Source organism: Mycobacterium sp. 852002-51961_SCH5331710, from assembly GCF_001665535.1.
Lineage (GTDB): Bacteria > Actinomycetota > Actinomycetes > Mycobacteriales > Mycobacteriaceae > Mycobacterium.
Genome location: NZ_LZSQ01000085.1, coordinates 1 through 57671 on the forward strand (window position 1 = coordinate 1; position 57671 = coordinate 57671).

At 67.9% G+C, this 57671-nt stretch carries 43 protein-coding genes (1 of these 43 running past the window's edge); 22 read left to right on the plus strand and 21 right to left on the minus strand.

Features of this window, described 5'->3' with window-relative positions; genetic code table 11:
• A partial coding sequence (locus A5752_RS14155) for a septum formation family protein (RefSeq protein ID WP_156613861.1) occupies positions 1 to 1306 on the minus strand: 1306 nt, incomplete at its 3' end.
• Between the two features lie 93 nt (positions 1307 to 1399).
• Between A5752_RS14155 and serS the strand changes: the two genes are divergently transcribed.
• The 3 genes from serS (at position 1400) to A5752_RS14170 (ending at position 4463) form a co-directional block, all read left to right on the plus strand.
• Positions 1400 to 2659 (plus strand): serine--tRNA ligase, encoded by a 1260-nt coding sequence (gene serS / locus A5752_RS14160; RefSeq protein WP_067086453.1) that lies wholly within the window; start codon positions 1400 to 1402, stop codon positions 2657 to 2659.
• Between the two features lie 77 nt (positions 2660 to 2736).
• Positions 2737 to 3888, plus strand: a complete 1152-nt coding sequence (locus tag A5752_RS14165; RefSeq protein ID WP_067086455.1) for a zinc-dependent alcohol dehydrogenase — start codon at positions 2737 to 2739, stop codon at positions 3886 to 3888.
• 11 nt (positions 3889 to 3899) lie between these two features.
• A complete protein-coding gene (locus A5752_RS14170) occupies positions 3900 to 4463 on the plus strand; it encodes a hypothetical protein (protein ID WP_067086458.1) in 564 nt (187 codons plus the stop codon).
• Here A5752_RS14170 and A5752_RS14175 read toward each other — a convergent pair.
• Positions 4460 to 4792 carry a hypothetical protein gene (locus A5752_RS14175; RefSeq protein ID WP_067086460.1) on the minus strand — a complete coding sequence of 111 codons (333 nt, stop codon included), beginning with the start codon at positions 4790 to 4792 and terminating at the stop codon, positions 4460 to 4462. The two genes, A5752_RS14170 and A5752_RS14175, sit on opposite strands and share 4 nt — an antisense overlap.
• Positions 4789 to 6339, minus strand: coding sequence for an MBL fold metallo-hydrolase (locus A5752_RS14180; RefSeq protein WP_067086463.1), 1551 nt, complete (start codon positions 6337 to 6339; stop codon positions 4789 to 4791). The genes A5752_RS14175 and A5752_RS14180 overlap by 4 nt, the downstream gene beginning before the upstream one ends.
• A 162-nt stretch (positions 6340 to 6501) precedes the next feature.
• Between A5752_RS14180 and A5752_RS14185 the strand changes: the two genes are divergently transcribed.
• From A5752_RS14185 to A5752_RS14195, 3 genes are read left to right on the plus strand one after another with little or no spacing between them, the layout of a single operon-like run.
• The gene (locus A5752_RS14185; RefSeq protein ID WP_067086466.1) at positions 6502 to 7278 is read left to right on the plus strand and encodes a lysophospholipid acyltransferase family protein; all 777 of its coding nucleotides are present in this window, start codon (positions 6502 to 6504) and stop codon (positions 7276 to 7278) included.
• A 5-nt stretch (positions 7279 to 7283) separates the two neighbouring features.
• Positions 7284 to 8039, plus strand: a complete 756-nt coding sequence (locus tag A5752_RS14190; RefSeq protein WP_067086468.1) for a lysophospholipid acyltransferase family protein — start codon at positions 7284 to 7286, stop codon at positions 8037 to 8039.
• Positions 8036 to 8851 carry a Cof-type HAD-IIB family hydrolase gene (locus A5752_RS14195; protein ID WP_067086472.1) on the plus strand — a complete coding sequence of 272 codons (816 nt, stop codon included), beginning with the start codon at positions 8036 to 8038 and terminating at the stop codon, positions 8849 to 8851. The genes A5752_RS14190 and A5752_RS14195 overlap by 4 nt, the downstream gene beginning before the upstream one ends.
• Before the next feature lie 3 nt (positions 8852 to 8854).
• Here the strand turns inward: A5752_RS14195 and A5752_RS14200 are convergent, their stop codons facing one another.
• Both A5752_RS14200 and A5752_RS14205 read right to left on the minus strand, forming a co-directional pair.
• Positions 8855 to 10474, minus strand: a complete 1620-nt coding sequence (locus A5752_RS14200) for an N-acetylmuramoyl-L-alanine amidase (RefSeq protein ID WP_067086475.1) — start codon at positions 10472 to 10474, stop codon at positions 8855 to 8857.
• Positions 10475 to 10604: 130 nt separating this feature from the next.
• Positions 10605 to 11495 (minus strand): hypothetical protein, encoded by an 891-nt coding sequence (locus tag A5752_RS14205; protein ID WP_067086478.1) that lies wholly within the window; start codon positions 11493 to 11495, stop codon positions 10605 to 10607.
• A gap of 225 nt (positions 11496 to 11720) precedes the next feature.
• Here A5752_RS14205 and glf point away from each other — a divergent pair, with 225 nt between their 5' ends.
• From glf to A5752_RS14270, 13 genes are all read left to right on the plus strand, one after another.
• Positions 11721 to 12935, plus strand: coding sequence for a UDP-galactopyranose mutase (glf, locus tag A5752_RS14210; RefSeq protein WP_197500618.1), 1215 nt, complete (start codon positions 11721 to 11723; stop codon positions 12933 to 12935).
• The gene (locus A5752_RS14215) at positions 12932 to 14869 is read left to right on the plus strand and encodes a glycosyltransferase (RefSeq protein WP_067086484.1); all 1938 of its coding nucleotides are present in this window, start codon (positions 12932 to 12934) and stop codon (positions 14867 to 14869) included. Before glf ends, A5752_RS14215 begins: the two co-directional genes overlap by 4 nt.
• Positions 14862 to 15386 (plus strand): phosphatase PAP2 family protein, encoded by a 525-nt coding sequence (locus A5752_RS14220; RefSeq protein ID WP_067086487.1) that lies wholly within the window; start codon positions 14862 to 14864, stop codon positions 15384 to 15386. The genes A5752_RS14215 and A5752_RS14220 overlap by 8 nt, the downstream gene beginning before the upstream one ends.
• Positions 15387 to 15424: 38 nt before the next feature.
• Positions 15425 to 16339: a decaprenyl-phosphate phosphoribosyltransferase gene (locus A5752_RS14225; RefSeq protein ID WP_067086490.1), complete on the plus strand. Its 915-nt coding sequence runs from the start codon at positions 15425 to 15427 to the stop codon at positions 16337 to 16339.
• Positions 16317 to 18404: a terminal beta-(1->2)-arabinofuranosyltransferase gene (aftB, locus tag A5752_RS14230; RefSeq protein WP_067086492.1), complete on the plus strand. Its 2088-nt coding sequence runs from the start codon at positions 16317 to 16319 to the stop codon at positions 18402 to 18404. The genes A5752_RS14225 and aftB overlap by 23 nt, the downstream gene beginning before the upstream one ends.
• A gap of 66 nt (positions 18405 to 18470) precedes the next feature.
• Positions 18471 to 19448: an alpha/beta hydrolase gene (locus A5752_RS14235; protein WP_082963890.1), complete on the plus strand. Its 978-nt coding sequence runs from the start codon at positions 18471 to 18473 to the stop codon at positions 19446 to 19448.
• 120 nt (positions 19449 to 19568) lie between these two features.
• Positions 19569 to 20618, plus strand: coding sequence for an esterase family protein (locus A5752_RS14240; protein WP_067086498.1), 1050 nt, complete (start codon positions 19569 to 19571; stop codon positions 20616 to 20618).
• Positions 20619 to 20758: 140 nt separating this feature from the next.
• On the plus strand, positions 20759 to 21646 hold the full coding sequence (locus tag A5752_RS14245) for an alpha/beta hydrolase-fold protein (protein WP_067086668.1): 888 nt from the start codon (positions 20759 to 20761) through the stop codon (positions 21644 to 21646).
• A 57-nt stretch (positions 21647 to 21703) separates the two neighbouring features.
• Complete coding sequence (locus tag A5752_RS14250; protein WP_067086501.1) at positions 21704 to 22162, plus strand: DUF732 domain-containing protein; 459 nt, start codon at positions 21704 to 21706, stop codon at positions 22160 to 22162.
• Positions 22163 to 22180: 18 nt separating this feature from the next.
• Complete coding sequence (gene culp6, locus A5752_RS14255) at positions 22181 to 23185, plus strand: carboxylesterase Culp6 (protein WP_067086503.1); 1005 nt, start codon at positions 22181 to 22183, stop codon at positions 23183 to 23185.
• A 183-nt stretch (positions 23186 to 23368) separates the two neighbouring features.
• Positions 23369 to 25258: a long-chain-fatty-acid--AMP ligase FadD32 gene (gene fadD32, locus A5752_RS14260; protein ID WP_067086506.1), complete on the plus strand. Its 1890-nt coding sequence runs from the start codon at positions 23369 to 23371 to the stop codon at positions 25256 to 25258.
• Between the two features lie 142 nt (positions 25259 to 25400).
• Positions 25401 to 30821 carry a polyketide synthase Pks13 gene (gene pks13, locus A5752_RS14265; protein ID WP_231983411.1) on the plus strand — a complete coding sequence of 1807 codons (5421 nt, stop codon included), beginning with the start codon at positions 25401 to 25403 and terminating at the stop codon, positions 30819 to 30821.
• On the plus strand, positions 30818 to 32368 hold the full coding sequence (locus A5752_RS14270) for an acyl-CoA carboxylase subunit beta (RefSeq protein ID WP_067086508.1): 1551 nt from the start codon (positions 30818 to 30820) through the stop codon (positions 32366 to 32368). Before pks13 ends, A5752_RS14270 begins: the two co-directional genes overlap by 4 nt.
• Before the next feature lie 654 nt (positions 32369 to 33022).
• Here the strand turns inward: A5752_RS14270 and A5752_RS14275 are convergent.
• The 6 genes from A5752_RS14275 to A5752_RS14300 all read right to left on the minus strand — a co-directional run bounded on the left by A5752_RS14275 (position 33023) and on the right by A5752_RS14300 (position 43419).
• Positions 33023 to 33775 carry a dihydrofolate reductase family protein gene (locus A5752_RS14275; RefSeq protein WP_067086511.1) on the minus strand — a complete coding sequence of 251 codons (753 nt, stop codon included), beginning with the start codon at positions 33773 to 33775 and terminating at the stop codon, positions 33023 to 33025.
• Positions 33772 to 35238 carry a DHA2 family efflux MFS transporter permease subunit gene (locus A5752_RS14280; protein WP_231983409.1) on the minus strand — a complete coding sequence of 489 codons (1467 nt, stop codon included), beginning with the start codon at positions 35236 to 35238 and terminating at the stop codon, positions 33772 to 33774. Before A5752_RS14280 ends, A5752_RS14275 begins: the two co-directional genes overlap by 4 nt.
• 5 nt (positions 35239 to 35243) lie before the next feature.
• Positions 35244 to 35867, minus strand: a complete 624-nt coding sequence (folE, locus tag A5752_RS14285) for a GTP cyclohydrolase I FolE (protein ID WP_067086514.1) — start codon at positions 35865 to 35867, stop codon at positions 35244 to 35246.
• Positions 35868 to 35984: 117 nt separating this feature from the next.
• Positions 35985 to 36893: an MBL fold metallo-hydrolase gene (locus A5752_RS14290; protein ID WP_067086517.1), complete on the minus strand. Its 909-nt coding sequence runs from the start codon at positions 36891 to 36893 to the stop codon at positions 35985 to 35987.
• 23 nt (positions 36894 to 36916) lie between these two features.
• Positions 36917 to 40126 carry an arabinosyltransferase domain-containing protein gene (locus A5752_RS14295; RefSeq protein WP_067086520.1) on the minus strand — a complete coding sequence of 1070 codons (3210 nt, stop codon included), beginning with the start codon at positions 40124 to 40126 and terminating at the stop codon, positions 36917 to 36919.
• Complete coding sequence (locus tag A5752_RS14300; protein WP_067086523.1) at positions 40123 to 43419, minus strand: arabinosyltransferase domain-containing protein; 3297 nt, start codon at positions 43417 to 43419, stop codon at positions 40123 to 40125. The genes A5752_RS14295 and A5752_RS14300 overlap by 4 nt, the downstream gene beginning before the upstream one ends.
• A gap of 107 nt (positions 43420 to 43526) precedes the next feature.
• Here A5752_RS14300 and A5752_RS14305 point away from each other — a divergent pair, with 107 nt between their 5' ends.
• Together A5752_RS14305 and A5752_RS14310 are read left to right on the plus strand one after the other, a co-directional pair.
• A complete protein-coding gene (locus A5752_RS14305) occupies positions 43527 to 43883 on the plus strand; it encodes a PadR family transcriptional regulator (protein WP_067086526.1) in 357 nt (118 codons plus the stop codon).
• The gene (locus A5752_RS14310) at positions 43883 to 45241 is read left to right on the plus strand and encodes a permease prefix domain 1-containing protein (RefSeq protein WP_067086678.1); all 1359 of its coding nucleotides are present in this window, start codon (positions 43883 to 43885) and stop codon (positions 45239 to 45241) included. The genes A5752_RS14305 and A5752_RS14310 overlap by 1 nt, the downstream gene beginning before the upstream one ends.
• A gap of 58 nt (positions 45242 to 45299) precedes the next feature.
• Here the strand turns inward: A5752_RS14310 and A5752_RS14315 are convergent, their stop codons facing one another.
• The 6 genes from A5752_RS14315 to pdxR form a co-directional block, all read right to left on the minus strand.
• Positions 45300 to 48521 (minus strand): arabinosyltransferase domain-containing protein, encoded by a 3222-nt coding sequence (locus tag A5752_RS14315; protein WP_067086528.1) that lies wholly within the window; start codon positions 48519 to 48521, stop codon positions 45300 to 45302.
• 11 nt (positions 48522 to 48532) lie between these two features.
• Positions 48533 to 50404, minus strand: a complete 1872-nt coding sequence (locus A5752_RS14320; RefSeq protein ID WP_197500619.1) for a galactan 5-O-arabinofuranosyltransferase — start codon at positions 50402 to 50404, stop codon at positions 48533 to 48535.
• Complete coding sequence (gene dprE2, locus A5752_RS14325) at positions 50404 to 51186, minus strand: decaprenylphospho-beta-D-erythro-pentofuranosid-2-ulose 2-reductase (RefSeq protein ID WP_067086532.1); 783 nt, start codon at positions 51184 to 51186, stop codon at positions 50404 to 50406. The genes A5752_RS14320 and dprE2 overlap by 1 nt, the downstream gene beginning before the upstream one ends.
• 13 nt (positions 51187 to 51199) lie before the next feature.
• On the minus strand, positions 51200 to 52600 hold the full coding sequence (gene dprE1 / locus A5752_RS14330) for a decaprenylphosphoryl-beta-D-ribose oxidase (RefSeq protein WP_067086535.1): 1401 nt from the start codon (positions 52598 to 52600) through the stop codon (positions 51200 to 51202).
• Positions 52601 to 52669: 69 nt separating this feature from the next.
• Positions 52670 to 53068: a GtrA family protein gene (locus tag A5752_RS14335; RefSeq protein WP_067086684.1), complete on the minus strand. Its 399-nt coding sequence runs from the start codon at positions 53066 to 53068 to the stop codon at positions 52670 to 52672.
• 50 nt (positions 53069 to 53118) lie between these two features.
• Positions 53119 to 54537 (minus strand): MocR-like pyridoxine biosynthesis transcription factor PdxR, encoded by a 1419-nt coding sequence (pdxR, locus tag A5752_RS14340; RefSeq protein WP_067086686.1) that lies wholly within the window; start codon positions 54535 to 54537, stop codon positions 53119 to 53121.
• Between the two features lie 49 nt (positions 54538 to 54586).
• On the opposite strand from pdxR, the gene A5752_RS14345 reads away from it, so the two are divergent.
• Positions 54587 to 55060: a carboxymuconolactone decarboxylase family protein gene (locus tag A5752_RS14345; protein ID WP_067086537.1), complete on the plus strand. Its 474-nt coding sequence runs from the start codon at positions 54587 to 54589 to the stop codon at positions 55058 to 55060.
• Between the two features lie 5 nt (positions 55061 to 55065).
• Here A5752_RS14345 and wzm read toward each other — a convergent pair whose 3' ends face one another.
• The 4 genes in view from wzm to A5752_RS14365 are tightly spaced (at most 9 nt apart) and all read right to left on the minus strand, a layout consistent with a single transcriptional unit that may run on beyond the window.
• Positions 55066 to 55896: a galactan export ABC transporter permease subunit Wzm/RfbD gene (gene wzm, locus A5752_RS14350; protein ID WP_067086540.1), complete on the minus strand. Its 831-nt coding sequence runs from the start codon at positions 55894 to 55896 to the stop codon at positions 55066 to 55068.
• Entirely contained in the window at positions 55893 to 56795 is a 903-nt protein-coding gene (glfT1, locus tag A5752_RS14355; protein ID WP_067086543.1) for a galactofuranosyltransferase GlfT1, read from the minus strand. The genes wzm and glfT1 overlap by 4 nt, the downstream gene beginning before the upstream one ends.
• On the minus strand, positions 56792 to 57583 hold the full coding sequence (gene wzt, locus A5752_RS14360) for a galactan export ABC transporter ATP-binding subunit Wzt/RfbE (RefSeq protein WP_067086545.1): 792 nt from the start codon (positions 57581 to 57583) through the stop codon (positions 56792 to 56794). Before wzt ends, glfT1 begins: the two co-directional genes overlap by 4 nt.
• Positions 57584 to 57592: 9 nt before the next feature.
• Positions 57593 to 57671: the end of a bacterial proteasome activator family protein gene (locus A5752_RS14365; RefSeq protein ID WP_067086548.1), read on the minus strand. Its footprint extends 425 nt past the window's final position; only the last 79 of its 504 coding nucleotides appear in the window; its start codon lies off the right edge, out of view — the gene reads right to left on this strand; the stop codon is at positions 57593 to 57595.

A 57671-nucleotide genomic window follows, 5' to 3' on the forward strand; every position in this document is an offset into this window, starting at 1 on the left:
GATGTGTATAAGAGACCAGGAACGTGTTGCCGGGGGCGGGCTCGGGGGCGGCCGGTGCGCCGCCCTGGTGGACGTCCGCGCCCTGCTGGCCGTGGGTCGACTGCTCGTCGCTGTCGTCGCTGGAGCTGCTTCCGCTACTACTACTGCTGCTGCCGCTGCTGCTGGAGGTCTGCCCGCTGGTTACCTGCGACGAGCTCGGCGAATCGTCGTCGGTGATCGGGATCGGCGGGAAGTTCAGCCGCTCCTCGGGGATGTCCGGCGGCGGCACCGGCGGCTGCCCGTTGATCAGCAGGGGGCCCTTGGCGCTGTTGAGCAGCGTCGACCAGCCGCCGTTGCCCAGCGTCGCGCCGATGCTGCACGACACCTGGCGGCTGCCCGCCGACCAGCTCGGCAGCGAGATCGTGCTGTAGATCAGCGTCAGCGTGGTGCTGCGCAGCTCGATGGGCGCCAGGTAGGCGTCCGTCATGCGGGTGCACGCGTCTTTGATGAAGCCGTCCTGCTCGGTCTCGGGGGGCAGGCCGCCGGGGAACTTCTCGGCGAGGTTCACCGCACCGGTGACCTCCATCGCGTGCGGCGCCGCACAGTCGACCGGGATGTCGGTGGGCTGGTTCGTCGTCGGGTCGATGCCGAGGCAGGTGCCCGCCGGCCACACCTTGGACTGGTCGACCTCGGCGACCTTGCCCGCAAAGGCCAGCTGCTGATTGTTCGGGCCCGGCAACTGCAGCCCGCACAACATCCGGCGCTCACCGGACTGGCGCCAAGCCTTGTCGCCCGACCACAGCATGCTCACCGTGAAGCGGCTGTTCGGGTCGAAGCGCGGGCCCAGGTAGTTCTTCACGGCCGTGGAGCACTGCTCCTGGCTGATCTGCTGGATGCGGGTGCTCGACGGCGGCGCGGCCTCCGGCCCGTACTCGCTGCCGGGGAAGGTCCGCATGTCGACCGACTCGGCGACCTCGAACCGGTGCTCCTTGCCGCAGTCGACGATCTCGGCGGCGTCGGGCGTGCGGTCGGGCCAGTTGAGGCAGTCACCCGCCTTGGCGTGTTCGAACGTCGCGTTGCCCCGCGGGCCGAGAGAGATGGTGCTCGCGGTCAGCCCGCTGGCGCCCTCGGTCTGCGGCAGGGCGGTGATGAGTCCGGCGATCAGCAACCCGCCCAGCGCGGTCAACACGAGCGCCCGGCGCGTCGGCGTGGCGTGCAGACTGGTCCACCACGCCACCCGCTCCGACGCCGGGGTGTCGCCTCGCTGCAGATCGGCGTGTTCGTCCTCGCCGATTGGGCGATCGGGTGCGTCCAACATCTGCTCCATTGTGACAGGCGTGTCAGGTGCTGTGACAAGTGATGCAGTTGTAAAGTTATGCGGTTGTGCTGGCCAGGGGGGTGGACCAGTAGGGTTGCGCCCGTGATCGACCTCAAGCTGCTGCGCGAAAACCCGGATGCGGTCCGTGCCTCGCAACGCGCCCGCGGAGAAGACCCCCGCCTCGTCGACGCGTTGCTCGAGTCCGACGCCGCCCGCCGGGCGGCGGTGTCGGCGGCCGACAATCTGCGGGCCGAGCAGAAGGCCGCGAGCAAGAAAGTGGGCAAGGCGTCGCCGGACGAGCGGCCCGCACTGCTCGAGCAGGCCAAGCAGCTCGCCGAGAAGGTCAAGGCCGCCGAGGCCGAACAAGCCGACGCCGCGCGGGCGTTCACCGCGGCCCACATGGCGTTGTCGAACGTCATCATCGACGGGGTGCCCGCGGGCGGCGAGGACGACTTCGTCGTGCTCGACACCGTCGGCGAGCCGCCACGCCTCGACAACCCGAAGGATCACGTCGAGATCGGTGAGTCGCTGGGGCTCATCGACCTCGAACGCGGTGCCAAGGTCTCCGGCGCGCGCTTCTACTTCCTCACCGGTGCCGGCGCCCTGCTGCAGCTGGGCCTGCTCCAACTGGCGGTGAAGCTGGCCACCGCGAACGGCTTCACGCTGATGATTCCGCCGGTGCTGGTGCGCCCCGACGTCATGGCGGGCACCGGTTTCCTCGGCGCGCACAGCGAAGAGGTCTACCGGATCGAGGCCGACGACCTCTATCTGGTCGGCACCTCGGAGGTCCCGCTCGCCGGCTACCACGCCGACGAGATCCTCGACCTGTCCGACGGACCGTTGCGCTATGCGGGCTGGTCGTCCTGCTTCCGGCGCGAAGCGGGCAGCCACGGCAAGGACACCCGCGGCATCATCCGCGTGCACCAGTTCGACAAGGTCGAGGGCTTCATCTACTGCAAACCCGAGGACGCCGAGGCCGAACACGAGCGCCTGCTGGGCTGGCAGCGTCAGATGCTGGCCGCGATCGAGGTGCCCTACCGCGTCATCGACATCGCCGCGGGCGACCTCGGATCGTCTGCGGCACGCAAATTCGATTGCGAGGCTTGGGTTCCCACGCAGCAGACCTACCGCGAGCTCACCTCGACGTCGAACTGCACGACGTTCCAGGCGCGCCGCCTCGCCGTGCGGTACCGCGACGAGAACGGCCGCCCGCAGACCGCCGCGACGCTCAACGGAACCTTCGCCACGACGCGGTGGCTGGTGGCGATTCTGGAGAACCACCAGCAGCCCGACGGCAGCGTGCGGGTGCCTGCCGCATTGGTCCCCTACGTCGGCACGGATCTGCTGACGTCCGCCAAGTAGTCGCCGCGCCGGAGCCGGGTGTTTCGCGTGCCTTCACAGGGGTAAAGCGATCGCATCCCGACTCTAGGAGGCACGCCGTGAAGGCGATGGTTTACCGCGGCCCGTACAAGGTACGGGTGGAAGAAAAAGACGTTCCGCCGATCGAGCATCCGAACGACGCGATCGTGCGGGTGACACTCGCGGCCATCTGCGGTTCGGACCTGCACCTCTACCACGGCATGATGCCCGACACCCGGGTCGGAATGACCTTCGGCCACGAGTTCATCGGTGTCGTCGAGCAGGTCGGCTCGTCGGTGCAGAACCTCAAGGTCGGCGACCGAGTCATGGTGCCGTTCAACATCTTCTGCGGTTCCTGCTACTTCTGCGCCCGCGGACTGTACTCCAATTGCCACAACGTCAACCCGAACGCGACGGCCGTCGGCGGGATCTACGGCTACTCGCACACCTGCGGCGGCTACGACGGCGGGCAGGCGGAGTTCGTTCGGGTGCCGTTCGCGGACGTGGGCCCGGCAATCATCCCGGAGTGGATGACGGACGAGGACGCGCTGATGTGCACCGACGCGCTGGCCACCGGCTACTTCGGCGCGCAACTCGGCGACATCGTCGAGGGCGACGTCGTAGCCGTGTTCGGGGCCGGACCGGTCGGCCTGTACGCCGCTAAGTCCGCGTGGCTGATGGGGGCGGGCCGGGTCATCGTCGTCGACCACCTCGAGTACCGGCTGGAGAAGGCCCGCACCTTCGCGCACGCGGAGACCATCAACTTCGCCGAATGCGATGACATCGTCGTCGAAATGAAGAAGACCACCGGCTATCTCGGCGCCGACGTCGCGATCGACGCGGTGGGCGCCGAGGCCGACGGCAACCTGCTGCAGCACGTGACCGCTGCCAAGCTCAAGCTGCAGGGCGGTTCGCCGGTTGCGCTGAACTGGGCGATCGACGGCGTCCGCAAGGGCGGCACGATCTCGGTGATGGGCGCCTATGGACCGATCTTCTCCGCGGTCAAGTTCGGCGACGCGCTGAACAAGGGGTTGACGCTGCGGATGAACCAGTGCCCGGTCAAGCGGCAGTGGCCCCGGTTGTTCTCGCACATCCAGAACGGCTATCTCAAGCCCAATGACATTGTGACACATCGTATCCCGCTCGAGCACATCGCCGAGGGATACCACATCTTCTCCGCCAAGCTCGACGACTGCATCAAGCCGGTCATCGTGCCCACCGCCGCCGCCTGAAGGGGATCATCATGACCTACACCGCCGACCATCCACCCGTTCCGACCTCCGACGATCTGCGGGCGCGCATCCCGGGTTGGGGCGCCGACCTCGACCCGGCGGACCGGCCGTCGGTGCCGAAGCTCAAGGCGATGGACACCGGCGCCCGCTGGGACTTCCCCGAGCGCCAGCCCGAGAAGTGGCCCCGCGAGCGCTCCATCGAACATCAGTTCCTGACACCGGTTTTCGGCACGTCGACGCCGCCGCGCGGACTCTCGGGCGCGATCCGGCGCTACTCCTACCGCAAGTACAGCGAGGGCCGCGCCGCGCACTGGCTGCTGCTGATTCTGGCCGACCGCGTCGACGCCGTCGAGCACCATCTTCAGTCGCTGGTCAGCCTGCGCCCCGACAACCCGATCACCGAGACCGGCGTCAAGACCGAGTTCACCCACAACGGCCTGGCCGCTCGCGCGAAAAGCAAACGGGCCGATGCCAATCACATGTGGTTGGACCCAGTGCTTGTGGCCGGTCCGTGGGTGGCGACGGCAGGAGTGGGGCTGCTGGCCGCGCGGCGGCTGCGGCGAAGCGGTCGTTAGTCCTTGAGCAGTTCGTCGAGCACCTCGATGAACTGGTCGGGGTGCTCGGGGGTGAACGCCGGGCGCCAGCGGTTGCCGTCCACATCGAGGGTGACGAGGGTGGCTTTCAGCGGGCGTCGCACATCCAGTGGCAGCCAGCGCTGCAGATCCGAACTGCCCCAGAAGCGGTAGCGGTGCATCCAGTTCAACGGTGAGGCCGTGTATCCGCGGATTGCGCGCAGCGGAATGATCTTCGATGTGCCCGACGGGAAGTGGTAGCGGCGCAGCGTGACCGCCTCCCGGTCCACCTGGATCATGCCGTCGTCGTAAAGCTGTTGCGGGGCACTCACTTCCGTTCACTCCGGAGTTCGTGCCCCTTGGTGGTCAGGCAGCGGCCGTTCTGCAGGTTCCACTGCCACCCGTGCAGATTGCAGGTCAGTGTCGAGCCCTCGACCACGCCGAACTTCGACAGGTCGGCCTTCAGATGCGGGCAGCGCCGCTGAATCTCCCAGCCGTCCAACGTGATCGAGGCGGTGTCGTCGTGGGCCTCGGCGAACCAGCCGTCGGCGTAGGCGATCCGCTCGTCGGTCAGGCACTTGAAGAAGGTGTAGAGGTATTCGTTGTACCCGCCGACCCGCCACGCCCGGAACCGGGTGGACAGGAAGATGGTGTTGACCCAATCCGGTTCGTTGTCACGGAGAACGGTGCGCACCAGCTCGGGCGGGATCGCGAAGCCGTAGCGGAACTTCTCCTCGGGAATCGGCTCACGCACAACCCGTTTCGGAAAGTCGAGTACCACCGTCTCGGCGCCGAGCCGCAGCTCGACCGGGTAGCCGATGCCGTCGCAGATCTGGTCGCTCTGGATCATGATCGGTTCGAAGGCGGTGCGCAACGGCTCCAGCAGCGACTCGCCCGCCGCATCGGCCCAGCTCGACTTCTCCGCGGCCAGCACCGGCGCCATCCGCTCGGCATAGTCGGCGATGTAGTCGGCCTTGCCGCTGGTGAAGATCGATTCCACCTCGTCGTCGGGCCGCGGGTGCGTCAGCGAATCCAATTGTGAGCCGGTGAAAGTCGCGGTCGATCCGGGGATCATCAGCAGCCCGCCGTCGTGGCCGTGCGTGCGCATCTGGTCCAGGAACACCACCTGGTCGGGGAAGATGTTGGCCGGATCCCCGTGGTCGTCGTTGAGGTCGCGCAGCTCGGGGTCGAGGAAGCAGGGCGGACCCGCGGACGGGATGACCCACGTGGCGCCCACCTGGGCGATGTACTGCCGGCACCGGTCCATCTGGCGCTGACGCTTCTGCACGCCGAACGCCTCCTTGGCGCGCGCGGGCATGTCGTAGACCATCGGATACCAGATGGCGCCGGAGTACTGCAGCATGTGGACGTCGACGTGGCCGAAGTCGGCGTGCACCACGTCGAGGTCGACGGGGCGTGCGTCGTTCATGTTGAACGCGACCGTTTCACCGTCGTCGACGACGAGGCCCGAGTCGCCGATCGGGCCGTCCGCGGGGGCGCGCAGCGCGATGATCATCACACCGAGGTCGCCCTCGGGGCCCGACACCGTGTGGCGCACCGAGTCAGTGGTCTCGAAGAACCGGTGGAACCCCAGCTTCTCGAGCTCGCGGCGTAGATCGGGCACCGGGTAGTCCGGCAGCAGCACCATCGCGTCCTTGTTGACGTGCTCGCGCAGCAGTTTCGGGTCGAAGTGATCGCGGTGCAGATGCGAGACGTACAGGTAGTCGCAGTCGCCGAGCGCATCCCAGTCCAGCCCGCTGTTGTCGGGGAACGGGAACCACGACGCGAAATACGCCGGGTTGACCCAGGGATCACACAGGATGCTCCCGGCCGCGGTGTCGATGCGGAATCCCGCGTGGCCGATGCTGGTGACCTGCACGAATACCCTTCCTGCGAATGTGGTTCCCGCGGCGAGTCTATCCCGCCGACCGACCCTCCTCGTGCCACGCGCGACACACCCCTACGGCGCGCGCCTGCGCCCCACGGCGCGGGTTGTCGGCACCGGTTCGGCGGACGCGGCCGCGCGACTAGGCTGCCTGATGTGGAACCCGTATACGGCACCGTCATTCAGCTCGCGCGGCTGATCTGGCGCGTGCAGGGGCTCAAGTTCACCGTCACCGGTGTGGAGAACCTGCCCACCACAGGCGGCGCTGTCGTCGCCATCAACCACACGAGTTATTTCGACTTCACCTTCGCCGGGCTGCCCGCCTACCGGCAGGGCCTGGGGCGCAAGGTCCGCTTCATGGCGAAGAAGGAGGTCTTCGACAACAAGATCTCCGGTCCCATCATGCGCAGTCTGCGGCACATCGAGGTGGACCGCGACAGCGGCGCCGACTCGTTCTCCCAGGCCTGTCTCAAGCTCAAGGAAGGCGAACTGGTCGGCGTCTATCCCGAGGCCACCATCAGCCGCAGCTTCGAGATCAAGGAGTTCAAGTCCGGAGCCGCCCGCATGGCGATCGCTGCGGGTGTGCCGATCGTTCCGCACGTCGTGTGGGGGGCGCAGCGGATCTGGACCAAGGGCCACCCGAAGAAGATGTGGCGACCTAAGGTGCCGATCTCGGTCGCGGTCGGCGAGCCGATCGAGCCGACGCTGCCCGCGGCGGACCTGACGGCGCTGCTGCACTCGCGGATGCAGCACCTGCTGGAGCGGGTGCAGGACGAGTACGGCCCGCACCCCGCCGGCGAGTTCTGGGTGCCGCACCGGCTGGGCGGGGGCGCGCCGACGCTCGCCGAGGCCAACCGCATGGACGCCGAGGAGGCGGCCGAGAAGGCCGCGCGGCGCGCCCAACGTCCCGATCCCAGCGGGGCACCGGGGTAGCGCTCATGGAGCCCGTCTTCTATTCGCTCGAGGTTCTGGTCAAGGCGGCGGTCCGGATCGACGGACTCAAGATCACCTACCGCGGACTGGAGAACATCCCCGCCAGCGGCGGCGCGGTGATCGCAATCAACCACACGAGCTACGTCGACTGGTTGCCCGCCGCTCTGGCGGTGCACTACCGCAAGCGGCGCCTGCGTTTCATGATCAAACAGGAGATGCAGGAAGTGAAGGTCATCAACTTCCTGATCCGCCACACGGGCACGATCCCGGTGGATCGCCACGCGGGCGCCGGGGCGTACGCGGTCGCGGTGGAACGCCTGCGCGCCGGCGAGCTCGTCGGCGTGTATCCGGAGGCCACCATCAGCCGCAGCTTCGAGCTCAAGGATTTCAAGACCGGAGCCGCGCGCATGGCCCGCGACGCCGACGTGCCGATCGTCCCGCTCATCGTCTGGGGCTCGCAGCGGGTCTGGACCAAGGACCATCCCCGCCACCTCGGCCGCACCAAGATTCCGATCACGGTGCAGGTGGGTAACCCCATACGGGCCGGCGAGACGATGGAGCAGACATTGCATGACCTGCGTTCGGCGATGACCGAACAGCTGCACGAGGCGCAGCGCGACTACCCGCACCCGCAAGGGGCGTACTGGGTGCCGCGCCGCCTGGGCGGCTCGGCGCCGACGCTGGACGAGGCGAAGGCGCTCGATGAGGCGGAACTGGCCGAGCGCGCCCGCAAGCGTGCGCTGCGCGAGGCGAAGCGATGACCTTGCCTCTGCTGATCGCCTCCGATGTGGACGGCACGCTGCTCGACGACGACGAGAAGGTCTCGCCGCGCACGAAGGCCGTGGTGACCGCCGCGGTGGAGGCGGGGACGAAGTTCGTGCTCGCCACGGGGCGTCCGCCGCGATGGGTGCAGCCGGTCGTCGACGCGTTGGGGTTCGCCCCGATGGCGGTGTGCGCCAACGGTGCCGTGCTCTACGACCCGGCGACCGACCGCATCGTCTCCGCGCACACGCTGAGCGCCGATCTGCTCGGTGAGCTCGCCGACATCGCCACGCGGGTCATCCCTGGCGCGGGCCTGGCCGTCGAGCGGGTGGGCCGCAGCGCCCACGACGCCGCGACCCCGCAGTTCGTCAGCTCACCCGGCTACGAACACGCGTGGCTCAACCCCGACAACACCGAGGTGTCGCTCGCGGACCTGCTCAGCGCGCCCGCGATCAAACTGCTCGTCCGCAAGGCCGGTGCGCGCAGCGCCGACATGGCCGCCGCGCTCGCCGAACATGTTGCGGGCATTGGGGATATCACCTATTCGACCAACAACGGCCTTGTCGAGGTGATGCCGTCGGGCATCAGCAAGGCCACCGGTGTGGCCGACGTGGCCCGGCCGCTGGGCATCTCCGCCGAGGAGGTCGTCACGTTCGGCGATATGCCCAATGACGTGCCGATGCTCGAATGGGCGGGGCTGGGCGTCGCGATGGGCCACGCCCATCCGGAGGCGCTGGAGGCGGCCGACGAGGTCACCTCGACCAACAACGACGACGGTGTCGCACGCGTGCTCGAGCGATGGTGGATGTAGCTCTCAGGGGCTGATCGGCGGTGTGAACCGCTCGAGTTGGACGGGCGGGGCGTCAATGGCGGGCCTGGGCAGTTCGACCGGGATGCCGTCGAAAACCCTTGTCACCGTGCCCTTCTCACGATCGAAGTTGAGCGTGCCGTGCTGGAAGTTCTGCACGATCCACAGCGGCTCCTGGATCTCCCCACTGGTGGGCAGGCCGAGCGCTCCGCGTTCGAAACCCAGTGCTCCCCAGGCCTTGTAGATCTCCCCGGTGACCGGTTCGGCGCCGCTCTCCGGCGACCAGTAGATCGCGCCGCGCTCGAACGTGACGTAGCGGGCGCCGCCCTCACCGGAGGCCTCCAGCGACGTCGGCCTGCCCAGCGGGCTGTTCATTGCGCCCATGGTCTCCCACTTCGCGAAAATGGCGCCCCCGCGCAGTGATTCGGACAGGTCGTCGGGTCCCGGCGGCTGGTTGAAGCGGGCAGCGATGTCGCGGATGTGGTCCATCAACAGGTACGCCGCATTACCGGGGCACTCCGTGGCGCCGACGTCGCGGTGGGTGAAGATCGCGGGCAGCAGGGGTGTCGCACCCGTCGGGAACTTCGAGAACGACCCGCCGGCGGAGGCCAGCACGACGGTGCCGCGCGGGTCGACGTGGTCGAGGCCGAGGCGCCAGCCCAGCAGGCGTGCTGTCGTGCGCAGTTGAACCGGCGTCGGCGGCACCACCTCGAAGTTCCCCATCATCGCCACACCCCATGTGTCGCGGTTGAATCCGCCGGTGTGCGCGCCCTCGACGGGTCGGGTGATGCCGCCCGCGCGACCCTCGAAGACCTGCCCGAACTTGTCGACCAATGCGTTGTACGCGATGTCGCACCAGCCCAGGGTGCGGGTGTGGTACTCGTAGATCGAGCGGACGATTCCCGCCGAATCCTCCGGCGCGTATTCGTTGCTGCCGGCGGTGTGGTGCACGATACCCGCTCGAATTCCCAAGTCGAACTGGGGATTTCCGCATCGCATCGACTCGTCGGCGCCCCACTGCGCCCGGTTGATGATGTTCGGGGGCACGCCGGGCGCGTTCACCGCCGACGGGCGGGGCAGCGTGTCGACGGGCGGTGCCTGCGGCGGGCTGATGAGCACGGCGTTGAGGTTCTGGCCGAACGGTTGCTCCGTGTTGGCCGGGACGTATCCCAGTCCCTCGACGGGTTTTGGCGCGGTCTCGGGGGTCTTTGGGGCATCGGCTGGCCGGGTGACCGCGATCTGCACCGTGGTGGTGCGGCCGACGAACACCGGCTCGGTTCCGGCCGGCCCGGCCGACGGGGTGTCGGGTCCGACGCCCTCGAGGGGTTCGGCGTCGTACCACGGCCCCCAGCTGCCGTCGGCCTTCTTGGCCCGCACCCGTGCCGTCGTGCCGGTGAAGTCCTGCGCCGTCAGCGCCACCATCGAGAACGGGGTGTCCTGGTGGATCTCGCGGATGGTCTCGCCGCCGCCGAGACCGGTCAGCGGACGCTGCGCCAGTTGGGGCGCCTCGATCGACGCCTCGTCGCCGCGGTCACCGGGCAGTCCGAACAGCGCCATCGGCAGCGCCACGACAGTCGCCGCAAGCGCGGTGAACAGCAGCGACGCTGCGGGACGGCGAGTCGGCACGGACTGATGTTACGTATGTGCCGGGTGGTGCTAGTGGTGCGACACGGTCCGAAGCCGGACTAATCGACGGCAGACCTGCACCGGCACCGCAGAGCCTTCAGGCTTCTGCGGTGCCGTTTGGTGACAGGTTTCAGGCGCCGGGGGCGGGCGCCGGCACGGGGGCCGGGACCGGAGGCGCGGCAGGCGGCTTGGCCGCCGACATGATCGCCGGCATCACCATGCCCTTGAGCAGGTCGATCGCCTGGCCGGCGCCGAGCTGATCGGCCATGGAGGACAGCTCGCCGATTATGCCGCCGTTGCCGGTCGTGCCGGTCGCTGCGGGCATCGTCGCCAGCGAGGGGTCGCCGAGGATCGGGTAGGTCCCGGCGGCCGGGTCCAGCCCGATCGGCGCCGCGATCGGCACCTCACCGGGCGCGGGAAGGCCGGACGTCGACGAGATCGGCGACGCGCCGAGGGCCGGGTCGGTCAGCGCCGGCGGGGTCGACAGGCCCGGCGTGGTCAGCCCGGCGTCACCGGTCGGGCTGGTCAGCGACGGAGTCGACAGTGCCGGGTTGGTCAACGCGGGGTTCGACAGCGCCGGATCGGTCAGCGAGGGAGCGGTCGCGGTGGCCCCCGGAACCGTGGCGCTCGGCACGCTCAGGCTCGGAGAGGTCAGCCCGGGGGTGCTGAGGCCCGGCGCGGTCAGACCGGGCGACGTCAGCTCGGGCGTGGTGAGGCCCGGTGTGGTCAGACCCGGAGAGGTCAGCGTGGTGGGCGAGCTCGAACCCGTTCCCCCCAGGATGCCGGTCGGCATCGGGGGCATGTTGATCCCGAACTGCGACAGGCCCTGGCTCAGAGCGGACATCAGCTCGTTCGGCAGATCCGTGATCGTGGCCGCCTGGACGAACTCGCGGTGCTGAGCGGCCGGCTCGGTAGCCTCCGTCAGCTCGGTCACGGCGACTACTGCGGCGGGACTCGCGACTGCCAGGGCCAGGACTGCGCTCGTGGCTGTCGACAGCCTGCGTCGACGTCGGTTCGGCACGGAAGTCTCCTCAATACATGGGGTACGACTACTAGTTCGTCGCTTCGTGGTTCGGCTAGGCGATTCAGGTGAACAGCCCAGGTCCTGCGCTGCCGGCGGTCGAAGCCGACGTGATCGACGGTACTGATGTGACTAGTGAGACGAAAGTGACGATATGTAATCGTGAGCCGATCGCAATATTCGGCTGCTGTCGGATTCGGGCGGTGCGGTCACGGTCGGATACCCTTGCTGCCGATGACAGCTCGTTTTGACCTTATTGTCGTCGGCTCCGGATTCTTCGGCCTGACGATTGCCGAGCGCGTGGCAACACAACTGGACAAGCGGGTTCTCGTCGTCGAGCGACGCCCGCACATCGGCGGTAACGCCTACTCCGAGCCCGAGCCGCAAACCGGGATCGAGGTGCACAAATACGGCGCGCACCTGTTCCACACCTCCAACAAGCGGGTGTGGGACTACGTCCGGCAGTTCACCGAGTTCACCGGTTACCAGCACCGCGTCTTCGGCCTGTACGACGGGCAGGCGTACCCGCTGCCCATGGGCCTCGGCCTGGTCTGCCAGTTCTTCGGCCGCTACTTCACGCCCGACGAAGCGCGCGCGCTGATCGCCGAGCAGGCGGCCGAGATCGACACCGAGAAGGCGCAGAACTTCGAGGAGAAGGCGATCAGTCTGATCGGTCGCCCTCTCTACGAGGCGTTCTTCAAGGGCTACACCGCCAAGCAGTGGCAGACCGACCCGAAGGAACTGCCTGCGTCCAACATCACCCGGCTGCCGGTCCGCTACACCTTCAACAACCGCTACTTCAACGACACCTATGAGGGGTTGCCGGTCGACGGCTACACCAAGTGGTTGGAGAACATGGCGGCCGACGACCGCATCGAGGTCCGGTTGGACACGGACTGGTTCGACGTGCGTGACGTGCTGCGCGCCGCGAACCCGGACGCGCCGGTGGTCTACACCGGACCGCTCGACCGGTACTTCGACTACGCCGAGGGCCGGCTGGGGTGGCGGACCCTCGACTTCGAGTTGGAGGTCCTCGAGACCGGGGACTTCCAGGGCACCCCGGTGATGAACTACAACGACATCGACGTGCCCTACACCCGGATCCACGAGTTCCGGCACTTCCACCCCGAACGCGCGTACCCGACCGACAAGACGGTCATCATGCGCGAGTTCTCCCGGTTCGCCGACAACGACGACGAGCCCTACTACCCGATCAACACCGAAGCCGACCGCGCGTTGCTGGCCGCTTACCGGGCCCGGGCAAAGGCCGAAACCGCTTCTGCGAAGGTGTTGTTCGGTGGCAGGCTGGGGACCTACCAGTACTTGGACATGCACATGGCCATCGCCAGCGCGCTGAGCATGTACGACAACACGCTCGCTCCGCACCTGCGCGACGGCGTGCCACTGACCGAACCGGGCCCAGAAAGCAGTAGCGCATGAGCGAGATCCCGTCCGGCGCACTCGACTCCGCGGAATCGAAGGCGATCAGCCTGCTGGCGCGCGTGATCCTTCCGCGTCCCGGCGAACCCCATGACGTCCGCAAGCTCTACATCGAGGAAGCGGAGACCAACGCCAAGCGCGCGCACGCACCGAGCCGAACCGAACTCGAGATCGGCACCGAATCCCAGGTGTCGTTCGCGACCTACTTCAACGCGTTCCCGGCCAGCTACTGGCGACGCTGGTCGATCCTGCAGTCGGTGGTGCTGCGGGTCGAGCTGACCGGCAGTGCGCGCGTCGACGTCTACCGGTCCAAGGCCACCGGCGCCCGGATCACCGTCGGAGGCGCTCCGGTCGTCAGCGAGCGCGAGGGCGAACCCGCCCACGTCGAGTTCGAGATCGACCTGGGCCCGTTCGAGGACGGCGGCTGGATCTGGTTCGACATCGCGACCGATTCGGCGTCGACGTTGCACCACGCCGGCTGGTACGCGCCGGAGCCCGCACCGGGCCGGGCCAATGTCGCCGTGGGCATCCCGACCTTCAACCGACCCGCCGACTGTGTCAACGCGCTGGCGGCGCTGACGTCGGACCCGTTGGTGGACAAGGTGATCGGTGCGGTCATCGTGTCCGATCAGGGCACCAGCAAGGCCAAGGACCATTCGGGCTTCGACGAGGCGGCGGCCGCGCTCGGTAATCGGTTGACGATCCACAACCAGCCCAATCTCGGTGGCTCGGGCGGTTACAGCCGGGTCATGTACGAGGCGCTGAAGAACACCGACTGCGAGCAGATCCTGTTCATGGACGACGACATCCGCATCGAGCCCGACTCGATCCTGCGGGCGTTGGCGATGAACCGGTTCGCGAAGACGCCGACCCTGGTCGGCGGCCAGATGCTCAACCTGCAGGAGCCCTCCCATCTGCATGTCATGGGCGAGATGGTCGACGCCGAGAACTTCATGTGGACCAATGCGGTCAACACCGAGTACGACCACAACTTCGCCAGAGACAGCCTGGCCGACGAGGATTCGCCGCGCAGCAAGCTGCTGCACCGCCGCATCGACGTCGACTACAACGGCTGGTGGATGTGCATGATCCCGCGTCAGGTCGCCGAGGAACTCGGCCAGCCGCTGCCGCTGTTCATCAAGTGGGACGACGCCGACTACGGCCTGCGTGCCGGTGAGCACGGCTACCCGACCGTCACGCTTCCCGGTTGTGCGATCTGGCACATGGCTTGGAGCGACAAGGACGACGCGATCGACTGGCAGGCGTACTTCCACCTGCGCAACCGCTTGGTCGTGGCCGCGCTGCACTGGGACGGCAACGTCCGCGGGCTGATCGCGAGCCACCTGAAGGCGACGCTCAAACACCTGCTGTGCCTGGAGTATTCGACCGTCGCCATCCAGAACAAGGCGATGGACGACTTCCTGGCCGGGCCCGAGCACATCTTCTCGATCCTCGAGTCCGCGCTGCCGGAGGTGCGCAAGATGCGCCAGCAGTACCCCGATGCGGTGGTGCTGCCGAGCGCGGCCGAGTTGCCGACGCCGTCGGACAAGCGCTGGCGCAGGAAGGTCAAGATTCCCACCAATGCGCTGGCGATCTCGACGCGGCTGTCGCGCGGCGTGGTTCACCAACTGCGGCCGCACGATCCCGAGCACCATCGCCGTCCGCAGATCAATGTCGCCACGCAGGACGCCCGGTGGTTCTCGCTGTGCCGGGTGGACGGCGTCACCGTGACGACGGCGGATGGCCGCGGTGTCGTGTACCGCCAGCGCGACCGCGAGAAGATGTTCCATCTTCTGCGGGAATCGCTGAAGCGTCAGGCGATCCTGGCGCGCAGGTTCAACAAGATGCGCAAGGTCTACCGCGAGGCGCTGCCGATCATGACGAGCAAGCAGAAGTGGGAGACGGTCCTACTGGAGTCTTCTGCCAATGGATGAGAGCCCACGCGGCGAGGAGGCCGCGTTGGTCGCGGTGCAGTCCGCGCTCGGTGACCGACCGGGGGTCCTCCCGACCGCGCGGGCGTTGTCGCATTTCGGCGAGCACAGCCTGGGTTGGCTCGCGATCGCGTTGGCCGGAGCGCTTTTTGCGCCCGAGCGCCGGCGTGCCTGGCTGACGGCGGGAGCCGGCGCGTTCATCGCACACGCGGCCGCGGTGGTGATCAAAAGGGTGGTGCGCCGCGAACGGCCACACCATCCCGCGATCGCGGTCAATGTCGGAACCCCGAGCCGCCTGAGTTTCCCGTCCGCCCACGCGACATCGACCACGGCGGCGTCCGTGCTGATGGCCAGGACCACCGGCCTGCCGCTACCGGCACTGCTCGTGCCGCCGATGGCGTTGTCGCGGATGGTGCTTGGCGTGCATTACCCGAGCGACGTCCTCACCGGGGTCGCGGTCGGGGCGGTCGTCGCGAAGGTCGTCGAAACGGTGGCCGACCGCGCCGAAGGGAACTCATGAGCATCTCCAGTGACAGCAGCGCAGAGAGCGTACGGCCAATGGGTGAACAAACGGCACAACAGACGGGCCCGCCGCGCAACGCCGCGACCGGCCTGATCAAGGCGATCCGACCGCGGCAGTGGGTGAAGAACCTGCTCGTGCTCGCCGCGCCGATCGCCTCCCTCGGCGGGGACATCGAATACGACTACGCCGGCGTCGCGGTCAATATCCTGATCGCGTTCGTGACCTTCTCGCTGGCCGCCTCGTCGATCTATCTGGTCAACGACGCCCGCGATGTCGAGGCCGACCGCCAGCACCCGACGAAGCGGTTCCGGCCCATCGCCGCCGGAGTCGTCCCCGAATGGCTGGCCTACTCCACATCTGTGGTGTTGGCCGCTGCCGCGCTTGGCATTTCGCTGCTGGCCTCGGTGAACCTGACCGTGGTCATCGCGGTGTACATCGCCATGCAACTGGCGTATTGCTTCGGCCTCAAGCACCAGGCGGTGCTCGACATCTGCATCGTCTCGTCGGCGTACCTGATCCGCGCCATCGCCGGCGGCGCGGCCGCGGGTATCCCGCTGTCGCAATGGTTTTTGCTGGTGATGACGTTCGGCTCGCTGTTCATGGTGGCCGGAAAGCGTTACGCCGAACTACAACTCGCCGAGCGCACCGGAGCCAAGATCCGCAAGTCGCTCGAGAGTTACACCGCGTCGTACCTGCGCTTCGTGTGGACGCTGTCGGCGACCGCGATGGTGCTCTGCTACGGCCTGTGGGCCTTCGAACGCGACGGCGCGACGGCCTCGTGGTATGCGGTCACCATCATTCCGATCACCATCGCTATCCTCCGATACGCGGTCGACGTCGACGGCGGATTGGCGGGGGAGCCCGAGGAGATCGCCCTCAAGGACCGGGTACTGCAGCTGTTGCTGCTGGCGTGGATCGGGACCATCGGTGCCGCCGTCTTCCTCAGCTGAGAAGGTGCGCCCGGCCGCCGCGGGCCGGGTGTTCGACGAGATCGGGCGCAGCTTCTCCCGCTGGCCCGCGTTCCGGTACGACAACACCGTCCGGATCAGCCTGTGGGTCAGCGTCGTGGTGGTCGCGGTGCTGTTCGGTTGGGGCGCCTGGCAACGACGCTGGATCGCCGACGACGGCCTGATCGTCCTGCGGACGGTCCGAAACCTGCTGGCCGGCAACGGGCCGGTGTTCAACGCCGGTGAGCGGGTGGAAGCCAACACCTCGACGGTGTGGACCTACCTCGTCTATCTCGGTGCGCTCGTGGGCGGCTCCGTGCGGCTGGAGTACGTGGTGCTGGTTCTGGCGCTGGTACTCAGCCTGCTCGGCGTGGTCTTCATGATGCTGGGCACCGGCCGGTTGTACGCGCCGAGCCTGCGGGGCCGGCGCGCGTTGATGCTGCCCGCAGGGGCGCTGGTGTACATCGCGCTCCCGCCTGCTCGCGACTTCGCCACCTCCGGGCTCGAAAACGGTTTGGTGCTGGCGTATCTCGGCCTGCTGTGGTGGATGATGGTGTGTTGGTCGCAGGAACCGCGAAGTCGCCGCGCCCCCGTCGCGCCCGGTGTGCGCGGTGGCGCACCGACGATCCGCAGGCAACCCCTCGCCGCCCAGGCCCCGCCCGCGGCGACAAGTCCGGTCAGCGGAACCTTCGATGTGGCACTGGCTTTCGTTGCGGGCCTGAGCGTTCTGGTCCGCCCCGAACTGGCGTTGATCGGCGGGCTGGCGCTCGTGATGATGCTGATCGCGGCGCGCGACTGGCGCCGGCGACTGGTGATCGTCGTCGCGGGCGGTCTGCTTCCCGTGGCGTACCAGATCTTCCGGATGGGCTACTACGGGCTGGTGGTTCCCGGTACCGCGCTGGCGAAGGACGCGACCGGTGCGAAGTGGTCCCAGGGCTTCGTTTACCTGGCGAACTTCAACCAGCCCTACCTGTTGTGGGCGCCGGCGATACTGCTCGCCGGGCTCGCCGGGGTGGTGTGGGTCATCCGCGGGCGTCCCCGGCCTAACCGCGGCGTGGTCGGCTCCGGCCACGGCTGGTTGGCGCGGTTGCTACAGAGTCCCGCGGCGGTGGTGATCTTCTTCCTCGTGAGCGGACTGCTGCAGGCGATCTACTGGATCCGCCAAGGCGGTGACTTCATGCACGGCAGGGTGCTTCTGACTCCGGTGTTTTTGATGCTGACGCCGATCGCCGTGATCCCCGTCGTGTTGCCGGATGAAACCCGAATGGCCCGTGGCGCAGGCTATCTGTTCGTCGGCGCCACCAGCCTGCTGTGGCTGGCCGTGGCGGGATGGGCGCTGTGGGCGGCCAATTCGCCGGGCATGGGTCGCGACGCCACCCGCGTCACATACTCCGGAATCGTCGACGAGCGACGGTTCTACTCCCAGGCGACGGGACACGCACATCCGCTCACCGCCGCCGACTATCTGGACTACCCGCGCATGCGCGCCGTGCTCGAGGCGTTGGACAACACGCCCGACGGTGCGTTGCTGCTGCCGTCGGGAAACTATGACCAGTGGGATGTGGTGCCCGCACTGCCGCCGCCACCCGACGCACCGAAGGACTACAAGGGCCCGCATACGGTGTTCTTCACCAACCTCGGCATGTTGGGTATGAACGTGGGGCTCGACGTTCGGGTCATCGACCAGATCGGGCTCGCCAATCCACTTGCGGCACATACCGCTCGGCTGGAGGACGGCCGTATCGGCCACGACAAGAACCTGTTTCCCGACTGGGCGATCGCCGAGGGCCCCTTCCTCAAGGAGCCGCCGTTCCTCCCGGGTTACATCGACGAGGACTGGGTCCGACAAGCGGAGGCGGCGCTGGAGTGTCCGGCGACCGACGCGATGCTGACCTCGGTGCGGGGCCCGATGGGTCCGCGGCGTTTTCTGTCGAATCTCCTGCACGCCTACCAGTTCACGCAGTACCGGATCGACCGTGTACCCCTCTACGAACTCGCGCGCTGCGGGTTGCCGGTGCCGGCACGCGTGACCGAGCCGTACACGGGGATGCCCGCGACGGGTCCGTAACGCCGCGCCCACTCTCGGCCGATAGATAGACGCGGATCGCTCTTTCGCGGCGCCCGAGACGAACGGATGGACCACCCTGTGCGAACTTGGCTTCGCCGCGTGCTGGCGGCGGCGGTTGCGGCCGCGACCCTGCCGGGTGTGATCGCCGCGGTGCCGAAAGCGAGCGCCTTCTCCCGCGAGGGACTTCCGGTCGAGTACCTCGACGTCTACTCGCCGGCGATGGGCCGCATCGTCCGCGTCCAATTCCAGCCCGGCCGAAGCGAATCGGGTGGGTCGAAGGCCGTCTATCTGCTCGACGGCATGCGGGCACGCGACGACTACAACGGGTGGGACATCGAAACCGCCGCTTTCGAGTGGTTTTTCGACTCCGGGGTGGCCACCGTGATGCCGGTGGGCGGCGAGGCCGGCTTCTACACGGACTGGTATTCGCCGTCGAGTCTCAATAACCAGGCTTATACCTATAAATGGGAAACCTTTTTGACCGACGAGCTTCCCGCCTGGCTGGCCGCCAACAAACACGTCTCCACCACCGGTAACGCGGTCGTCGGCGTGTCCATGTCCGGCGGTTCCGCGCTGATCCTCGCCGCGCACCACCCGGATCAGTTCGCCTACGCGGCGTCGCTGTCGGGATACCTCAACCCGTCGGCGCCGCCCGTGCAACAGGCGATCCGGGTCGCGATGCTCGACGCCGGCGGCTACAGCGTCGACAGCATGTGGGGCGCGCCGTGGGACGGCGCATGGAAGCGTAACGACCCGATCCATCAGGTCGGCCGGCTGGCCGCCAATGGCACCCGCCTGTGGATTTACTGTGCGCCAGGCGAATTGACACCGCTCGAAGTGGACTCCGATCCGACCGCCGACAGCCTGGACGCGTTGGCCCCGAGGAGCAATAAAGACTTCCAGAAGGCCTATGAGACGGCCGGAGGAAACAACGCCACGTTCGAATTCCCGGCACAGGGAGATCACGCGTGGCCGAACTGGGGTGCGCAACTGCAAACCCTGAAACCAGACCTGGTCGCAACACTCCAAGGCGGAGGCGCGTGACCAGGGTCGACATCTCTCGAATGGGAAGATCACGCCGACGTGTGGTTGACTGCACGGGTTACGCGGCTTGCCTGTGAGGCGGTTCCGCGTGCGGCATACAACAGATGGGATAGATGAAGCATGAAGTTCGTTGGCAAGATCCGGGGTGCCTGGGTCCGCCGGCTTGCGGGAGCCGCGCTTGCGGCCGCCGTGCTGCCGGGCTTGGTGAGCGCCATCGGAGGCTCGGCCACCGCGGGGGCTTTCTCTCGTCCGGGTCTGCCGGTCGAGTACCTCATGGTTCCGTCCGCAGGGATGGGCCGTGACATCAAGGTGCAGTTCCAGAACGGCGGTCCGAACGCGCCGGGCGTCTACCTGCTCGACGGGCTTCGTGCGCAGGACGACTTCAACGGCTGGGACATCAACACCGCGGCGTTCGAGTGGTACCTGGACTCGGGCCTCGCCGTGATCATGCCGGTGGGTGGCCAGTCCAGCTTCTACAGCGACTGGTACAAGCCCGCCTGCGGCAAGGCCGGTTGCTCGACCTACAAGTGGGAGACGTTCCTGACGCAGGAACTGCCCGCGTACCTGGCGGCGAACAAGGGTGTGAACCCGAACCGCAACGCCGCAGTCGGGCTGTCCATGGCCGGCTCGGCCGCGCTCACGCTGGCCATCTACTACCCGCAGCAGTTCCAGTACGCCGCTTCGCTGTCGGGCTTCCTGAACCTCTCCGAGGGCTGGTGGCCGATGCTGGTCGGTCTGTCGATGGGTGACGCCGGCGGCTACGAGTCCGAGGACATGTGGGGCCCGTCGAGCGATCCCGCGTGGAAGCGCAACGACCCGATGGTCAACATCGACAAGCTGGTCGCCAACGGCACCCGCATCTGGGTGTTCTGCGGTAACGGCAAGCCGGCCGAGATCAACGGTCAGGTCGCCGGTGACAACTTCAACGCGAAGTTCCTGGAGAGCTTCACGCTGCGCACGAACGAGACGTTCCAGGAGGAGTACCTCGCCGCGGGCGGTAAGAACGGTGTGTTCAACTTCCCCGCCGGTGGTACGCACGACTGGCCCTACTGGGGTCAGCAGCTCCAGCAGATGAAGCCGGACATCCAGCGCGTGCTCGGCGCGACGCCGCAGCCGTCGACTCCGATCGCCACGCAGGCATCGGTGGAGACGACCGACGCCGGTAACTGACTGGTACGGCAATAACTTCATAGTCGGCGGCGGCGATCCTGCGGGGTCGCCGCCGTCGCGCTTTTCCGACCACGCTCCCGCCCGTGTGTGATTGACTACCTCGCGCGGGGACAGCAGACCGAGGTGAGGTGGGCGAGCCGATGCAGGGGATCTTCCGGGCGATCTTGACCGTGGCGCTGGCCGCGGGTCTGTGGTCCGCGGGCACGGCGGTCGCGCCGTCGGCCGAGGCGCAAGTCGAGATGCTGATGGTGCCGTCCGCCGCGATGGGGCGCGACATCCCCGTCGCCTTCCAGGGCGGCGGCCCGCACGCGGTCGTACTGCTCGACGCGTTCAACGCCGCACCGGACGTGAGCAACTGGGTGACCGCGGGCAACGCGATGAACACCCTCGCCGGCAAGGGCATCTCGGTCGCGGCGCCCGCGGGCGGTGCGTGGAGCATGTACACCAACTGGGAGGCCGACGGCAGCCGCCAGTGGGAGACCTTCCTCGCCGACGAGCTGCCGAACTGGTTGGCCGCCAACAAGGGGCTGGCGCCGTCGGGCCACGGCATCGTCGGTGCGGCGCAGGGCGGCTACGGCGCGATGGCGATGGCCACCTTCCACCCGGATCGCTACCGCTTCGCCGGGTCGCTGTCCGGCTTCCTCACCCCCGAACGCACCGGCGTGGACGGTGCGATCACCGCCGGCCTGGCGCAGTTCGGCGGTGTCGAGACCCGCAACATGTGGGGCCTGCCACAGCTCGGCCGGTGGAAGTGGCATTCGCCGAACGTCCATGTGCAGTTGCTGGCCGACAACAACACCCGCCTGTGGGTGTGGAGCGCTCCCGTCGGAGGATGCCCCGACCCGCCCGCGATGATCGGCTACTGCGACATCGCGCAGGGCACCAATCGCGAGTTCTACCAGCACTACCGCTCCGTCGGCGGCAAGAACGGGCATTTCGACTTCCCGACGAGCGGTAGCCACGATTGGGGTTCCTGGAGCGGTCAGCTCGCGGCGATGAGCGGCGAGTTGGCGGCCACCATCGCGTAGCCGGCGGGCCGATCTCGGGAACCGGGGCCGCCCGTCGGCAGCCGGTACCTTGGAGGGGTGCAACGCTCGGTACGAACGACGGCGGCAGGATCGCTGCTGATAGCTTCGGCGACGGCGTTGCTGACCGGCTGTTCCGGTCACGACGTCATGGCGGCGATGGGGCTGCCGACGTCCGAGGCGGCGCCCGCGCCCGGCGCGCCCGGTGAGACGATCCCGGGTCCGCCGTCGGCGACCGGTCACTCCAACACGCTCGTGCTGACCGATCGGCAGCAGGGTTATCTCGACGCCCTGGCCGCCGCCGGGGTGACGCGGTCCAGCGACCTGCTGGCACTTCGAATCGGCTCGTACGTGTGTCAGGCCCGTGCCGCCAAGCACGACGACCAGAAGGTGTGGGATTCGGTCTACCCGCTGGTGCGCGGCGATGTGAGGGATCAGATCTCCGGTATGGCGCCGACCGTCGACGTCGACGCCGCCACCGCCGATTACATTCGCATCGCATCCGAACGACTCTGCTAGCAGGAGCCCAACCGATACATGGCCACAACAAACCGGCGGAAACGCCACCGCATCCTCGCGCTCGTCGCAGCCGCCGCGATGGCGCTCGTGGTGGTGCTGCTGATCGTGATCGTCGTCGTGATCCTGCGTAAACCCGAGGGGCCGACGGGTGTCCCGCCGACGGGCGTGCCACCGACCGGTGCCAGCCCGACCAAGAAGCCCCGCCCGGAGTTTCAGGACGCGAGTTGTCCCGACGTGCAGCTGATGTCGATCCCCGGCACGTGGGAGTCCTCACCGCAGCTCGACCCGCTCAATCCGACGCAGTTTCCGATCGCGCTGCTGCTCAACGTCACCAACCCGGTCCGCGGGGCTTTCGGAAACGACCGCGTCGAGGTGTTCACCGTTCCGTACACCGCGCAGTTCCACAACCCGTTCTCGCAGGACGGCCAGATGAGCTACAACGACAGCCGCGCCGAAGGCTTCAACGCGGCGGTCAAGGCGATGACGGACATGAACGAGCGCTGCCCGCTGACCAGTTATGTGCTCGTCGGGTTCTCGCAGGGCGCGGTGATCGCCGGGGACATCGCCAGCGACATCGGCAACGGGCGCGGCCCGGTCGACGAGGACCTGGTGCTGGGTGTGACGTTGATCGCCGACGGCCGCAGGCAGAGTGGCGTCGGCCGTGACGTCGGCCCCAACCCGCCCGGGCAAGGCGCGGAGATCACGCTGCGCGACGTGCCCATGCTCGACGGCATGGGGCTGGCGATGACGGGCCCGCGGCCCGGCGGTTTCGGCATGCTCAACGACCGGGTCAACGAGATCTGCGCGCCCGGCGATCTGATCTGTTCGGCGCCGCCGGAGGCGTTCAACATCATGAACCTGCCCAAGACCATCGACATCCTGCTCGGCGGTGCGGGACAACCGATCCACGCGATGTATGCGACAACGCAGTTCTGGAATCTCGACGGCGCGTCCGCCACGCAGTGGACGCAGGGTTGGGCACGGGAATTGATCGATAACGCCCCGCACCCGAAACATGGCTGAGCTGTTATCAGACCTGATTTGGACTGCGACAACCAGTCACCTAACATTAAGAAAAAACTAAGAGCAGTAAGCCGATAGCCGACCGGTACGATTTGCGGGGTCCTGGGGGCGGGGCTTGCGTGGCGGCTCCGAAATCATGTGCGATCGGCATCGAGAAGCGTGTGCCGCTGACAGGAGAGTGCGATGGGGTTCCATAACCCGTTCATCAAGGACGGACTGATCAAGTTTCCCGACAACGGAAGCCTGGTCAAACACGTCGAACGATGGGCGAAGGTGCGTGGAGACAAACTCGCCTACCGGTTCCTGGATTTCTCCACCGAGCGCGACGGCGTCGCTCGCGACCTGCGCTGGGCCGACTTCGGCGCCCGCAACCGCGCCGTCGGCGCCCGCCTCCAACAGGTCACTCAGCCCGGTGACCGCGTCGCGATCCTGTGCCCGCAGAACCTCGACTATCTCGTCGCGTTCTTCGGCACGCTGTACTCCGGCCGCATCGCGGTCCCGCTGTTCGACCCGAACGAACCGGGTCACGTGGGTCGCCTGCACGCCGTGCTCGACGACTGCGAGCCGTCGGCGGTCCTGACCACCACCGAGGCCGCCGAGGGTGTGCGCAAGTTCTTCCGCACCCGCCCGGCCAATCAGCGTCCCCGCGTCATCGCGGTCGACGCAGTGCCGAACGAGGTCGGCGCGACCTGGGAAGCGGTCGACGTCGACGAGCACACGATCGCCTACCTGCAGTACACGTCGGGCTCGACGCGGATCCCGACCGGTGTGCAGATCACCCACCTGAACCTGGCCACCAACGTGGTGCAGGTGATCGAGGCGCTGGAGGGCGAAGAGGGCGATCGCGGCGTGTCCTGGCTGCCGTTCTTCCACGACATGGGCCTGATCACCGTGCTGCTGTCGCCGATGATCGGCCACTACGTCACGTTCATGACCCCGGCAGCGTTCGTGCGCCGCCCGGGCCGCTGGATCCGCGAGCTCGCCCGCAAGGAAGGCGACACCGGCGGAACCATCTCGGTGGCCCCGAACTTCGCGTTCGACCACGCCGCGGCCCGCGGTGTGCCCAAGGACGGCGAACCGCCGCTGGACCTGTCGAACGTCAAGTGCATCCTCAACGGCAGCGAGCCGATCTCGGCGGCCACCGTGCGGCGCTTCAACGAGGCGTTCGGCCCGTTCGGTTTCAAGCCCAAGGCGATCAAGCCGTCCTACGGTCTGGCCGAGGCGACGCTGTTCGTGTCGACCACTCCGATGGAGGCCGAGCCGACCATCACGCCGGTCGACCGCGACGAGCTCAATGCCGGCCGCTTCGTTCCGGTGGCCGAGGATTCACCCAAGGCGGTGCCGCAGGCAGGCGCGGGCAAGATCGGCGTCGCCGAGTGGGCGGTCATCGTCGACAACGACACCGCCACCGAGCTGCCCGACGGGCAGATCGGCGAGATCTGGATCAGCGGTCAGAACATGGGCACGGGCTACTGGGGGAAGTCCGAAGAGACCATCGCGACCTTCCAGAACATCCTCAAGTCGCGGACCAACCCGTCGCACGCCGAAGGCGCCACCGACGACGCGACCTGGGTGCGCACCGGTGACCTCGGCGCCTACTACGACGGTGAGCTCTACATCACCGGCCGCGTCAAGGATCTGGTGATCATCGACGGGCGCAACCACTATCCGCAGGACCTGGAGTACTCCGCACAGGAGGCGACCAAGGCGCTGCGCACCGGGTTCGTCGCGGCGTTCTCGGTCCCCGCCAACCAGCTGCCGGACGAGGTGTTCGAGAACGCCCACTCCGGCCTCAAGCGCGATCCCGACGACACCTCCGAGCAGCTGGTGATCGTCGGTGAACGGGCACCGGGCTCCCACAAGCTCGACATGGGTCCCATCGCCGACGACATCCGCGCCGCGATCGCCGTGCGCCACGGCGTCACCGTTCGCGACGTGCTGCTGACCCCCGCGGGCGCGATCCCGCGCACCTCGAGCGGCAAGATCGGCCGTCGAGCGTGCCGCTCGGCTTACCTGGACGGCAGTCTGCGCAGCGGGAAGATCGCCAACGCGTTCCCCGACGAGAGTGACTGAGACCAACTCGAATATGGCTGATACACAGGACGATTCGCAGCAACCCGAGATGCCGTCCGGCGACGACATCCAGCTGGCACCCGAGAAGCCGCTGACACCCCCCAGCGCCGATGTCGCCGCCGGAGCGGCTCCGAGGACCGACATGACGGTCCACGAGATGCGCGAGTGGCTGCGCAACTGGATCGGCAACGCCACCGGCCAGTCGCCCGACTCCATCAGCGAATCCGCGCCGATGGTCGAGCTCGGCCTCTCGTCGCGCGACGCCGTCGCGATGGCCAGCGACATCGAGGACCTGACCGGCGTCACGTTGACGGCCACCGTGGCGTTCCGCCATCCCACCATCGAGTCGTTGGCCACGGTCATCGTCGAAGGAGAGCCGGAGCCCGAGGACCTCGGTGACGACGACGAAGACTGGACGCGCGATGTTGATGAGGACATCGCGAACATAGCTATTGTGGGCCTGGCCACCCGTTTCCCCGGGGACATGAACACCCCCGACGAGACGTGGCGGGCGCTCATGGAGGGTCGCGACGCGATCACCGACCTGCCCGAGGGCCGCTGGGAGGAATTCCTCAGCGAGCCGCGCATCGCCGAGCGGGTCGCCAAGGCCCGCACCCGTGGCGGCTACCTCTCCGACATCAAGGGCTTCGACGCCGAGTTCTTCGCGCTGTCGAAGATGGAGGCCGACAACATCGATCCGCAGCAGCGGATGGCGCTCGAATTGACCTGGGAGGCACTGGAGAACGCCCGCATCCCGGCGTCGAGCCTGCGCGGCGAGGCGGTCGCGGTGTTCGTGGGTTCGTCGAACGCCGACTACCAGAATCTGGCCCTGTCGGACCCGAGCGTCACCCACCCGTACGCGATCACCGGCAACTCCAGCTCGATCATCGCCAACCGCGTCTCCTACTTCTACGACTTCCGCGGCCCGTCGGTGACGGTCGACACCGCCTGCTCGAGCTCGCTTGTCGCCGCGCACCAGGGTGTGCAGGCGCTGCGTGCCGGTGAGGCCGACGTCGCGATCGTCGGCGGTGTGAACGCGTTGATCACCCCGCTGGTCACGGTCGGCTTCGACGAGGTCGGCGGCGTGCTCGCACCGGACGGCCGGATCAAGTCGTTCTCCCAGGACGCCGACGGTTACGCCCGCTCCGAGGGCGGCGGCATGCTCGTGCTCAAGCGGGTCTCCGACGCCCGGCGCGACGGTGACGAGATCCTCGCCGTCATCGCCGGCAGCGCGGTCAACCACGACGGCCGGTCCAACGGCCTGCTCGCGCCGAACCCGGACGCGCAGGCCGATGTGCTGCGCAAGGCGTACAAGGACGCCGGCATCAACCCGCGTCTCGTCGACCACATCGAGGCGCACGGCACCGGCACCATCCTCGGTGACCCGATCGAGGCCGACGCGCTGGGTCGCGTGGTCGGCAGGGGCCGCGCGGCCGACAAACCCGCGCTGCTGGGCGCCATCAAATCCAATGTCGGACACCTGGAGTCGGCCGCGGGCGCGGCCAGCCTGGCGAAGATGACGCTGGCGCTGCGCAACGACAAGATCCCGCCGTCGATCAACTACACCGGCCCCAACCCCTACATCGACTTCGACGGTGTTCACCTCAAGGTCGCCGACACCGCCACCGACTGGCCGCGCTACAGCGGTTACGCGATCACCGGCGTCTCCGGATTCGGCTTCGGCGGCGCGAACGCGCACCTGGTGCTGCGCGAGGTACTGCCGTCGGATCTCGCCCCGCCCGAACCGGAACCGGAGCCCGAAGCCGACGAGTCGAAGTCCTCGGAGGCCAACGCCGTCTACATCGGCGGGGTGAGGATGGACGAGTACGGCGAGTTCATCGACGACGACGACGATGACGCGCTCGACCGGCCCGCCCACGTTCAGGACGACGAGCCCGAACTGCCTGGCCTCACCGACAAGGCGCTGCAGCTGCTCGAGGCCGCGCGCGAGGAGATGGAAGCCGGCGAGCAGCCCACGCCGGTTGTGCCGCTGGCCGTTTCGGGGTTCCTGACGTCGCGCAAGAGGGCGACGGCGGCCGAGCTGGCCGATTGGATCGACAGCCCCGAGGGGCGCGAGTCGTCGCTGGAGTCCATCGGCCGCGCGTTGTCGCGGCGCAACCACGGTCGGTCCCGAGCCGTCGTGCTGGCTCACGATCACGACGAGGCCATCAAGGGCCTGCGCGCGGTGGCCGAGGGTAAGCAGCACCCGAGCGTGTTCAGCGCCGACGGCCCGGTGACCAACGGTCCGGTGTGGGTGTTGGCCGGTTTCGGTGCCCAGCACCGCAAGATGGGCAAGAACCTGTATCTGCGCAACGAGGTGTTCGCGGAGTGGATCAACAAGGTCGACGCCCTCATCCAGGATGAGCGGGGCTATTCGATCCTGGAGCTGATCCTCGACGACGCGGTCGATTACACCAATGAGACCTGCGAGTACCCCATCGAGGTCGTCCAGACGGTGATCTTCGCCCTGCAGATCGCCCTCGGCGAGTTGCTCAAGCACCACGGCGCGAAACCCGCTGCGGTGGTGGGACAGTCGCTCGGTGAGGCCGCCGCGGCATACTTCGCCGGCGGCCTGTCGCTGGAGGACGCCACCCGCGCCATCTGTGCGCGCGCCCACCTCATGGGTGAGGGCGAGGCGATGTTGTTCGGCGAGTGGATCCGGTTGATGGCGCTGGTCGAGTATTCGGCCGACGAGATCGTAGGGGTTTTCAGAGAGACTGAAGCCTTCAAGGATCTCGAGGTGTGCGTGTACGCCGCGCCGACGCAGACCGTCATCGGCGGGCCGCCCGACCAGGTCGACGCGATCATCGAGCGCTGCGAGCAAGAAGGCAAGTTCGCCCGCAAGATGCAGACCAAGGGCGCCAGCCACACCTCGCAGATGGACCCGCTGCTCGGCGAGCTCGCCGCCGAACTCGTCGGCATCGAACCGCACCCGACCAAGATCGGGTACTTCTCGACGGTTCACGAGGGTCGCTACATCCGGCCCGGCGAGACCATCCACGACGTCGACTACTGGAAGAAGGGGCTGCGTCACAGCGTCTACTTCACCCACGGCATCCGCAACGCCGTCGACAACGGGCATACGACCTTCCTGGAGCTGGCGCCGAATCCCGTGGCGCTCATGCAGGTTGGCCTGACGACGGCGGCGGCCGGCCTGCACGACGCGCAGTTGATCGCGACGCTGGCGCGCAAGCAGGACGAGGTCGACTCGATGACCGTGGCGATGGCGCAGCTGTTCGTCCACGGCCACGATCTGGACTTCCGCACGCTGTTCCCCCGCCGGAACAAGGGGCTGGCCGGGGCGCTGGACTTCGCGAACATCCCGCCGACCCGCTTCAAGCGCAAGCCACACTGGCTCGACGCGCGGTTCACCGGCGACAGCTCGGCGGTGATGCCGGGTAACCACGTCGCGACGCCCGACGGCAGGCACGTCTGGGAGTACGCCCCCAAGGGCGAAACGGACCTGGCCGCGTTGGTGAAAGCGGCTGCGGCAGCTGTCATTCCGGACGCCAAGCTGGTCGCCTCCGAACAGCGCGCCGTCCCCGGTGAGGGCGCGCGGCTGGTGACGACGCTGACCCGCCATCCCGGTGGGGCCAGCGTGCAGGTGCATGCGCGCATCGACGAGTCCTTCACGCTGGTGTACGACGCGGTGGTGAGCCGCACCGGTGCCGCGGGTGCCCTGCCTGTCGCGGTGGCCACCGGAGCGACTGTCGCCGAACAGGTCTCGACGACTCCGGCAGACGAGCCCGAGGAAGATACAGCGGAGATCCTGCAGGACAACCTGACGGCGGGCGCGGGTCTGGCGGCCGGCTTCGCCAAGTGGTCGCCGGACTCGGGGGAGACGGTTCACGACCGGCTCGGCGCGATCGTCGGCGGCGCAATGGGTTACGAGCCCGAGGACCTCCCGTGGGAGGTGCCGCTGATCGAGCTCGGCCTGGACTCGCTGATGGCCGTGCGGATCAAGAACCGGGTCGAGTACGACTTCGACCTGCCGCCGATCCAGCTGACCGCGGTGCGCGACGCCAACCTGTATGCGGTCGAGAAGCTGATCCACTACGCGATCGAGCACCGCGACGAGGTCGACCAGATCGCCGAGCACCAGAAGACCAAGACCGCCGAGGAGATCGCGGCCGAACAGGCCGAGCTGATGGGCGGTGCGACCACCGTCGCCGAGCTCGAGCAGGTGCTGGCCGAGAAGACCGGTGTCGCCTCGGAGGTCACCAGCGCGGGCACCGCGACGGAATCCGACCTGCCGGCCGGTGCGGCCCCGGTGAACGACATCCCCGCCCCGCCGACGGACCCCAGCGGTCCGGCGGTGCCGCCGCCGCCCACGGACCCGAGCGGTCCGGCGGTTCCGCCGCCACCGACCGATCCCAGCGGACCCACGCCCGCGGCCGGTCCGTCGCAGGCCACGGTCGCGGCGGCCTCCAAGGTGCTCACCCAGGAGGCGGTGACCGAGGCGCTGGGTTCTGACGTGCCACCGCGCGACGCCGCGGAACGCGTCACGTTCGCGACGTGGGCGATCGTGACCGGCAAGTCGCCGGGCGGCATCTTCAACGAGCTGCCCGACATCGATGAGCCCACCGCGACCAAGATCGCCGAGCGGCTGACCGAGCGCGTCGACGAGGGCACCATCACCGTCGACGACGTGCGCTCCGCGAAGACCATCGAGGAGTTGTCGACCACCGTCCGCGATTACCTCGAGGGCGGCAAGGTCGACGGGTTCGTCCGAACCATTCGCGCGCCGCAGGAAGGGTCGGATCACATCCCCGTGTTCGTCTTCCACGCCGCGGGTGGTTCGACAGTGGTGTACGAGCCGCTGCTCAAGCGGTTGCCCGCCGATACGCCGATGTACGGCATCGAGCGCGTCGAGGGCTCGATCGAAGAGCGGGCGCACGAGTACGTGCCGAAGCTGTTGGAGCTCAACGGCTGGAGCGACGGTAAGCGCGGTCGGCCGTTCATCCTGGCCGGCTGGTCGCTGGGTGGTGTGCTGGCCTACGCGTGCGCGATCGGTCTCAAGCAGGCGGGTGCCGACGTGCAGTTCGTCGGTCTCATCGACGCGGTGCGTCCGGGTGAGGAGATTCCCCAGACCAAGGAGGAGACCCGCGCCCGCTGGGACCGCTACGCCCGCTTCGCCGAGCGCACCTTCAACGTCGAGATCCCCGAGATCCCATACGAGGAGCTCGAGGCGCTAGACGACGAGGGCCAGGTGCGCTACGTGCTCGACGTGGTGAGCCAGAGCGGGGTGCAGATCCCCGGCGGCATCATCGAGCACCAGCGCACGTCGTATCTGGATCAGCGGGCCATCGACACCGCCGAGATCAAGCCGTACGACGGCAAGGTCACGCTGTACATGGCCGACCGCTACCACGACGACGCGATCTACTTCGAGCCGCGCTACGCAACCCGCAAGCCCGACGGCGGCTGGGGCGAGTTCGTCTCCGAGCTGGAGGTCGTGCCGATCGGGGGCGAGCACATCCAGGTGATCGACGAGCCGTACATTGCGAAGGTCGGCGCGCATATGAGCGAGGCGCTCAACCGGATCGAGAGCGAGAGCAAGTGACCACCAAACCCACCGCAGAACTTCTGTCCGAACTCCGCGACAAGCTGGAGCAGGCGAAGGAACCCGGCGGGGAGAAGGCGGTCGCCAAGCGGGAGAAAAAGGGGATTCCGAGCGCCCGCGCGCGGATCCATGCCCTCGTCGATCCGGGCAGCTTCCTGGAGATCGGCGCGCTGGCGAAGACGCCCGGCGATCCGAACGCGTTGTTCGGCGACGGTGTGGTGACCGGTCACGCCACGATCAACGGCAGGCCGGTCGGTGTGTTCAGCCACGACCAGACCGTGTTCCAGGGTTCGGTCGGTGAGATGTTCGGCCGCAAGGTGGCCAAGCTGATGGAGTGGGTGGCGATGGTCGGCTGCCCGATCATCGGTATCAACGACTCGGCAGGCGCGCGCATTCAGGACGCCGTGACGTCGCTGGCGTGGTACGCCGAGCTGGGTCGGCGCCACGAACTGCTGCGCGGCCTGGTTCCCGAGATCTCGATCATCCTCGGCAAATGTGCCGGGGGCGCGGTGTATTCGCCGATTCAGACCGATCTGGTGGTGGCCGTGCGAGACCAGGGCTACATGTTCGTCACCGGACCCGACGTCATCAAGGACGTCACCGGCGAGGACGTATCGCTCGACGAGCTGGGCGGCGCCGACGCCCAGGCCCGCTACGGCAACATCCACCAGGTGGTGGAGAGCGAGGCCGCGGCGTTCCAGTACGTCCGTGACTACCTGGAGTTCTTGCCCGCCAACACGTTTGATGACCCGCCGATCGTCAACCCGGGTCTCGAGCCGGAACTCACCCCGCACGACTACGAGCTCGACTCGATCGTGCCGGACAACGACAACATGGCCTACGACATGCACGAGATCCTGCTGCGGATCTTCGACGACGGCGACGTCTTCGACGTGGCCGAGCAGCAGGGCCCGGCGATCATCACGGCGTTCGCGCGGGTCGACGGTCGTCCGGTCGGCGTGATCGCCAACCAGCCGATGTATCTGTCGGGTGCCATCGACAACGAGGCCTCCGACAAGGCGGCGCGGTTCATCCGGTTCTGCGACTCGTACAACCTGCCTTTGGTTTTCGTCGTCGACACCCCGGGCTTCATGCCGGGTGTCGCGCAGGAGAAGGGCGGCATCATCAAGCGCGGCGGCCGCTTCCTCAACGCCGTCGTCGAGGCCGACGTGCCGAAGGTGACCATCACCATCCGCAAGTCCTACGGTGGTGCGTACGCGGTGATGGGTTCCAAGCAGTTGTCGGCGGACCTGAACTTCGCATGGCCGACCGCGCGCATCGCGGTGATCGGCGCCGAGGGTGCGGCACAGCTGCTGGTGAAGCGGTTCCCCGACCCGACGGCGCCGGAAGTGCAGAAGATCCGCGCCGATTTCATCGAGGGCTACAACCTCAACATGGCGACGCCGTGGATCGCCGCCGAGCGCGGTTTCATCGATGCGGTGATCCAGCCGCACGAGACCAGGCTGCTGCTGCGCAAGTCGATGAACCTGTTGCGCGACAAGCAGATCAGCCGAGTACAGCGCAAGCACGGGCTCACCCCGATCTGAGTCCGCGAGAGCGTGGTCACCCCGCTGGGGGCTGCAACGGGACCTGTGGTGTCAACACCGGCGCCATCGGTGGAATGGGATCGTCGACGTTCGGCGGATTGACAGCGACCGTCGGAAGTCCTCTCCGAGGCGGCACTTGTGGTCCGGAGCCCTGGCCCTCGGCCGGCGGTGCCCCGCACTCTTTCCGAGAGTCGTTCCACACCCCACCGCTGTGCTTACAGCAGTACTCAGTGTATGTGTTGATCCAGTTTTGTGTGTTGTCGAGGCCTTCGTCCAAAACTTCGGTGCATTTGTCGAAATCCTCGATGTCCCATACGGGCTCGGCACTCGCGATCGTGCTGCACCCGAGTGCAACACCTCCGAGGGCGGCGGCAGGCATCACAACGCTCCTGACGAGGAAGCGCCGTGCGGCTTCGAAACGGATTGTCATGGTCAGCTCCTAAGTTGATTTGCGGTCTGTCGGGAATTAGAGACGTGCGAACGACGGCCCATTCACTTGTTCACGGTCACGAGTTCGCTCCATTCGCTCCCAGACGCCACCGACAGCGTCGTTGGAAAACAGGCTGGCGCGCTCGACGTGCTGTGGTAATAGCCGGAGGGTCAGAATTGGTCCCTACGGGGGAAGGATCTCCTGTCCCCGGGGCAAGCCCCGGGTCAGCGCCGAACCCAGCGCACGATGACAGTGCCGTCGTCGCCGAGCAGAACGTCCGTGCGCCGCATGCGGATTTCCACATGCTGGGGTGTGGCGGCGATTCGACGCGCGGGCCCCGCCACCATCATCGGGCTGGTGGTGAGGCACAACTCGTCGATCTCGTCGCCCGCGATCAGGTGTGAGAACAGCGTCGGGCCACCCTCCACGAGCACCCGGTGCAAACCGAGATCGTCGAGCGCGTGACGTATTGCGGCAGGACCGATCTGGCCCTCCGCCATCTCGCACACCACCGCCCCCGACGCGTCCAGCGCCCGCCGTGCCGAACTCGTGGCACTCGCAGAGACCAACACGATCGGCGGGACCGTCGCCGTGAGCAGGTGAGGCGGGATCACGCCGCGACCGGACACCACCACCAAGCGCAGGACCGTCGGTAGGCTGTGCGCAAGCCGCCACGTGTGCGCGGCCGCGTCGAGACGAAGGTCAGCGTAGGGTTTGGACGCCGCGGTGGTGGCGCCGACGACGATCGCATCGGCGACTTCGCGTAAGCGGTTGAACACCCGGCGGTCGGTCGGTGTGCCCAGCTTGCGTCCCGCACCGTCGAGTGTCACAGCGCCGTCGATGCTCGCGATGAAATTGGCGCGAAGCCTTGGGCCCGCGAGGTTTTCGGGGTAGCCGAGTAGATCGCGCAGAGCATCGTCGGTGAACGCCTCGACCTCGTGCAATCTGGACGGTGGTCTTGCGGCAACAGCGGTCATGACGCGGTGCTCACATTTCTCTCGGAGTGACTCACGGCCTTTACGGTCCGCGGGAAGAGGCCGGTGAAGAAGAACGCCCCGATCGCGCCGATCCCCGCCGCCGTCGCGGGCAACAGCATCGAATGCGACATCGCCGCGACGGCCGGTGCGCCGGACAACTCGTGCACATGCTCCGATGCGTCGTGGGACTCGATGTCGGCCGCAGCGGCCAACAACGCGGCGATGCTCGCGCTGCCCAATGCCGCCCCCACTTGCCGCGTCGTGTTGAAGACGGCCGAGCCCGCGCCGGCCAGTTCGTCGGGAAGCGTCCGAGATGCGATGACCGCCAGCGGTTCCCAGGTGAGCGCGCCGGCAGCGCCGATGAGGATGAGGGGCAGCGCCAACCGCCAGACCGGCGCCGACTGGCTCATCTCCCATGACAGCCAGATCAATGCGACTGCCGTCAGTGTGAAGCCGGGGCACACGACCGTCCGTGGCCGAACGCGGTCGACGACCCGGCCGACGATCGGGGCGAGGACGCCGGTCGCGATCGCCATCGGCGCCATCACCAGGCCCGCCTGTGTGGCGGGCATTCCGCGCGCGTCTTGCAGATAGAACATCAGGGGAACCGCGAAAGCGACGACGGTGAAACTGATCAGCGCGATGCCCGCGTTGGACAGCGCGAAGTCACGGTGGCGGAACAGGGCGAGGGGCACCAACGGCTCGGAGTGCTGAATCGCCTGCCACATCACGAACCCCGCGAGCAGGGCGCATCCGCCGGCGATCGCGGCCCATGTTGTCGGACCCCAGTCGTGGTGACGTCCCTCCTGCAGGGCGAACACGATCAGGCAGATGCCGGCTCCGGAGAGCAGCACCCCGAGAACGTCGAGGTGATGCGGACGCGCGGGAAACACGGGGATCAGGCGTAGTGCCAGCACGAGACCCGCCACGCCGATCGGGATGTTGATCAGGAAGATCCACCGCCAGCCCAGCCCGTCCACGAGCAGACCACCGGCCAGCGGGCCGACCAACAGTCCGATGCCCGCCGTCGCGCCCCACAGGCTCATCGGGACGCCGCGCTGCTGAGGCGGAAAGATGCGGGTGACCGCGGACAACGTCTGCGGCGTCATCAGTGCCGCACCGATACCCTGGGCGAGCCGTCCTGCGATCAATGTGCCGATTGATCCGGAAACGCCGCACCACAGCGAACCCAGCGTGAAGACCGCCAGACCGGCGACGTACATGCTTTTGGGCCCGAAGCGGTCGCCGAGGCGGCCGCCGACCGGCAGCAGCGCGGCGAAGACCAGCAGGTAGGCGCTGGTCACCCAGATGACGGCGTGGTAGGACGCCTCGAAGTCCTGTTTGATGACCGGGTTGGCGACGGCCACGATCGTCGAGTCGACGACGATCAGTAAGAAGCCGATCATCATCGCCCACACCGCGCGCAGCGACGGCCTCCCGGTCGGCGCGTCCGGCGTGGGCACCGAGATCACCGCTGTAAGAGCAGATGCAGCGCCTCGGCCCGGGACGCCGGATCCGTCTGGAACTGGCCACGGACCGCGGACGTCGTCGTGACGGCGCCCGGCTTGCGCACACCGCGCATCGCCATACACAGGTGCTCGGCCTCGACGACGACGATCACGCCGCGCGGATTCAATTTGTTCATTAGCGCTTCGGCTATTTGCCCGGTTAGTCGCTCCTGCACCTGAGGACGCCGGGCATAAAGGTCGACGAGCCGCGCGATTTTCGACAGACCGGTGACTCGGCCGTCGTCGCCGGGAAGATAGCCGACATGGGCGACTCCATGGAAAGAAACCAGGTGATGTTCGCACGTGGAGTACATCGGAATTTGCTTGATCAGCACGAGCTCGCCGTGGTGCTCGTCGAACATCGTCGCGAGAACATCGTCGGGATCGCTGTACAGACCCGCAAATGTCTCCTGATAGGCGCGCGCGACGCGGGCCGGGGTGTCGCGCAGCCCTTCCCGGTAGGGGTCCTCACCGATCGCGACGAGCAGATCGAAAATTGCGGCTTCGACGGCCGCCTGGTCGAATGTGCGGGGGCGTGGCAGTTCGCCGTTTCCGGTCTGCGGCGCTTCAGGCGTCTGCAACATGAATGCCTCCTCGCCGCATGAAGAAAGCGCCACAAAGTAGTTTGCTGCCCGAATCCTTTGGCAGCCTCATTCACTACTAGCAGAGGCTTTACCCCGCCGTCAGTTGATTTGGGAAATTCAGATAGGCGGGAACGGGAGCCAGTCGTCGAACAGGAACGCGTCACCGCGGGCGACGACGGTCGCGCCGCCGTGGCCGGGATAGTGCGCGGGCACGACCGCGGCACGACGCCGGGACGCCTCGGTGAGGATGCGCTTGCGCGTCACCGCGGCCGCCGTGAAGTCCTCGTCCCAGCCGCACGGGTCGTCCGGCCGGAGGACCTGGATGGGGCAGTGGGTCAGATCGCCGACGAACACCGCGGGGCGTCCGGCGTCGAGCCACACCACCGACGATCCGGGCGTGTGGCCCGGCGCGGGGCGCAGCCACAGCGACTCGCTGAGCCGATGGTTGCCCGACCACAACTCGATCTGCTCCTGCACCGGAGAAACACTGTCCTCGAACACCGTACGGACATGTCGCTGGACGGAGGCCTCCTCCTCGGTTCGGGGTGTGGTCGACTGCGCCGGGCCCCCGGGGCCGAAGTGCCGGTAGTCGGCCTCCGATACGAGGTAGCGAGCGTTGGGGAACGCCGGCACCCAGGAATCGTTGTGACGCAGTGTGTTCCAGCCGACATGGTCGAAGTGCAAATGCGTGTTGACGACGACGTCCACGTCGGCGGGGTCGAATCCGGCGGCCGACAGCGCAGCCAGGAACTCGGTCTGCAGGTCCGAGAGCACCGCCATCCGGGGCCTGCTCTTACCGTTGCCCGCGCCCGTGTCGATCAGCACCGTGAGGCCGTCGACCTCGATCACCCAGCTCTGCAGGGCGATTCGCCATCCGGCCTCGGTCCAGTAGGTCGGAGTGAGCTCGTCGGCGTGCGCGTCCCAGGCCTCCGCGGGAGTGTGCACAAACACGGATTTCGGCAAGGTGTCGACCTGCCACTCCACCGCACGTGTGAGTGTGGCGGCGCCCCACTGGATCCGGTCCACGGCTCACAGGTTAAAGGAATCGGTTACGGCTTGATGCGGATGTGCCCGGGGCTGTACAGGCCGCTGCGGGTCGCCGTGCCGAAGTCCAGCGTCGCCGGCGTCGCGCCTCGGGCGTCGGGTGTCATCTCGAACCGGCGCAGCGAGCCCCAATCGCGGCCCCAGTCCTGCGACAGATACGTCGCCATCACGTGCGCGCGCATCAGCAGATCGGTTATTCCGAGCAGCCCCCCGTTGAGGCCGTCCTGCCAGGTGTCGGTGTCCTTGCGCTTGGCGTTGTAGTCCGGAGTGATGCGGAACTTCGGAATCTCGGTGACGCCGTTGGCGTGCAGCATCGGCTGCTGACACGGGAACGCCAGGCCCACGGCCCAGTCCATCAGCACCGGCTGCTCGGAGCCGACGTACTCCTGCACCGATCGCAACTCGGGCACCCGCGGCGGCGTCACCGCCAGCCAGTCACCCTGGGTGAGCGAACGATCCTCGGCGACAACGCGAACCGCGACGGCGTCGGACGGGATGTCGGCGCGGGGGAAGCGCAGGTTGCGCCATGACGGGATCGGCCCGAGGTCGTATGGCACCATCCGGCCCGCGGGCACCAGCGCGCCGTCGGGGCCGCGCCGCGCGTACTCCAACTCGACGGTCTCGCCCTCGGTGCGTCCGTTGAACACGCTGTTGCCCGTGATGGTCCCGGCGGCGGTGACAACGACCAGCGGATGCCCGTCGTCGGCCGCGGGCAGTTCGTACCAGGCCGACGCCAGGGTGCTCTCCTGCTGCGGCCCTTCGACGTAGCTACCGGCCAGCGGCACCTTCTTCGGGTCGAGCCCGTACGGCAGCGGCACGGTCGAGCCGTTGATTCCAGGGGTCTTCAGCTTGGTCGGCTGATCCCAGTCGTAGTCGGTGCCCGGCATCGGCAGGTTGACCCGGATCGCCTCGGCGACGATCTTTTCCGGCACGCCGTCAGACGTGAATCCGACGGGTCCGACACCGCCCAGCGGCCCGAGCGGTCCGTAGTCGCCGGGCAGCGGCGTCAGGAAGCCGTCGTTGGCGTTCGGTTCGACGAGCACGTCGTCGGCCAAACCGCAGCCGCCGGTGAACGCGCGCAGGTTGGCCCATGCATTCGAGTACGTGGGGTACTGGCGCACCACGCCGACGACCATCGACCCGACGAACACCACCACCATGAAGCCCGCGACAACAGGAATCGGCGCCGCGGTCAGCGCCCGCGCGATGCGACCTTCGCCGCGGGTCCTCGACGAGAAGTGCAGCCAGGCCGCCCATATCGCCGCGATCGCGAAGAGCGCGAAGAAGATCGTGCTGACCGTGACGCCGCCGAGCTTCGGTTCGTCGTTGTTGAACGGGACGCCGTAGCTCGACACGTACCACCAGCCGTTGGTGGTCGCGAAGCACAGCGCGATCACGAACAGCACGGCCGCCAGGAACGCCATCCGGTTACGCGACCACGCCAGCACCTTCGGCGAGGCCAACACCGTCGCCAGCGCCGCCATTGCGGCGCCCACGGCCGCGAACAGCCCGAAGTGATGCACCCACTTGGTCGGGGTGAACATCAGGAAGAACACGGTGCCGAGGATGATCCCCATCAGCCGCCACGCGGGACCCCGCGCCACACCGGGCACCCGTCCGCGCCGCAGCATGATGAACATCGAAGCGAACAGCGACAGTGCGGTGATCAGGAAGCCGAACCGGCGCGACAGCGATCCGTCGACCGTCGGCAGGATCAGGTAGTAGTACCGCAGGTTCTCGGTGTACCACTCCTGGTTGGGGCCGATGGCGGTGCGAATCCTGGTGGCTTCCAACACCGTTGCGATGGTCTGGTCGAAGAACACCACGGTCAGGATCACGGTGCCCGCGGCCAGCAGCGGCAGCAGCAGCGGCCACAGGCCAACCGCCTGACGCCGGCGCACGAGGATGCGCAGCAGCGGGCGGCCGCCGGCCACCAGCGCAGCCACCGCGATCAGGCCCGTCGGCTGGATACCGAGCGTGAACGCCGCCGTGATGATCGCGAACGCCGCGGGGGTCAGCCGTCCGGAGGTGATGGCCCGCTCGATGAGCACGTAGGTGATCAGTGCTCCCGTGGCGATCTGGCCTTCCGGGCGCAGGCCGTTGTTGAAGGGCATCCACGCGGCCAGCAGCACCAGGCCGGCCGCCCACAGCGCGGGCTTGCTCGCGGCGACGGCGGGACCCAGCCGCGGCAGCACCTCGCGAGACAGCAACAGCCAGCACAGGATTCCGCACACCAGGTCGGGCAGCCGCATCCAGATGCTGGCGTCGCTGACGCTGGTCATCATGGCGAGCAGGTTGTAGTACCAGCCGAACGGATCCTCGGGGCTGCCGAACCACCGGAAGTAGTTCGACATGTAGCCGGCGTGGCCGGCCACCCGCGCCATGCCGAGGATGTAGCCGTCGTCCGACGAGTTGGCCCCGATCACATGCCAGAGGGCGAAGCCGCCGATGACGACTACGTCGGTGGCGGTGAACGTGCGCCACCGCTGCGGGATCAGCCGGCGCATGCGCCTGCCGTCCGTGCGGTCCAGGCGCCACAGCGCGAGCAGCGCGATCGCCGTCGACACGATCGCCAGCACCATCGCCGTCAGCTTCAACGGCGTTGGCTGGGTGGTGAATCGGGTGTCGATCTCCGCGGACAGGCTCAACCCCGGTGGCGCGGGCCCGGTCAGGTCGGTGAACACCCCGACGATCGCCGGACGCAGATTCGGGTCCGGGAAGCCGGTGTACTGCGGCGAGCCGTCCGCCTTCGTGAGCCCGACGAACGTCGCGAAGGTGCCCTCCTCGGAGGACGTGATCTCGATGCGCGAACAGCCTGGGGCACCGTCGGTTCCGACCACGCGTGCCCGCGGCACGCTGGCCACCACGACGTTTCGGTCGGTGATGTCGACGCGTTGCGTGTTGACGGTGACGAACAGGCTCTGCAGCGCGGCCTGTTTACCGTCCTTGGGCGCGGTGCCCAGAACCATTCCGCCGCGCGGCGGCATCGAACGGATCAGGTCGCACGGCACCGTCACCGTCATCCGCACCGGAGTCTGTGTGATCAACGGTGCGGTGATGCTGTTCACCTGCCCCTGCTGGGGCCAGTTCAGCGTCGCGGTGGTCTGTTCCACCGGCAGCAGCGGAGTGGCCACCGACAACACGAAGCCGATCAACCCCGCGATCGCCGCCACCCAGCGGGCGATGCGCACGTCGGAACTCGATGTCTGTCTCATGGCAGCGCCCTGATGGGTCCGTTTCGGCTCCAACCGAACACGCGCTCCGTTCCTTGTTCGACGACCGCGTCGGGCGCCTCGGCTTCGGGCACGACCCGCAGATAGCGCTCGATCGAACCCCAGTCGCGGTACCAGTCGTCACGCAGGTAGGTGGGGATTGTCGCGGTGCGCAACAACGCCTGGATGAACAGGAACGGGCCGCCGTCCTGGGCAGACTGCCACTGGTTCGACGACACGACCACCTGCTTGAGGTTCGGAAGGATCCGGTATTCCGGAAGTTCGGCGACGCCCAGATGTTCGGAGAACGGGCGCTGGCAGGGGAAGTTCGCGGCCGTCGCGATGTCCATCAGCACCGGCGTCTGCGAGCCGAGGAATTCCTGCGCCGTCTCCAGCACCGGCGCGCGCGGCGGGGTGAACGCGAACCACTGGTCGGTGGACAGGTTCGGGTCATCGGCGACGATGCGCGCGACGTTCGCCTCCGGCGGCGCGGTCGTGAGCGGGAAACGCAGGTTGCGCCAGGCCTTTTGGGGTCCGGGGCCGACATCGATCGGTTGCACCTCGGTCAGCGGCACGTAACTGCCGTCGGGACGGTGCTCGCCCCACTGCAGCTTGAGCGACTGTCCGTAGTTGAACGAGCCGTCCTCCTCGTAGAACCAGATCGCGCCTGCGGCAGCGACGGTGACCAGCGGCCGGTCCGGGGTGCGTGGCGGCAGCTGGTACCACGCCGACGTCACCTTGGCCGCCACGGTGTTCTCGTCGTAGCTGCCCATCACCGGCGTGCGCTCGGGGTCGAGCCCGAACGGCAGGAACACGTTCGAACCGTTCACGCCGACGGGTCCGTAGCCACCGCCGGTGCCTGCGGCGAAACCGATCCCGATGTTCGGTTCGTTCGGGGATCCGTCGGAGTTGACCGTGCCGGGGTTGGCCGTGATCGGCTCGGGCGGCTCGAGGGTGTCGCTCACACCGTTGGGGGTGAAACCGACCGGATCCTCGCCGCCGAGCGGGCCGTACTCCCCGAACCGCTGGCCCGGAACCGGTTGCAACATACCGGCATTCGTGTCGGGCTCGACGAGCACGTCGTCGGCCATCGCGCAGCTGCTGTCCGAGAGCCCCGACTTCAGTGCCGAGACGCTCGCCTTCGCGGTGGTGTACACGGGATAGCGCTGCACCGCGCCCTTGGCCATGGAACCGACCTCGAGCACCACCATGATCGTCGCCACCACGAGCAGCGGCGTCGACGCGAGCACGCGGTTCCGCTTGGTGTTGGCGACCTGCGTGTGCCCCGCGTAGTCCATGCGGAAGTGCAACCACCCGGTGAGCAGGCCGGTGACGATCGCGAGCGCGAGGAAGATCCCGGTCACGGGGATGCCCGCGATGACCGGCTGCTTGTCGAACCACGGCACACCGTAGTTGCCGACGTAGAACCAGCCGTTGATTCCCGATGTGGCCCAGGCCAATACGAACAGCAACGCGGTGACGTAGAGCGCGAGGTTCCGACGGCTGTGCAGCCCGACGCGGGAGAAGGCGAACGCCGTCACCGCTCCGAGCGCACCGGCCAGCCCGGCGAACGCCCCGAACTGCACCGCCCACTTGGTGGGCGTGAACGTCAGCAGCAGAAGGCCGATCGCGGTCGATCCGATCAGCCGCCAGACCGGGCCGCGCGCCATGCCGACCACGCCGCCGCGCCGCAGCAGCACCGCGAGCATGCCGAACAGGCACAGCAGCAGCACCAGCACCGCGAAGCGCCGGGTCAGCGACGAGTCGACGCTGTCCTCGACGGTGAGGAAGTAGTAGCGCAGGAACTCCTGGTACCACGCGATGGTCGGGCCGACGACGTACTTGATACGGGCCGACTCGGCGACGGTGGCCAGCGTCTGATCCCGGAAGACCACCACAAAGATCAGCGCGAGCGCGCTCAGCAGCGCGGCCAGCGGCGCCAGGACGCCGTCCACCGGACGGCGGGCGCGCACGGTGCCCACGATCGCACGGGCCCCCACCAGCAGCGGCGCGATGGCGATCAAGCCCTGGGGCGCCAGCGTGACGGAGAAGACCGCGACCACGATCGCGAGCGCGGCCGGCCACGTCCGCCGGGTGGCGACGGCGTTCTCCACCAGCACCCACACGGCGACCGTGCCGAAGGCGATGAGCGGTTCGGGTCGCAGGCCGTTGTTGAACGGCAGCCACGCCGCCAGGAACACCGCTCCGGCCGTCCACACCGTCACCCGGTTGGCGGCCGGGCCGCGGCCCAGTCGCGGGACGATGCAGCGGCTCACGATCAGCCAGGCGCCGATGGCGGCCAGCGTCGCGGGCAGGCGCATCCACACGCTTGCGGTGCTGACCGAGGCGAACGCCGACAGCAGCGATTGGTACCAGTCGAACGGGGCCTCAGAGGCGCCGAAGAAGCGGTAGTAGTTGGCGTTGTAGCCGGCGTCGGCGGAGACCCGCGCAATCGTGAGGTTGTATCCGTCGTCCGACGACAGGGCGCCGATGACGTGCCACAGCAGCAGCGTGCCGACGACTGAAAGGTCGGCCATCCAGTGCCAGAAGCCCGCGCGCCAGAAGCGACGCCAGGCGCGCGGCACGCGACGCCCGGAGCGACTCCGGAGCCCAATGTCGCCGCCGGAGCGACTCCGGCGGTCCAGCACCGCCAGCGCGGCGATCGACGCGATCACGCACGCGACCCCGAGCACCATCACGGCGAGCTTGAGCGCGGTGGGCGAGGTGATGAAGCGGGTGTCGACGTCGATGCGTGCCGACAGTCCCTCCTGCGCGGCCACCTCCATATCGGTGAAGACCCCGGCGACCTGTGGTTTCTCCTCGGCGGGCAGGGTGCCCGCGGAACCGGGAAGCCCGATGAAGTCGGCGCCGACCTCACCCGGGTTGGCCCAGATGTGCAGCGTGCTGCAGGCGCCGTCCTCGACGGCCGGGCGCGGTGCGACCGCGGCGACGGAGTCGCGGAACGCCACCACGACGACGTCACCCGTGGCGCGCACGAACAACCCGTTGCGGCTGGCGTCGATTCCGCCCGGGGGGACGGTGGAGAGCACCAGGCCACCGTCGGCGGGCAGCGTGGCGACGGCCCGGCAGGGGATGGAGATGTCGAGCGCGGCGGGCGCACCGGAGACCAGCGGGGCGGTGATGTCGCTGACGAACCCGTCGGGCCCTGTGCCCTGCGGCCACAGGATGGTGGCGGTCGTCTGCTTGACCGGCAGCAGCGGGACCAGGCCGCACAGCAGTACGCCGGCGATGCCTGCGACGACGGCGATCAATCGCGCGATTCGATGAGCAGGCACGAGCGTCGATGGTAGGCGACGAAATCTCGTGAGTCGGTGACGCCAGGCCGAAATGCCTAGAACTGCTAGGGTATGACCTAGAACTGCTAGGTATCGGAGGTGGCGGCGTGCACATCGACAAGGACCTCGTTGCAGCGTCTGCCACCCCGTTGGTGCTCGGCATACTGGCCGAAGGCGAGTCATACGGCTACGCGCTCATCAAGCGGGTCAACGAGTTGTCGGGGGGCCGGATGCAGTGGACGGACGGCATGCTCTACCCGCTGCTGCACCGGCTGGAACGCCAGGGCTACGTCTCGGCGGACTGGCGGGTCTCCGACGGCGGGCGCCGCCGCAAGCAGTACGCCATCACCGCCGCGGGGCGGGAGGTGTTCGCCGAACGGCGTCGCCAGTGGACCGTTGTCGCCGAGGCGCTCGACCGCGTATGGAAGCCGCTGTCCGCCGACGTGGCGCCGGGGTGGGCGTGATGGCGGCGGACACCGAACTCGAATCGCAGATCGCCCAGTGGCGTGGCTACGTCCAACGCCACCGCGCGATCGGCGCGGCGGACGTCGAGGAGATGGAGGATCACCTCCGGGATCAGATCGCCGACCTGTCGCGCTGCGGGCTCTCCGATGACGAGGCGTTCCTGGTCGCGGTGAAGCGGATGGGCAACGTCGACGCGATCAGTCGCGAGTTCGTCCGCGAGCACTCCGACCGGCTGTGGAAGCAGCTGGTGCTGGTATCTGAGGAATCGGGGGCGGCGGCCCGGACGAACCGGGAGCTGTTCGTCGTCGTCGCCCTCGGCATCGGCGCGGGCGTCGCGGTCAGGCTGGGTTCGGCGCTGCTCGACGAGGAACTCACGCTGTGGCGCAACATCGCGTTTCTCGTGTTCCCGTTCCTGGCAGGGTATTTCGCGTGGAAGCGACGGTTGGGCTGGCAGCAATGGGCCGTGCTCGCGGTGCCGGCCGTCGCGCTCGCGGTCGCGATCAACACCTACCCGTTCGGTGACGACGTCTTCGACGATCCCGACACCGAGGCGTTGGCCGGAATCCATGCGCCGATCGTGTTGTGGCTGCTGGTCGGGTTCGCCTACGTCGGCGGTAGATGGCGATCCGATTCGCGCCGAATGGATTTCATTCGGTTCACCGGTGAGTTCGTCGTGTACCTGACGTTGCTGCTGATCGGCCTCGCGGTGCTCTTGCTGTTGACCGGCGGCGCCTTCGACGCCGTCGGACTGGACGCCGAGGAGTTCGTCGGCGATTGGGCGTTGCCGGTCATGGTGCCGGTGGCGGTACTCGTCGCGGCGTGGCTGGTCGAGGCCAAGCAGAGTGTCATCGAGAACATCGCGCCGGTGCTGACGCGCGTGTTCACGCCGCTGACGATCGTCATGCTGCTGGCGCTGCTGGTGGCGTTCGCGACCGCAGGCAGCGTGATCGGCGTCGACCGCTACCTGTTGATCCTGATGGACCTCATCCTGGTGTTGGTGCTCGGGCTGCTGCTGTATGCGATCTCGGCCCGCGACCCGCTGGCCCCGCCGACCGTATTCGACTGGCTGCAACTGGTTCTCGTGCTCAGCGCGCTGGCGGTCGACGTGCTGATGCTCGCCGCGATGCTGATGCGCATCGCCGAGTTCGGCTACAGCCCGAACAAGGTCGCCGCCCTCGGCATGAATCTCGTGTTGCTGGTCAACCTGGCCTGGTCGGCGTGGCTGGTTGTCGGCTTCCTGCGGCGACGGCGGCCGTTCGGCGACGTCGAGCGGTGGCAGACGCGCTACCTGCCGGTCTACGGGGTGTGGGCCGCGGTCGTGGTGTTGGCGCTGCCGCCGTTGTTCGGATTCGTCTGACGGGTTGATTCAACGCACCACATGCGTGCGATCAACCCGTCAAGCCCGCGATGACTCTCTACGACAACCGCAACGGCGCCGGGCTCCACAGCCCGCTGCGCGTCGCCCTGCCGAGGTCCAACCGGGCCTCCGCGGCGTTCGGGTACCACGGCGTGAGTTGTTGCAGCGAGCCCCAGTCGCGGAACCAGTCGTCGTCGAGGTAGGTCGGCACCGTCGTCGCGCGCAAAAGCAGTTCGGTGATGCCGAGCGGACCGCCGCCGAGATAGTCCATCACCGGCGAGTTCGCCTCGGCGCCAAAGCGGTCGGGCAGAATCCGCCACTTCGGCACCTCGACGACACCGTTCTGATGGCCGAATGGCCGCTGGCACGGGAACGCCAGGCCGACCAGCCAGTCGAGCAACACGGGGTCCGACGACCCGACGACGTCCTGCAGCGTGCGCAACTGCGGTATCCGCGGCGGCGTCACCGCGATCCAGTGCTGCGGATCGAGGTCGTCGTCGGAGGCCACCAGCCGGATTTGGGTGGCCTCCCGCGGTATCGCGTCCAGCGGAGCGCGCAGGTTGCGCCACGCCGGAGACGCGCCGACGTCGGCGAACCCGATGGAGCCGCCCGGCTCGTCGGCCGCGGCCTGCTCGTCGGTGGCCCACTGCACGGCGACCTCACCGGCGTCGAAACGCCCTGCAGCCGAAACGACCAGCAGCGGACCGACGTCGTCGCGCGACGGCAGGCGGTACCAGGCCGAGCGCAGCTGCGCGGGCTGCTGCGTGCCGGGACGCCAGCTACCCATGACCGGCGTGCTCGCCGGATCGAGTTTGTACGGAAGCCGCGCCCGCGAGCCGTTGACACCCGCGGCGGCCGTCGTGCCGCCCTCGGTCCCACCGTTGCCGGCCTGATCGTCTTCGCTGTCGGTGTCGGCGAAGTTGGTCGAGGTGCCCTGGCCGCTCATCGTCTCGTCGGCGGAGACGTCGGTGGGAATCCCGTTGGGGTCGAACCCTTCTGCGGTCCCGGCGGCGAACGCCTCACCGACCGGCGTGTCGACCGGTCTCAGCATGCCGACGTTGGGGTCCTCCTCGACGAGCACGTCCTGGGCCATCCCGCACGTCTTGCCGGTCAGGGCTTCGAGGTTGGACCGCCCGACGCTCCACGCCGGGTACTGGTCGACCATGGCCAGCGTCAGCGAGAGCACCTCGAATACCACCAGCACCCAGGTCGCAACGGCCAACGGGGCCTGCAGGATTCGCTGCCATCGTCGTTGCGGTCCCGGCGGTGACGAATCGCGGCCGGAGAAGTGGAACCATGCCGCGGCGATCAACGCCAGCACCGACAACCCCAGCAGGAACGTCGAGAAACCGAACTTCCACTCCGGCATCGCGTTCGACCACGGCACACCGAAGTTCGACACGTACCACCAGCCGTTCACGGTGGCGAACGACAACGCCATCGCGAACAGCACCGCGGCGCCGAACACCGAGCGGTTGCGCCGTGACCGCATCGCCGTTGCGGTGACGGCGACCGCCGCCAGCGCACCCAGCGACCCGGCCAGCCCGGCGAACACACCGAAGTGGTGCGTCCACTTGGTCGGCGTGAACATCATCGCCAGGAACGAGATCACCGTGATGCCGATGATGCGACGACTGGGACCCAGCGCCGTGCCGGGAATCCTGAACTTGCGCAACGACATCGCGACCGCGACGGCCAACGCGATCAACAGCATCAGCACCGCGAACCGGCGCGCGACCGAACCGTCCGGGCTCAGTGTGAACAACCGCTCGTAGCGGATGTGCTCGTCGAACCAGCTCAGGCTCGGCCCGACCGCGGACTTGAAGGTGCTGGCCTGCAGTTCGGCGGCCAGCGTCTGGTCCCGGAATATCAGGATGATCGTCACGGTCGCCGCGGCCAGGATCGGCGCCAGCAGCGCGAGGTATCCGAAACGGGAAACATGCGCGGCAACAATGGTTTTCAGCGGTCCGACCGCCACCAACAGGGCGCCAATCGCCGCGATACCGGTCGGGCCGGAGAACAGCGTGAGCGCGCCGATGATGATCGCGATCGCGACGGGTAGCAGCCTGCTGGTGGCCACGCCCCGCTCGACCGAGCACCACGTGAGAAGGATGCCCAGCGCGATGATCGGTTCGGGGCGCAGCCCGTTGTTCAGCGGCAGCCAGAACGCCAGGAACAGGCCCGCCGCCGTCCACGCCGCCGCCGGCGTCGACTTCACCGCATGGCCGAGTCGCGGGATCACCTCGCGGCTGATCACCCACCAGCACGCCAGTCCCATCACCAGCGTCGGCAGGCGCATCCACACGCTGTGCGTGCTCACGTGCGCCCACAACGCCAGCAGGTCGTAATACCAGCCGAACGGCGATTCAGGGGTGCCGAACCAGCGGTAGTAGTTCGCCATGTAACCGGCGTGCTCGGACACCCGCGCCATCGTCAGGATGTAGCCGTCGTCGGCCGTGTTCGCGCCGACGAAGTGCCACCACACCAGCACCGCGGTGACCACGCCGTCCAGCGGCCGCAGCGTCCACCACCGCGGGGGCAGGAACCGTCTGACGCCGCGGCCGTCGGCGACGTCGAGAAGGTGCAGCGCGACCAGCGCGATGAGGGTCAACGCGACCCCAACAATCATCGCCAAGGTCTTGAGCAGCGTCGGCGAGGTGCTGTACCGGGTGTCGAGGGTCGCGGAGAACTCCAGGCCCGGCGGCGCCGGACCGCTGAGGTCGGTGAAGACGCCGACGATCTGCGGCCGGAAGTCGTAACCGCCGCGTTCGCCGCGCAGCGGTTCGCCGGGATCCTCGCTCGGAATCCGCCCCGGCCCCTGCACGAGGCCGACGAACTCGCCTGTCACCTTGTCGGCGTGGGCGGTGAAGGTCAGCCGCTGACACTGCGGGCTGAGCACCTGATCCAGCGGCGCGCTGACCACCGGGGTGTTGCGGACGATCACCAGCAGGTCGTTGTTGACCCGCTCGATCAGCAGGCCGCGGTCGATGGCCTTGGGCGCCTGTTTGGGCACGGTCGACAGCAGCACCGTGCGACCGCCGGCCAGCCCGGCCGCCGCGCGGCACGGCACGCTGATCTCAAGGTCGGTCGCGACGTAGCCGATGAGCGGCGCGTCGACACTGCGCAGCACGCCGTTCTGCGGCCAATTCAGCTGCGCGGTGGTCTGCGTGACCGGCATCAACGGCGTCGCGATCGCCAGCAGCGCGCCGAGCAACCCCGCAACGATGGCTATCAGCCGCACCGTCCGATGGTTCGCCCCGACCCCGGCTTCACCGACCACGGCGTTCGATCCTAATTGGGCTTCCGGATCGCCAGCACGAACGGGCCGATGCTGGAGACCTCGAAGCGGGGGTCGTCGAACAACGCCTCATCCAGCGCGACGTGGTAGCGCCGGACGTTGGGTTGGTTCGGATACACGTCGGAGGCCAGCCGCAACGTGTAGGTGTCGTCGGCGCCACGGCGCATCAGGAACACTGTCGGCGGCTCCCACGGCAGCGAGTCAAGCGCCTCGATGAACTCGTCGGCCTCGGTCAGCGTGGCCCAGCCCTCGATGGCCTCGGCGCGCTTGTCGAACTGGGCGAGCGGGTTGGCGTAGTGCGAGGTCAGTCCCTGAAAGCCGTAATACGGGTAGTAGGACAGGAAGCTGTAGTCGGCGGTCAGCACGACGGTCTCGTCGCGCGGACGGCCGGTCACCTCGGTGATCTTGGCGTCGATCTCCCGGTAGTAGCGCTCGGCGCCCGGCGGTCGCCGATCGGCCCGCTGTCCGTAGCCGTCGGTGTCGGTGTAGGCGACGACGATGTCGGAGCGCAGCACGTCGGGGATGTCCTGGCTGTACGTGACGGCGCCGATCATGCCCAGTGCGGCGGCCGCCGCGATGACGCGTCGGGCGTTCTCGGGCCGCACGCGCGCCGCGACGGCGCGGGCGACCTCGATGAAGCCGAAGGCACCCGCGGCCGTCAGCAGCACGGTCAGCGTGGGATTCAGCCGGAACGACAGCAGGGTGGTGCCCGCCAGTGTGGTCAGCATCGACAGCAGCGACCACGCGTAGACCGCGAGCACGGCGATCGCGAGCGCCCCCGCACGCGTCGACGAGCGCGCCCGCCAGACCAGCCACAGCGTGCCGAGCATGCACAGCGCCCCGAGGAGCGTGAAGTGCAGCATCGGGAACTCCAGCTGCGCGCCGTCCGTCGGGAGGTAGTGCTGGGCGGTTCCGGAGTCGGCGGGCTCGCCCGAGAACGCGGCGATCAGGTACGGGGCCCAGCCGACGAGCGCGATGGCGCCCGAGATCACCGCGATGACAGCCAGCCGCAGCAGCGGTTCGATGCGCCTGCGCGCGGCCGCGAGCAGCACACCCATGATCGCGAGCGTGAAGGCCGCGTAGGCGAACAGCAGCGTGTACGACAGTGCGGCTCCGCCGAGGAACAGCCCGGTGCCGATGACGGCGGCCCACCCGCTGTTACGGGTCCCTCCGCGCAACCCGGACCACGCCAGCACGAAAACCGGCGGCAGCAGGACCGCGATGATCGCGGCGTAGGGCTCGGCAGGGGAGTACGCGAGTGTGGCGGCGGTGGTCGCGGTGGTCACCACGAGCGCGTACTCGAAGCGAATCATGGCCGCCCACAACACGAACGCCACCGCGATCGCGGCGGTGATCGAGATGATCGCCCACGGTTTGAACATCTCCCACGCCGGGGTTCCGGTCAGCGCGGCCAGGCGCCCGCCGATCCAGAACCAGCCGGGCGGGTAGAACGGCGGCAGGCCCATGTAGGTCATGTCGCGCAGCGCGGCGCTGTCGGCGAGCCGGGTGAGGTACTCGGTGCGGAACTGCTGGTCGACCGAGATGCCGTACAGGTACAGCTTGGTGGCCCCGAGCGGCATCGCCAGCGTCACCACCGCGAACGCGGACAAGAACACCGTGCCCGCGGCCTTGCCGAGCAGGCGGCGGCCCCGTCGCCATACCCATCCGCTCGCGAACAGCCCCGCCAGGCAGGCCACCTGGCCCACCGTGGTCAGGGCGTGCAGCTGATTGGAGGAGTTGTAGGCGGGCCACTCCACCCGCGCGATCGCGGCCAGCGACACCACGGCGACGACGACCGCCACCGCGGCGGCCGCCACCATCTGGCCGGCGACCTTGATGGGCAGGGCCGGCGAGCCGTCACGCATCAGATGGGTAGCTTGCGGAAGATCGGCCGCGGGATGTGGCGCAGCACCATCATCACGTACCGGAACGCTCCCGGCGCCCATACCAGTTCCTTGCCCTTGGCCGCCGCCGTGACTGCGAGTTCGGCGACGTCTTCTTTGTCGACGGTGAACGGCGCTTCCTTGGCGCCGGTGGACTTCCAGTGTTCGATGGTGGTGGTGGTGCGCACCTGTCCGGGGCGGATCACCAGCACCCGAACGCCGAACTCGCGCAACGCCTCTCCCAAGCCGAGGTAGAAGCCGTCGAGTCCGGCCTTGGTGGAGCCGTACACGAAGTTGGACCGCCGCACCCGCTCGCCGGCCGCCGAGCTCATCGCGATGATCTGCCCGAAGCCCTGGGCGCGCATCTTCTCGCCGATCAGGACACCGACCGAAACCGCTGCGGTGTAGTTGATCTGCGCGATCTGCACGGCCTTGGCCTGGTCATGCCACAGTTCCTCGGCGTTGCCGAGAAGGCCGAAGGCCACGATCGCAACGTCGACATCGCCACCGCCCCATGCCTTGTCGATGACATCGCGGTGACCCGAGGTGTCGGTGCCGTCGAAGTCGATCCACTCGACGGACTTGGCCCCGGCCTCGGTCATCGCGGCGATGGCCTCGTCCTTGCGCGGATGGCCCGGCAGATCAGCAAGGATGATGCGGGCGTGCGCGTTGCGCAGATAGCGCGCGCAGATCGCCAGGCCGATCTCCGATGTCCCGCCGAGCAGCAGGATGGTCTGGGGGTTACCTACGGCGTCAAGAACCATTTTTGTGAACCATCTACAGCAGCTCCAAGCGTCGGGCCATATCGGATGCGAAGACGCCGTTCGGGTCGGCCTTGCGGCGCACGGCGATCCACTCGTCGATCCGGGGATACATCTTGTGGAACCTCTCCGCGCTGACCCGGGAGTCCTTCGCGGTGTACACGCGCCCACCGAACTCCATGACCCGCTCGTCGAGTTCGTTGAGGAATTCGTTGACCCCGGGCCTGTTCGGGAAGTCCATCGCCACGTTCCAGCCCGCCATCGGAAAGCTCAGCGGCGCCCGGTTCCCGGGGCCGAACAGCTTGAACACGTTGAGCGCCGAATAGTGTCCCCGCGTCTGGATCCAATGGATGATCGCCTTGAACTCCTCGAGCGCGTCGGGCGGCACCAGGAACTGATGTTGCGCGAAACCCGCTGGGCCGTAGGCATTGTTCCACCCGCTGACGAGATCCAGCATGTGGTAGAACTGCGACAGATTCATGATCTTGCCGGTGTACGTCCCGCCGAGCCGGTAGTACACCTCGCCGATCGCCATGAAGGAGAGCTTGTTCATCGCGCTGACCGGGAAGATGTTCGGCACCGAGAGCAGCTGTGGCGCATCGAATTTGAGCGGATTCTTGGCCAACTTCGGCGGCAGCTGATCGAGCGTCGCAAGGCTGCCGCGGCTGATCGCTGCCCTGCCCAGTTTCGGAGGCGGGCTGATCAGGTCGAACCACGCGCTGGAGTAGGTATAGCGGTCCTCGCTGCCGTCGAGGTGGACGGCGACGGTTTCGTCCAGGTCGTTGGTGGAGACGCCGTCGGCGATGAAGTACGCGGTTTCGCTGCGCGTCATCGCGATTCGGGCCCGCAGCACGATGCCGGTGAGGCCGTTTCCGCCCACCGTCGCCCAGAACAGTTCGGCGTCCGGCCCGTCGGGGGCGAGGGTGTGTACCTCCCCGTCGGCCATCAGCAGGTCCATCGACAGCACGTGGTTTCCGAAGCTGCCCGCACTGTGGTGGTTCTTGCCGTGGATGTCCGACGCGATCGCCCCGCCGACTGTGACCTGGCGGGTGCCGGGCAGGACGGGCACCCACAGCCCGAACGGAAGCGCCGCCTTCATCAGCTGATCGAGGCTGACGCCCGCGTCGACGTCGGCCACGGCCGTCTCGGCGCTGATCGAATGGATCTTGTGCAGCGCGGTCATGTCCACGACCAGGCCGCCGCCGTTGCACGCCTGGTCGCCGTAGGAGCGGCCCAGCCCACGCGCCAGGACGCCCCGGTGTAGGAACGCCGGGCTGGATGCGCTGCGTTCGGCGGCCTCGCGGACCGCCTGCGCGATCAGCTCGACGTCCGGGGTGGTCAGCACCTGCGCGACGGACGGTGCGGTGCGACCGAAGCCGGTCAGGGCACGCGAGGTCGTCGGCAGGTTCTCGGACATCGCAACGAGGGTACCGTGCCCTCGTCGGCGCCCCGGTGCACCGCAATTCAGCTCGGCACGAGCGCCCGGCTACCGCAGGCGGAAGATGACCGCGCGCTGGATGACGAAGTTGATCACGGTCGCGGTGCCCTGGGCGATCACGAACGCGATGACGACCGCGGTCGGCGTGTAGTCGAGAAGGTCCAGGAACAGGTGGTTGAGCCCGACCTGCACGACGAACGTCGTGATGTAGAGCGCCCACACCGCGGCCAGCCGGGCGTGGCTCGGCGGCGCCTGGAACGTCCAGCGCCGGTTGAGCATGTACGCCGTCGTGGTGCCGGCGACCCAGCCGAGAGCTTTGGCCAGGTCGGGCTGCACGCCGCCGACCCGGTAGAGCAGCACGTAGAGACCGAAGTCGACAACCGCCGAGAATCCGCCGGTGACGACGAAGCGCCAGATCTGGGTGCCCAGGCTCAAGGCGGGTTGCATCGGGGGCTCGGCCACCCGGGCAGCTTACGGTGAAACGCGCGCCATCCTGGTCAGCGGGACAGCCCGCTGGATGTCAGAACGTCGCAGAGCGCCTCGACCGCCGCGGCGAACGCATGCTCGGCGGGCGTGCCGAAGCCGATGATGACACCGTCGAGCTGCGGCACCTCCGGCCCCGCGAGCGGATGACGCATGGCCGAAAGCCCTTGCAGCGCAATGCCTGCCTCGCCGGCACGCTGCACCACCTCGTGCTCGGCGCCGTCGGGCAGGGTCAGCAGCATGTTCAGGCCGGCGTTGAGTCCGCTGATCCCGATGTCGAATCCGCCCAGTGCATCGACGAGGGCGTCGCGACGTCGCCGGTATCGGATCCGCATGCGCCGGATGTGCTTGTCGTAGCAGCCGCTGGTGACGAATTCGGCCATGGTCAACTGCGCGATGCCGTTGACGTAGAACTGGTCTCCGCCGTAGGCCTCGACCACCGCGTCGACAAGGTCGGCGGGCAGCACCATCCAGCCCAGGCGCATCACCGGCGACAGGCTCTTGCTGGCCGAGCCGAGATAGATCACGTGGTCGGGGCTCAGCGCCTGCAACGCGCCGACCGGCTGGCGGTCGTAGCGGAATTCGCCGTCGTAGTCGTCGTCGATCACGTAGCCGCCGGTGCGCTGAGCCCAGTCGACGACCGCGGTGCGCCGCGACGGGTGCAGCGGCACACCGAGCGGGTTGTGATGGGCCGGGGTGAGAAGTACCGCGGGGGTGTCGAGGCCGTCGAGCTCGCCGACAACCGCCCCGTGCTCGTCGACGCCGATCGGGACCGTCGGCACGCCCAGCGCAGCGACCGCATCGCGGAATATGAAGAGCCCGTACGCCTCTACCGCGATCGGGCGGTCGCCGTGAAGCACTCGGGTGAGCACCTCGACGCCGTGCCGGACGCCCGCACAGATGACCACCGCCTCCGGTGAGGTCCGGACCCCGCGCGCACGCGTGAGGTAGTCCGCGATGGCCTGCCGCAATTCGGGGCGTCCGCGCGGATCGCCCATGCGCAGCGCCTCGGTCGGCGCCGTGGTCAGCGCGCGACGTGTCGCGGCCACCCATTCTGCGCGGGGGAACTCCGCGACGTCGGGTGAGCCAGGCCGTAGGTCGTGGCGCGGTGTGGACCGCACACCGCGCGGTTGGGCCGGGGCCGCGGCACCCGCGTTGTTGACCACCCACGTACCTGCTCCCTGCCGCGACGCGAGCCATCCCTCGGCCACGAGTTCGGCGTAGGCCTCGGCCACCGTGTTGCGGGCCAGTCCGAGGTCGGCGGCCAGGCTGCGCGAGGGCGGCAGCAACGTGCCGGGGCTCAGCCGCCCCGAGCGCACCGCGTCACGCAGTGCGCCGAGCAGCAGCTCCCGCGCGCCGCGGGCACCCGGGGTGATCCGCTCGCGCAAGTCCAGGTGGAGGTCGCGAATGGGCGTATTGGCCCACGAAGTCATGACCGAATTGAACCACGCCGATGGGACATTGCGCACTAGCGTCGACGGTATGACACAGACATTGGACAGAGAAGCCGTCGACAGAATCAAGATCTACAAGACGTCACCCGAGCTGCTCGAGGCGATGCTGACGCTGAGCAGGGTGTCGGCCAAGGATGTCGACGTCGAACTCGGCGAGCTGATCAAGATCCGCGCATCGCAGATCAACCACTGCGCGTTCTGCCTCGACATGCACCTGCGCGACTCCCGCAAGCACGGCATCGACCAGCAGAAGCTCGACCTCGTCGCGGCCTGGCGGGAGGCCGGCGACCTGTTCTCCGAGCGCGAGCGTGCGGCGCTGGCGCTGACGGAGGCCATAACTGACCTGCACGACGGCCATGTTCCCGACGATGTCTATGCCGCGGCCGCCGAGGTCTTCACCGAACGCGAACTCGGGCAGGTCATCGCGATGGCCGTGACGATCAATGCTTGGAACCGGATCAACGTGACGATCCGGCAGGCACCGAGGGCGGCGCTGGGCTGATCGGTCTACACCCAGTACGCGACGCGGGCGCGGTACTGGCGCATCGCGAACGCCGCGAAGATCCAGCCGACCACCGTCAGCACGATCACCACAAGCCAGTGCCGCAGTTCCTGGTCGGCGCCCAGCAGCGGGGCGCGGACGATGTCGAGGTAGTGCAGTAGCGGATTGAGCTCGACGACCTTGGCGTACTGTTCCGCGCCCTGCTGTTGCAGGGTGGACTCGTTCCAGATGATGGGCGTCATGAAGAACAGCAGCTGCACCAGGCTGACCAACAGCGGGCTGATGTCGCGGTAGCGGGTGGCCAGGATCCCGAAGCACAGCGACACCCAGATGCAGTTGAGCACGATCAAGCCCAGCGCCGGGATCACCGCCAGGTCCGTCCACTTCCACGGCTTTGGATAGATCATCGCGATGATCACGAAGATGATCATGTTGTGAGCGAACAGGATCATCTGCCGCCACACCAGCCGATAGACGTGTACCGACAGCGGTGTGGGCAGCTGTTTGATCAGCCCCTCGTTGGCTACGAACACGTCGGCGCCCTCGAGGATCGCCGCGTTGATCAGGTTCCACACGATCAGGCCGAGCGTGACATACGGAAGATGTTCGGACAGCTCGAGTTTGAACAGCTTCGAGTAGAGCAAGCCCATCGCGACCGCGGTCGCGCCGGTGGCGATCGTGATCCAGAACGGCCCCAGCACCGAACGGCGGTAGCGCTGTTTGATGTCCTGCCAGCCGAGGTGCAACCACAGTTCGTGCTTGCCGAAGCCGGCGACGAGGTCGCCCCACGCCCGGCCCATCGTCCGCGACTGCGCGGCGGCGTCGGTGAACGTCATGATCCGAGCCTCCCGAATTTCTCCTTGCGGCCCTTGCGGCGCAACCGAATCCACTCCATCAGCCCGGCGGGGTCGCGGCGCGACACCAGGAAGAACCAGCCGAAGCGGGCCCACTCCTGCAGCTGCAGCCGACGCAACCCGGGCTGCGACAACAGATAACCGCGGTTGCGGTAGGTGTAGAACCGCTTGCGCTCGTCGTCGGGGTACTGCGTGTGCATCCGGCCGCCGAGGATCGGTTTGAACTCGTCGCCGCCCTGCGGATGCAGGTACACCGCGTCCAGGCAGGTGCCGAACGGCAGACCGGAGCGGACCAGCCTGCGGTGCAGTTCGGTCTCGTCGCCGCGGACGAACAGCCGCAGGTCCGGTACGCCGGTCACCTCGAGCGTCGAGGCGGCGAACAACGCGCCGTTGAACAGCGACGCGATACCGGGCAACACGTCTCCGCCGGAGTCGGTGCGCAGTTCGTCGACCCGGCGACGCCACACGAGGCCGCGGCGCAACGGGAAGGCCAGCCGCCCGGGGTCGGTCATGTCGCAGACCATGGGCGAGACCTCAGCAAGACCGTGGCGCGCAGCGCATTTCAGAAGCGTGCCCAGCACCTCCGAGTCGGCGGGGCGCCCGTCGTCGTCCGCCAGCCAAATCCAGTCCGCGCCCGAGGCCAGCGCGTGCAGCATGCCCAGCGCGAAACCACCTGCGCCACCGAGGTTTCGCTGCGATCCGAGATAGGTGGTGGGAATCGGCTGCGCGGCGACCAGGTCGGCGACGCGGGGATCGTCGTCGTTGTCCACGACGATCAGCTGGTCCGGGACGCGGGTCTGCGCCGACACCGATTCCAGTGATTTGGCCAGTTCGTCGGGACGACGGTGGGTGACCACCACCGCGCACACGGTCTCGGTCATCCGTGGCGCGTCTCTTCGAGGACTTCCCGGACGGTCCGGGCGGCGTCCTCGCCCTCGTAGGCGCGCACGACGTCCTCGATGCCGCCGGTCATCTTGATCGTGCCGTGGTCGATCCACATCGCGGTGTTGCAGAGGCGGGCCAGGAACTCGTTGGAATGGCTGGCGAACACCAGGATCCCGGAGCGCGCGACCAGTTCGGCCAACCGGGTCTGTGCCTTCTTCAGGAACTCGGCGTCCACGGCGCCGATGCCCTCGTCGAGCAGCAGGATCTCGGGATCGATGCTGGTCACCACGCCCATCGCCAGGCGCACCCGCATACCGGTCGAGTAGGTGCGCAACGGCATCGACAGGTAGTCACCGAGCTCGGTGAACTCCGCGATCTCGTCGACCTTGGCCAGCATTTGTCTGCGCGTCTGCCCCAGGAACAACCCGCGGATGATGATGTTCTCGAATCCGGAGATCTCGGGATCCATTCCGACGCCCAGGTCGAACACCGGCGCCACCCGGCCGCGGACGGTGGCCACCCCGCGAGTGGGCTCGTAGATGCCCGACAGCAGTCGCAGCAGGGTCGATTTGCCCGCGCCGTTGTGCCCCACCAGACCCACGCGGTCGCCGAGTTCCAACGACATCGTGATGTCCCGCAGCGCCTCGATGACCACGACGTTGGAGTCGTTGCGTCCGATGGCGCCGCCGGCCTTGCCCAGGAACGCCTTCTTCAGCGAGCGGGACTTCGCATCGAAGATCGGGAACTCGACCCACGCGTTGCGGGTCTCGATGTGCGGGCTCAACGCCTGCCCCTACAGGTACTGCCCGGTCCCCGGATGGGACGCGCCGCCGCGCACCGCCACCCCGGGTGGCAGCGCACCCTGGCCCCGC

What these genes read in the sequence shown, in the direction of transcription:
- A5752_RS14320 (WP_197500619.1), bottom strand. Translation starts at nt 50,404, where the DNA reads ATGCGTGACGGCTCGCCGGCCCTGCCCATCAAGGTCGCCGGCCAGATG.
- A5752_RS14190 (WP_067086468.1), top strand. Translation starts at nt 7,284, where the DNA reads ATGGAGCCCGTCTTCTATTCGCTCGAGGTTCTGGTCAAGGCGGCGGTC.
- A5752_RS14215 (WP_067086484.1), top strand. Translation starts at nt 12,932, where the DNA reads ATGAGCGAGATCCCGTCCGGCGCACTCGACTCCGCGGAATCGAAGGCG.
- A5752_RS14235 (WP_082963890.1), top strand. Translation starts at nt 18,471, where the DNA reads ATGGACCACCCTGTGCGAACTTGGCTTCGCCGCGTGCTGGCGGCGGCG.
- pks13 (WP_231983411.1), top strand. Translation starts at nt 25,401, where the DNA reads ATGACGGTCCACGAGATGCGCGAGTGGCTGCGCAACTGGATCGGCAAC.
- dprE2 (WP_067086532.1), bottom strand. Translation starts at nt 51,186, where the DNA reads ATGGTTCTTGACGCCGTAGGTAACCCCCAGACCATCCTGCTGCTCGGC.
- wzm (WP_067086540.1), bottom strand. Translation starts at nt 55,896, where the DNA reads ATGACGTTCACCGACGCCGCCGCGCAGTCGCGGACGATGGGCCGGGCG.
- A5752_RS14225 (WP_067086490.1), top strand. Translation starts at nt 15,425, where the DNA reads ATGGGTGAACAAACGGCACAACAGACGGGCCCGCCGCGCAACGCCGCG.
- A5752_RS14295 (WP_067086520.1), bottom strand. Translation starts at nt 40,126, where the DNA reads ATGAGACAGACATCGAGTTCCGACGTGCGCATCGCCCGCTGGGTGGCG.
- A5752_RS14345 (WP_067086537.1), top strand. Translation starts at nt 54,587, where the DNA reads ATGACACAGACATTGGACAGAGAAGCCGTCGACAGAATCAAGATCTAC.
- A5752_RS14240 (WP_067086498.1), top strand. Translation starts at nt 19,569, where the DNA reads ATGAAGTTCGTTGGCAAGATCCGGGGTGCCTGGGTCCGCCGGCTTGCG.
- A5752_RS14275 (WP_067086511.1), bottom strand. Translation starts at nt 33,775, where the DNA reads ATGACCGCTGTTGCCGCAAGACCACCGTCCAGATTGCACGAGGTCGAG.
- dprE1 (WP_067086535.1), bottom strand. Translation starts at nt 52,600, where the DNA reads ATGTCCGAGAACCTGCCGACGACCTCGCGTGCCCTGACCGGCTTCGGT.
- culp6 (WP_067086503.1), top strand. Translation starts at nt 22,181, where the DNA reads ATGGCCACAACAAACCGGCGGAAACGCCACCGCATCCTCGCGCTCGTC.
- A5752_RS14310 (WP_067086678.1), top strand. Translation starts at nt 43,883, where the DNA reads ATGGCGGCGGACACCGAACTCGAATCGCAGATCGCCCAGTGGCGTGGC.
- folE (WP_067086514.1), bottom strand. Translation starts at nt 35,867, where the DNA reads ATGTTGCAGACGCCTGAAGCGCCGCAGACCGGAAACGGCGAACTGCCA.
- A5752_RS14170 (WP_067086458.1), top strand. Translation starts at nt 3,900, where the DNA reads ATGACCTACACCGCCGACCATCCACCCGTTCCGACCTCCGACGATCTG.
- A5752_RS14245 (WP_067086668.1), top strand. Translation starts at nt 20,759, where the DNA reads ATGCAGGGGATCTTCCGGGCGATCTTGACCGTGGCGCTGGCCGCGGGT.
- A5752_RS14220 (WP_067086487.1), top strand. Translation starts at nt 14,862, where the DNA reads ATGGATGAGAGCCCACGCGGCGAGGAGGCCGCGTTGGTCGCGGTGCAG.
- pdxR (WP_067086686.1), bottom strand. Translation starts at nt 54,537, where the DNA reads ATGACTTCGTGGGCCAATACGCCCATTCGCGACCTCCACCTGGACTTG.
- A5752_RS14335 (WP_067086684.1), bottom strand. Translation starts at nt 53,068, where the DNA reads ATGCAACCCGCCTTGAGCCTGGGCACCCAGATCTGGCGCTTCGTCGTC.
- A5752_RS14195 (WP_067086472.1), top strand. Translation starts at nt 8,036, where the DNA reads ATGACCTTGCCTCTGCTGATCGCCTCCGATGTGGACGGCACGCTGCTC.
- glfT1 (WP_067086543.1), bottom strand. Translation starts at nt 56,795, where the DNA reads ATGACCGAGACCGTGTGCGCGGTGGTGGTCACCCACCGTCGTCCCGAC.
- fadD32 (WP_067086506.1), top strand. Translation starts at nt 23,369, where the DNA reads ATGGGGTTCCATAACCCGTTCATCAAGGACGGACTGATCAAGTTTCCC.